We start from the raw sequence: 57671 nt of genomic DNA, 5'->3' as shown, positions 1-57671 counted from the left end.
CTCACGAATATTAATGCAAAAAAGTTATATGAAAAGAATGGATTTGTTCACGACACGGAATTTGAACATTATACATTGAATTTAATTACTGTAGATAATAACGGATAATAATTCATTTTTTTCCTCTATGAAAATGTTGATTTAACAAATAGAGTAATTACATATAGCAAGGTGTCGTTTATAAAATACTAATTTCATCTATCTCTAAAATGTCTATAGCTGCACTTAAACTTACACTTTTAGAAGCAGTTGTTGCATAGGTAATAGTGTAATATTTGTGAAAGTTAGATTGAGAAAATACGAATTAAGGCAACTTTTCGTTTTATTTTATACGAAAAGTTGCCTTGTCAGTCTAGTAATATTACATGGTATTAATTAAGATTCGAATGATTTCAATTATTTCAGAAATTAATTTATCAAATAATGATGTATTTTATGGATGTTTTTTCATCAACTATTAGGTAAGAATTGCATTTTTTAAGATAGTTAACCTTAAGGAATTAACTAATTGAAAGACCTGCGCTAGCATACCCACCTACCATATTATCAAGTGGATGACCAGTGGCTGTTGCAGAAAACACCATTAATAGTCGTGTTTGAGCTGTTACCATTATATTTAATCCTGTAGTGATTCCGTGACTTACATAGCCTAGAGGAAGAATGCCAGAGAGTTTAGGAGATAATGTTACAGTAGCACCTGGGACAGGAGTGAATAGATTATTTGGTGTAGTTGATTGATATAATTGAGCTGTTATTGTGATAGTGGAATTAACTAGAGATAGAGCCTCTGAAGTACTGAAGAAAGCATCCATCGAAGTTATTTTTCCAGCACGAGGAATAGAAAATGCAAAATTCAGAAGTGCTCCAGCAGAACCTGTAAGATTTATTTTTGTCCCATCTAACATAACGTTTGATGCAGAGTTCCCAAAGCCGATTAAACTAGTTGTTCCAACGTGCCCATCAACAGTTGTAAGTTTAACAGGAATACCTGATGCAAAAGGAATTATTGAGCCAGGACCAATAGATCCGGCAGGTCCTGGTGGCCCACTCACTCCAGGGAAACCTCTTAGCCCCCTAAGACCTTGTTCACCATCAGCACCTCTAGGCCCGCGTTCACCATCAGCGCCTCTAGGTCCACGTTCACCATCAGCTCCGGGAAGACCCATGAATCCTCTAGGCCCACGTTCACCTTTAGGTCCAGGAGGTCCAACAGGGCCTATAGTTCCTTTATACCCTCTTGGACCTCGAGCAGGGTCATTATTACAAGTACAGATATATTTACTGCACTTACTACATCTTTTCATCTCATAATTCATTATTTCACCTCCTATCATTATCATGCTATTCACTTCAAAATAATTGGTAAGGGCATCACTTTATAAAATAAATATTTTTAGAACTAAGTAAAACCTAATAGGTATTAATTTATTGAAAATCCTTCTTGGATTGTGTAATTAGTAAAAAATACGTTCCGCCATTAATAACTAAAGCAATTGTGTTTTGTTGGGTTAAAAATAATTTTGCTATGACACTGTGGATTAACATTGTTCAAATCTGAAAATTTATTAATACAATTCTTAAAATACAAAGAAGGGAAGTTAAAAAATCGACACTTGATATTAGTCAGAATAATCTTTATCATTACAACTATTATTTAAAAGATTGAAGCTTTTTACTTTAAGTTATGGACGTTTCAAAATATTGTACTAGTAAACTTAATAAGAAGGAGTTGGCTTTATAATGATTGCACCAAAGTTAAAAAAAGGTGATGAAATACGTATTATTGCACCTAGTCGCAGTATGCAAATTTTATCTAAAGAGGGTATTCAAGAAGCAATTGAGCGGTTGGAAGAAATGGGTTTATTAGTGACTTTTGGAGAGCATGTATATGATAGCGATCTACATTTCTCTTCTTCAATTCAAGCGAGAGTGCAAGATTTACATGCTGCTTTCGCAGACTCAAATGTAAAAGGAATCTTGACAGTCATTGGTGGATTTAATGTCAATGAGATCTTGCCCTATATCAACTATGAACTAATAAAGACGAATCCGAAAATCCTATGTGGCTATAGCGATATTACAGCGCTAGCATGGGCAATAACATCTAAAACAGGTTTAGTCACATATTCTGGACCTCACTTTTCAAGTTTTGGAATGCGGAAGGAACAGGATTATCAAAGGACTTTCTTCAAAAAATGCCTCATGCAAGACGAAGCCTATGAGATTGAGCAGTCGGTTGTTTGGAGTGATGATGCGTGGTTTAGAGATCAAGATAATCGTAACTTAATTCCAAATGAGGGTTTAAAAATTTATAATGGTGGGTTAACGAACGGTACATTATATGGTGGTAATCTATGTACGCTCAATTTACTACAAGGAACGGAATTTATGCCAGATTTAAAAGATGTGATTTTGTTTATTGAAGATGATGAATTAACAGATCCACTAACATTTGCACGTGATTTTACTTCCTTGTTACAGCAGGTGAAATTAGTCAATTTAAAGGGACTGGTGATTGGTAAATTCCAAAATAAATCTAAAGTGACTGACGAGCATTTGCATTTTATTTTTGATAAACATCCAATTTTGAAGAGCATACCTGTGATGTATAATGCAAGCTTTGGTCATATTCAGCCTATGTTTACTTTTCCTATAGGAGGACTTGTAAAGATAGACACAAATAACAAGTCGATAAAAATTATTGAACATTAACATTCAATACATATATTAAGTCTATGTATCGAGGTGGAAAAAGGCTACTGATTTTAGTAGCCTTTTTTAATTCCTATCAATCTCTCCATGCATTGGCTAAACGATTAATGCCATCAGTGATTTGTTCTTCGTTTAATCCACCATAGCCTAATAATAGAAGGGTATTCTTTGGTGAAGTATGATAATAATGTGATACAGAATAAATCTTCACCCCACATTCCATACCTCTTTTGATAGCAGAGGCTTCAGAAATGTTTAGCTTTAGGTGAATAATTAAATGAAGGCCTGCGTTCTCACCTATAACCTGAACATTCTCTCCGAGTTTCAATTTTAATTGTGTAACGAGAATATCACGTTTTTTTCGATATAATGTACGCATTTTCCCCAGATGTTTATCCCAATGTCCTTGCTTCATAAACTCAGCAATAGATAGTTGGTCTATGCGCGATACAGTGGATTTAAGTTCAGTATAAAAGTCGTTAAAATCATTTACTAATTCATTAGGTAAAATCATATAACTTATGCGTAATGAAGGAAGTAACGCTTTTGAGAAAGTGCCAAAATAGATGACACGATCTTGGTAATCTAAACTGTGAAGAGAAGGGATTGGCTTGCCAATGTAACGAAATTCACTGTCATAGTCATCTTCAATAATATACGCATCTGTTTGTAATGCCCATTGAAGAAGCGCGTATCTTCTTTGGATGGGCATAATCATACCAAGCGGAAATTGATGTGCAGGTGTCGTATATAACAGGCTAAGGGGTTCTTCTGGAATGGACATCCCTAGTGCATCTACAGGAATAGAAACAATATTCATTCTATACTGATTGAAAATGGAGTAGGCGCGTGAAAATCCAGGTTCTTCAAATCCGACCGATGCTGTTGGACCGAAATATCTACACAGTAAGGAGAGCTGAGATTGAGTACCATTACATATGTATATTTGTTCTACTGTACAGGATACACCTCGTGATAAATAAACGTATTGACATATTTGCTCGCGAAGAGACCTTTCTCCTTGCCACGGACTTTGATAAGTCATATCTGTTCGCATGAGATTATTTGTTATTTTCTTCCAATATTTAAAGGGGAAATGATCATACGCAATCTGGCCAGAATTAAAGTCTATGTCTATAGAATCTAAAACATCATTAATAATTACTTCTTCTTGTTTAGGAAATATCTTTATTCGCCATTCATCTAGAAATGGTGCTACGTAATAGCCAGAACGCTCACGACTTGAAATAAAACCTTCAGCAGTTAACTGTTCATAGGCAATTTGTACAGTATGAATGCTCACTTGTAACTGATTTGCCAGTAGGCGCTTTGAAGGGAGTTTCGAACCTTCCACTAGCTGTTGCGACTGTATTAATTGTTTTATTTGCTCATAAATTTGGATATATAAAGCCTTCGAAGATTGGTCAAAATAAATAGTCAATGTCATAGCTTCACCTCATTTGGTATGGATAAAACATTTACTTTTGGTGCTATTCATTAAAGCAAAATCTGTTTTAATAATAGCAAAGGAGTGAAGTGTAATGGAAGATATTCAGTTATTAGGTGAACATGTATTGCTAGTACCCTTAAAGGATAGTCATCTAGAAGGGCTTTATTTGGCGGGGCAGTTCCAAGAAATTTGGACATATACATCGGCGGAAATAAGATCGATTGAGGATATGAAACAATATATAAAACAAGCTTTAAATGAAAAAATTAATGGCACCCAATATCCATTCGTTATTATAGAAAAAAAGACAAATCAAATAATTGGATCCACAAGATTTTTGGACATTGATTGCCAACATAAGCGATTAGAGATTGGATTTACATGGCTTACTCCAACAAAATGGCGAACGCCTATTAATACAGAATGTAAGTATTTATTGTTTAAGTTCGCGTTCGAGCAATTAAGTGTCAATCGAGTACAAATAAAAACTGATCACGAGAATAAACGCTCTCAGGCAGCAATTGAAAGATTGGGAGCAAAGAAGGAAGGTATTTTGCGCAATCATATGATTCGACCAAATGGTACAATCCGAAATACGATAATATATAGCATTATAGATTCAGAATGGTCAGATGTGAAACTTCGTTTAGAAGGATTGCTAATACGCCAAATGTAATAAAACAAATAATATAAAAATAGTGATAGGCTAATTGTAAAAAAAACGTAGAGTAATTGTCCATGTGGATAATAGTGAGGATATTACAATAGCGATTACAGGAACTGCTGTTTTTGTGAAAGATATTGCAGTATATATTTGAATGTAATTTATGACTTTCGATAACATGGTTGAGTATGATGTGATATATAGCTACTCAGTTTTTGATAACTGAGTAGCCTTATTTAATAGCAAGCGCAAATAATTTTATTGTTTTGTTAGAGTTATATAATGAAGTTAAAAAGTATCGCTTTTATTGAATGTGCGTATAATAGCTATGCTGAGCACGATAGGAGAGACAAGATGGCGGAAGTAAAAACTGTAGTTGAAAAGTTAAAGTTGCAACAATACGAGAGAAAAGTAGTACTGAATATGCCGGATCATGTAACAGAATTAGATGGGCTAGAGTTTGATAAGAATTTTGAGGCAGAAAATTATGATTTAGTTTTTGCATTTGTTTTTTCTCTAAATGAGTTTATTGCACTGCTTAAGGAGATCGTGGAACAGAATAGAGTTAAGGACAACGGGTACCTTTTTGTAGCTTATCCAAAGAAAAATAATAAAGAATATCCAGAATATATTGAGCGAGACGCACTGTTTCCAGCAATTTCTCCAGATGATGACGGTTATGTATTAAATAGTACAATGAAGTTTGCTCGCATGGTTAGCTTTAATGATACATTTACAGTTGTAGGGATAAAAAATGAAGTAAAGAAAGTAAAAAAATCTACTACTAGTAAAGCGAGTCAACGTGTCGGTGATTATGTGAATCGTATTCCAGATATCCAACAGTATTTAAGTAACTATAAAGAAATACTTGATTTTTATAATGCACTAACACCAGGCTATCAACGAGATTGGGCACGATTTGTATATAGTGCAAAACGTATTGAGACACAGGAAAAACGTCAATCAGAGATGGCGGAGATTCTCGGTGAGGGATTCAAAACCATGAATTTATATCGAGCTAATAAGAAATAATAAATCTGCAGTTATCTTTATATATTACTTGCAACACCTTAAAATCATGAAAATAAAAAACCCTGCCAAATGGTAGGGTTTTTTATTGTTCATAATGCTTTTTTGATATTGTGCAGTAAATTGAATGAAGGGTTTTAGCATAAGGGACTGAATTCTTTTTTTGTTCCATACTAGTCCAACTGTTCTTGAACAAGATGGTTCTATAATTTTTAGTTATGCTTTTTTTATATGTCTAATATGTTTTGTAGATAAGAAATTTGTGTGAAAAGAAATGCCTAATCCACTAAGTATTCACCCGAAATTTTTTGGGATTATATCTTGGGTTCAACTCAATATGGGATTGTTTTTTATCTTTTGCTGCCATAATAAGACCTTTAAATATATTATTCTTAAAAGAAAATTATTTTAGATTTGGTCGTATACGCATTTATGAAGTTGTCAGTGTAAAGATTATTTTAAAAGCTTAAGTTTCTCAAAAAAATAGGAGCTATTTTTAAAAAAATATACATAAGTTATAAGTGTAGATTTCTTTTGTATTAGGGATAGGAAAAGTGGAGGGATATTATGCAGAAGGTTATTCAATTTTTAGCCATTTCAGCAGTCATAATAGGCATCGGGTATATATTTTCTATTTGGAATATGAAAATTGCTTACGTAGTAGGCATACTTATTGAGTTATTTGGACTAGCAATTGTCATTAAGCTAATTTTCTTTGACATACGTAATACCTTGTCAAAAGTCACTTGGATTACAGTTATTTTAGGTCTCCCAGTCATAGGAACAGGTTATTATTTATATTTTGGAAGAGATCCAATAACACGTAAATTTTCGGTTTCACAAATAAAAGAAACAGCTAAATTAGTTGAAGTAACACATGCGATACAAAAAAAATATCGTTCATCAGATCTGCCCCGTTTATCAAAACGTATTTCAAATTTATCAAAGATTAACCCACTAAAAGGGAATAAAATTGATGTTTTAACAAATGGTACTGCAACATTTTCAGCTATTATGGAGGCTATAAAAAATGCCAAGTGTCATATCCATATGCAGTTCTATATTTATAAAAAAGATGATATTGGTACTGAAATTAGAGATTTATTAGTCCAAAAGGCAAAGGCAGGTGTAGAAGTACGCTTTATGTATGATGCAATAGGTGCGAAGTGTTTAAATTCGGCTTTCCTTAAACCATTGTCCGATGCAGGAGCTGAGGTTATAGCATTCGATCCAATATTATCTTTGTGGTTATTGCATAAGGCAAATTTTCGGAATCACAGGAAGGTAATAGTTGTAGATAGTCATATTGGTTTCACTGGAGGTTTAAATGTAGGTGATGAATATTTATCTAATACCAATACCTTTAAAATTTGGCGTGATACGCATATTCGTATTGAAGGATTATCAGTTATTGAATTACAAGAATCTTTTCTAAATGATTGGATATTTATGAAAAATGAAAAGGATTCGGCGACTCCTTTTATAAATGAAAATGGAATACAAAAATATTTTTCCCCGATTGAAAAAGGAGCTGATTGGGCTCAGGTGATATATGGTGGGCCATATGATAAAGAAAATATTATTCGTGATGCCATGCTGAATTTAATCGAATCCGCGCATGAAAATGTATGGATTGCGACTCCTTATTTTATCCCAGATGCTGAAGCTTTAGCAGTGATAAGGAGGGCAGCAATGAGTGGTATAGATGTACGAATTATTCTTCCAGGAAAAGGAGATATGGGGATTTCTTATCATGGTAGTAATGCCAATATTAAAACTTTACTTGAAGCGGGAGTACGCGTATTTGCTTATGATGAAGAATCATTTTTACATTGTAAAATTATTACTGTAGACGGTGTGAATGCTGCTATTGGAACCGCTAACTTCGACATTCGTAGCTTCCGCCTTAATCATGAACTCATGGTCTTTCTATATGAGGCTAGTGCTGCAATTCATCACTTATTGCATGATTTTAAAATAGATTTTGAAGCGAGTAGAGAGCTGACAATGGCAGATATTAAAAATAAAAGCTTCGGGAAACAAATAAAAGAGTCAATAAGTAGTTTATTTTCACCGATTTTGTAGATGGAATATATTACCGTATGTTAAGGTTTGTGTAAAGGGGGATTTGAAATGAACATAGGTGAGAATTATTTAAACATAGTAACTAACAGATTTATGGAAATGAAAAAGCTTGGAGATCAAACCTTCCATCAACTGGATGATGAACAACTGTATTGGTCCAATCACGAGGAATCTAATAGTATTGCGGTTATTGTAAAACATGTAGGGGGTAACATGGTTTCTCGTTGGAGTGATTTTTTAAGTACAGATGGCGAAAAACCAACGAGAAATAGAGATTTAGAGTTTGATGATTCGTACTTACCTAGGGAAGAGGTATTCCGGATTTGGGAACATGGCTGGCAAATTCTATTTAAGACACTCGCCGATTTAACAGAGCAAGATTTACTGAAAAAAGTGAAGATACGCGGGGAAGATCATTTGGTGATGGCAGCTATTGAGCGTCAAATTTCTCATTATTCGTATCATGTTGGGCAAATAGTGTATATCGGTAAGCTTTTAAAAACTTCTGAATGGCAATCGTTAAGTATTCCAAAAGGACAATCAGGTCAGTTTAATGACCAAATGTTTAAAAAAAATAATTAGTTGAAGACATAATTGAAGTTGATATGTATATGAATGGAACTCATGAAAATGGTATATATTTACGTTGGAAATGAGTTTAACTTAACATAACTTAAAAAATTTAACTCTCCAATTGTTTGTTGTGTCTAACAATTGGAGTTCACTTTACAATACTGCAAAACTAAATTGAACTTAAATAAAATAACTCCGGCGGAATGCCGAAGCCATTTATTTGGTTTATATGACTAGATTTATACTTTCCTAAACGCCTTATGGACCATAACCCCACTATGAAACTTCTATCTAAAGCGAGTACGTTTGCAACCACAAGACCCTCTACTACCGCGAGAGCCTCTACTACCGCGAGAGCCTCTACTACCGCGAGAGCCTCTACTACCGCGAGAGCCTCTACTACCGCGAGAGCCTCTACTACCGCGAGAGCCTCTACTACCGCGAGAGCCTCTACTACCGCGAGAGCCTCTACTACCGCGAGAGCCTCTACTACCGCGAGAGCCTCTACTACCGCGAGAGCCTCTACTACCGCGAGAGCCTCTACTACCGCGAGAGCCTCTACTACCGCGAGAGCCTCTACTACCGCGAGAGCCTCTACTACCGCGAGAGCCTCTACTACCGCGAGAGCCTCTACTACCGCGAGAGCCTCTACTACCGCGAGAGCCTCTACTACCGCGAGAGCCTCTACTACCGCGAGAGCCTCTACTACCGCGAGAGCCTCTACTACCGCGAGAGCCTCTACTACCGCGAGAGCCTCTACTACCGCGAGAGCCTCTACTACCGCGAGAGCCTCTACTACCGCGAGAGCCTCTACTACCGCGAGAGCCTCTACTACCGCGAGAGCCTCTACTACCGCGAGAGCCTCTACTACCGCGAGAGCCTCTACTACCGCGAGAGCCTCTACTACCGCGAGAGCCTCTACTACCGCGAGAGCCTCTACTACCGCGAGAGCCTCTACTACCGCGAGAGCCTCTACTACCACGAGAGCCTCTACTACCACGAGAGCCTCTACTACCGCAAGAGCCTCTACTACCACGAGAGCCTCTACTACCACGAGAGCCTCTGCTACCACGAGAGCCTCTACTACCACGAGAGCCTCTACTACCGCGAGAGCCTCTGCTACCACGAGAGCCTTTATGACATTTAGATTTAAGGTTTATGATTGAATCAAATTCTTCAGGTTCATCTGTTGGGTTATTCGACATATAGTGTAATACACCATTTGATTCTGCAATTAATGCAAGTTCTTTTACATCATCAAGTACGAGTGTTTTCATCTTAATCCCTCCTTTGATTTGACATCCCTACATTTTATGCAAAGGAGAGTTAGAAGGAATAGGGAAAATGATTACTGGAAAATAAATTACTTTCTGATTTTTAATACTACAAATCAAGATTTGTATAAATGTAGGGGGTTAATAAAATGGAAAAATATTATATTGAAATGCCTGAAAATGAACTTTTAAGAATACAAAGTAATATTTGGGAACATGAATATGTCGATGCAAAACTAAAAACAGCCAAACAGAAACTCTCAATAAAAATAGCTCTACGAGGGAATCAATTACGAAAACATAAAAAAAAATCCTATCATATTATTTTTGATAAACCTTATTTTATGGATGGACAGCATGAAATTCATTTAAATGCTGAATATAACGATCCTTCTTTAATGAGAAATAAGCTATCATTTGATTTTTTTGAAAGTATTGGTGTTCTTGCACCTCAATCTGTTCATATTCTCCTTTATATTAATGATGTTTGCCATGGGGTTTATTTACAGCTGGAGTCATTTGACCAGTACTTTTTGGGGAATAGAAAATTACCGGATGGAACTATTTATTATGCAACGAATAACGATGCTAATTTTTCATTGTATACACCTGACCATAAGTTAAAATTAACATTAGAAGATGGCTATACAAAGAAGTACGACTACCAGAATGATAGCTCACTTAAAAGACTACTTATTGCAATTAATACTTTTCCAAAAGAAAAATTCGATGAAGAAATAAGTACCATTTTAGATGTTCCAAAGTATTTAAAGTGGCTTATAGGTGTCGTTTGTACTCAAAATTTTGATGGATTTATTCACAATTATGCACTTTATCATAATAGTAAAAGCGAGTTAATTGAGATAACACCATGGGATTATGATGGAACGTGGGGGAGAGACTTGCATGGTAGACCTCTTGAACATAATTACATTCCAATAGAGGGGTATAATACATTGACAGCCAGATTACTAGATTGCGGTAAATTTAGACTTATGTACGGGGAGTTTCTCCAAGAGGTTTTGCAAACACAATTCACCGAGCAATATCAGAAACCACTTATTGAAAAGCTATATAATTTTATACGACCATATATCCATAAGGATCCTAATATGAAAGATAATTCAGCAACCTTTGATGATGAACCACAATATATATTGCGGTTTATTCAAGCGAGAAATATGTATTTGGAAAGTAAGCTAAAGGGTCTAATAAATAAGTAAGCGGTATTTCTACTTAGTTTGATAGTTTATAGATTTCTTAGATAAAGTTACATTATTAATATAAGTACCCTATAAAACATAGAATCAATTTTGTAGATATTCTATGTTTTATAGGGTATATTTTAAATTTGAAATTATTTCTATATTGTAGAAATAAAATGACATGCAGTAAAAAAATTCTTCGTTGAATTCAAACGATTTAAGCTCTGTGTATAGTTTTAATATGAAGAAGGTTAAGGAAAGTAGAAACATTTCTTGCTGTTTCAATCTCAACGATTAGCCCTTTAATGTTTTTTATTTTTCCTGTATGGTGGAGTTTTTCACTAAGATTAAACACTACAAGTTCATTTTGCATTTTCTCAACTTGCTCTTTTAGCGAATTAAATAAAGGTTCATTATATGGCTGAATTGCAAATTCTTGCTCGGATAATCCGTAAGGTCTTTTATTATTATTGTAGGGGATTAGCCATTTCAAATGTTTTGTTGCGATATTCATTGTTTTATAGATTGGAGAATGGAAAATAAAATAATCATTCATGATATGTGAGATATACCCAGTAAGTGGTTGGTTATTTGTTACATAAATTTCGACAAACATTCCTCGTGCTTGTGTAAGAACATTTGTTAGAGTCAAATCATTTTTGTTTTCATTTGATATTATTCTAGGTGACTCTAAAGGTTCTGAAATCTCATCTTTATTATCTTTATCAATAGCTAAATTTAAAATATGATCAAATGGAATATAAATATAATCAGTTCCATTAAATAGAACAATCAAGTCATTACCTAATTCAACGATATTACCGATATGATGCTTTTTCCCTGATAAATCCAATCTCACAATTTCGCTATCAAAGTTTTGAAGTGTATTATTCAATTTTACCCTCCTATTTAATTAAATAGCAGTTTAGTACAATACCTTTTTTAAATGATAGAAATGATTAATAAAATTTTGTTTTAATCAATAAAAAAGGAAAGAAACATTCTCATTATTTTTAATGTTTCAATCGTTCATCTCTTAATTGGCGATACATTTTTTCAGCATGCTTCATTAAAGCAAAGTATTGCTTTTTTAACATGCTTTTTTCTTCTTTTAAACTCAGTTGTCTTATAGGTGAATGAGCAAGTTTTGTATTACCTGAACTTAGTTTAAAAACCGTACCATCTAAATTCTCGTTAATCGCTATTTTTCTAGCATATTTCATTAAAGCAAAGTACTGTCTTTCTAGTATTATCTTTTCTTCTTTGGAATTAATTTTTTTTGAAGTTAGTTGAGTAAGTTTTTCATTAGCGGAATCAAGCTTTTCGACTAAGTTTTCTAAATCACTTTTAATTGAAGGTAGCTCATTACTAATTGATTTATCTTCGTTCAAAGGAATGTGTTCCGTCTCTTTTGAATGTTGATTACTAAATATGGTATTGAAAGTAATGGGTACTCTTTTTTTGTTCGTTTGTAAAACATTCTGATTGCTTCCTTCATCATCAGAATACAATAAATGGGTTTGATCTAAATCGCCAGAAGAATCACCCTCAGAATGCAATAAAGGAGTTTGATCTAAATCGCCAGAAGAATCACCCTCGGACTGCAATAAAGGAGTTTGATCTAAATCGAAAGAGGAATCACCCTCAGAATGCAATAAAGGAGTTTGATCTAAATCGCCAGAAGAATCACCCTTGGACTGCAATAAAGGAGTTTGATCTAAATCGCCAGAAGAATCACCCTCGGACTGCAATGAAGGGGTTTGATCTAAATCGAAAGAAGAATCAACCTCAGAGTGCAGTAAAGGAGGTTGATCTACATCGATAGATAATGCTGAATCTAGTTTTAATAAAAAATGTTTGTTCGGGAATATAGACTTAGGTTCATCTATAAAATCAACCTTTGTACTCGACTGTGGATTATCCATTTGAAAATTATCCACATCTGTCTTTTTACTAAGCGACTGTACTATAGCTTCGTCTTCAAGGGCATATTCTTGTATTTCTTCTATAGTGGATACCGATGTTTCATTTTTGGATTGAATAGGGGGGATTTGAGCAACTTCTTCAATTTTATAATTACCTTTATAAATATTTGATATAAATGAATTCTGAATATATAATTGTTCACCGTTGCGTATTAAAATGATGTGATCATCGGTAATTTTACTTAGTAATCCTACAAATAATTGGTTACTCAAACTATTGATAGTAACCCAGCTGTATTTTAAATCTTTTAATACATCAGTGAAATGATCCCTGTCAAGATAAGGGAGTATTTGAGAAGATATACGAATGTCTGTAGCGTTTTTTGAAAGTGCATGGATTTGGTGAAGTGAAAAATAATGTACAATGTCATTCACATCAACAACAAGGTGGTCTTGTTTAACTTCAAGTAAGGTACCTTTTACAAATTGGTTGCAGTTTAGATAAAAACCAATCTTTGCACCTTTAAGCCCCCCTATTGATTGCCCAAAGCTCTTTTCTTTCAAATAGGGGTCTCCTTTCATGAATTATTTTTTCTATCGAATAAAAAAGGTAAACCTCTTATGCTATTATTCATTTTCTTTGGAAGAACTTTCTGAGCGAGCCTCTTTTTTCTTTGCCGAAGAATCGCCTTCTTTTTCTTCTTCTTTTACTTTTTCAACTTTAGCGCCATAGCTTAAACTGCGAATATGGAACATTGAAAGTCTGATGACTTCTTCGTTTGCAATGATGATTACATAATCTGTGCCCACTTCATCAAGCACACCCTCAAGCATTTCCGGTCCTCCACGATTAACTTTGATCCAGGAATATCTTAAACTGTTTAGAACACTTGAAAAGTCCACTCCTGTTATATACTCAAAGTTTTCCGGAATCTCGAGTTCGAACTTTAAGCCCTCTTTTGCATCAATTGTTATGCTTTTAACGTGCTGTGTTCTGTAATAGATAACGCCGTCTGCTTCAGTAAGTAATGCAAAATAATCATCTTCTGCAGCTAGTAAAAAACCAATACGAGATTCAGGACCCCCACGATCGACCTTAATGACCTTATGCAATAAAGAAAGCATAATTTCTTTATTCATCCACTTTTGCCCCCTGTTTTCATTGTCTTGCTATCTATATGTACCATTGAGTAACGAAGTACAGTCATAAGCCCACCTTTAGAAAAAAGTCTTAATTTTTTATATCTATAATTTATTACTCTAAAATTTGTTAAATCCAGTTTCTTTTGTATCTTTACATAATGATTTGCCAGATAAAGTGTGAAAACTATAATGGTCATTTGTTTACGGTTGTAAAAATAGGAGACTAAAGAAAGGAATGAAATTAAGCGCAAATAAGAGGAGTAGTAGGTAGAAAATAAAAAAAGACCCCCAGCAATACGTGCTGTTTAGGGGTCTTTTTTGTGAAAACCGTTGTTCCGACGGTCTTCACATTAGGTTTGGCACCTATGATTCCTACTGGGCTCGAACCAGCGACCTCCACCCTGTCAAGGTGGCGCTCTCCCAGCTGAGCTAAGGAATCGAGAGAAATTCTAATTCTTAAATTTATGTAAGAATTACTTAATATCATAAGATGGCAAACAGTAAAAGTCAATCATTGTTTTCATCAATAAAATAGAAGGGACTAGTTTGGTCAATATAACCAAACTAGTCCCTTTTTAGTGAAATAACCCTGATTTTCTTGATTTAAGTAGCATACGTGAAGTAATGACATTTAAACGTTTTTTGAGGATGGCGCCAAATAACAGAGCAACTATAAGAACTATGCCAAGTACGATGATATCCAGTAATATTTTATTCCATATGATTCCACCTATTGCTTCTCGAGCCATTCCTATAGCGTATGTGAAAGGTAAGTATGGGTTAATGACCTGGAAGAACTTTGGTAGCAAAACAACGGGATAAGTACCGCCTGAGCCTGCTAGCTGAAGTACAAGCAGTACGATTGCAAGTGCTTTTCCGACATCTCCGAAAACAGACACTAAAGTGTAGACTACACTCATAAATACGAGACTGATGAATAGGCAAAATAGGACGAACCATACTGGGTTATGGGCAGACACTTTAAGGATGAAAAGGTCACCCATAGTAATGATCAGTGTTTGGAGTATGCCAATGGTCCAAAATGTGAATAGCTTTCCGAAATATATTTGGCGAGTGGTATAATCTTCTTCATTTTTCGCTCCTACTGAAAGTAGCGAAATTAAAAGTAGACAACCAACCCAAATGGATAAAACAGTGTAGAAAGGCGTCATACCAGTTCCGTAATTTTTAATTGGGAAGATGGCATTTTCATTTAGCTTAATAGGCTGTTCGAAGAATGATTTCTCCGCATTCGGATCGTTGATAAGTAATTGGATGACGCTATTTAAATCCGTTTCTTTTTCGAAGTCACGGATTTTGTTAGCAAGTTCTTTAACCTTGGTATTCACATAAGGATATTGACCGAGCGCTATATTGAGACCAGATTTTGCCTCTGAGATGTAGCCATCGGTATTATTAATGATACGTACAATTTCAGGCAATTGGGTTTGTATTATGGTCAGCTTATCCTTTGCAGAAGATAAAGTGTTTTGAGCATCATTAATAGCTTTAAAAACAGTTGGTTCAATGGATTGTGCATATTCTTTGATAAAGCTGTCGAGCCCGACAGAAGTGTTTTGAGCGATAGTTTGCAATGAGTTGATGGCATCAACAATCTCTTGTTCTTTACCAGCAAGTACATCATTAACATTGCGTGCATTTGTTTGTGCTTCTACTAATAAAGCTTTTAAATTTTTTGTACTCTCAATTGCCGATGAGAGTAATTGTGATTGATCTTTAATGTTATTTTTATCGTTGAATTCCTTTAAATCTGCCAATGCTTGTTCAACGTTATTTACTTTATCAATAGCAGATGTAACCTGATTGTCTAACGTTTCTTTTGCTTTATTTACCTCAGTAAAATCAATCTTTGTATTTTGTAGTTGTTTTAACAAACTATTTGCATCAGCTGAAATTTTTTTGACTGTTTGTAGATCTTCTTTAATTTTCGGACTCATATCATTGAGACGACCTTCAGCTTGTGTCAAGAAGGTTAATGTGTTTTCAATTGTATTTAGTCCGTTTTCTGTTAGTTTTTTTACTTGTGGAATTTCATTTTGAGCATCGCCAATCAAAGTACTTGCAGAATTAGCATCTTTTTGTGCTTTCTTCAATTCTGTATGAATTCCCGGTAAATCTTTTTCTAATGTAAAAACATAATCTTTGAATTTTTCGATATCAGGTAAGTTGTTTTGCATTTCTATCCCAATTCGATTGAACATCTCAAAGATCGTACCGTTTACTGTACCAATAAATTTACTACTCATTTCTTCAGCGAGTACACTAGCACCTTTACTTGTAATTTTGGGAGCAATGGAGTTGATTTTTTCGTTAACATAATATTCTATTTTAGCTTTTCGTGGCTTACCTGAAACAACTGTAGCGAGCTCTTTAGAGAAATTTTCTGGTATAATGATTACCGCAAAAAGATCACCGTTTCGAACTTTCTCCATTGCCGTTTTGCGATTAGTAAATTGCCAGTCCATTTCATGATTTTTATGTAACGTTGCAACTAGCTCTTCTCCAGCATCTATATGTTGGTTTTGTATTTTTGCACCACTATCTTCATTTACAATACCGACGGGGATTTGAGAGGTTTTCGCATAAGGATCCCATGAAGCTGCAATATTCAACCATGCATATAATGAAGGCAAAATAATAAGCCCGCCTAATATTACTGCAGCTACCCAGTTAGAGAAAATACTTTTAATATCCCGTTTATAAATTTCCCAAATATTTTTCATGTCAGTCCTCCTGTGTTAAAAAAGAGTGAGAATAATGATCTCTTTATAATTGCATACCCCTTTCAAAAAGGTTCTAGCGATAAATTTGAAAATATCTATAAGTTTTTGGTGTTGATAGGGAATAAAAGAACTGGGAGTTTAGAGTAATATGATTAAAAAGAAATATTGTGGAGTTATAAGTGGTATTAGAAGAGTAAATTAGGAAGATGTTTTTGGGAGTGAATCATAGTAATTGTAGGTGATGGATCATGGACAATGAGGTGGAATTAATGAAATAGTGTCAAATAATATACTGATTTGTGAAGGATATGGCGAGGTATTAAATAAATTTGTAAATTTGATTTGTATTAAATGGTAAAATGTGATAAATAGATGTCTATACCAATTACAGTTTGGGTAGGCTAGTATTATACATACGTTATTAATGCTTATATCCAACTGTTAAAGTAATATATATAAAAGTAGGAGCTGTCCATTTTAAGCAGACAGCTCACTTTGCTACACTTCATTCAAGATGGCTGATCATTTTCTTCCGATGCTGTATCATTGTACTGAAAGAATAAAAAAGATTCGTTCTCTAATTCCTCTTGTTTTTGCGGATGTAAGCCATGTGCTAATGGCCCTGTGAAAATTGATTCCCACCATGTTTCTGTTTTCAACATGTAACATTCCCCCTTTTAGAAGTCTTCAACATTTGACAGCAACCTTCTTGAAAATGGTACAATTTGAGTCAGATAAGGCTCTTTTTCTTATGAAATTATGTAACACTTTTATTATGGATAAATCACGATGTATTTATGCAAGCTTATGAACAAAATTAGATAAATATTTCGATAAATTGGAGGTTTTTTAATGGCAAATTTTAATGCCCACGATGTAGAAGCAATGATTGCAGCACAACGAAAATTTTACTTTTTAGGTGCAACAAAAAGCTTATCATTCCGTAAAGAACAATTAAAAAAATTAAAAGTTGCAATCGTCAGTCATGAGAAGGAAATTTTAAAAGCTCTGAACAATGATTTAAGAAAAAGTGAATTCGAAGCGTACTCCACTGAAGTAGGAATTGTACTAGATAGTATTAGCTATATGCAGAAGTATTTAGAAGAATGGTTACAGCCAGTTTCTGTGCCAACTCCACTGCATTTTCAACCAGGGAAAAGTTTCATTGTCCGAGAGCCATATGGGACTGTACTTATTATTGGACCATTCAATTATCCATTCCAATTAGTAATGGAACCTTTAATTGGGGCAATTATCGGTGGCAATACAGTGATTGTAAAACCTTCAGAAGCATCTGTACATACTGCTGAAATTATAAAAAAAATAATACAAGAAACGTTCCAGGAAGATTACGTACGTATAGTAGAAGGAGAAAAGGAAGAAACAACTGCTTTGATACATGCTTCATTTGATTATATTTTCTTTACTGGAAGTGTAGCTGTTGGGAAAGTCATTGCGAAAGCAGCAGCAGAACGCTTAACACCACATACGCTTGAACTAGGAGGGAAAAGCCCTGCAATTGTTGACCAAACAGCAAATTTAGAAGTTGCTGTAAAACGTATTGCATGGGGGAAATTTACTAATGCTGGTCAAACATGTGTCGCTCCGGATTATGTATTAGTGCATGAGTCCGTGAAAGTACCTTTTATCCGTATTCTGAAAAAAACTCTCCAAAAGTTTTACGGCAAAGATGCACAAGATAGCCCAGATTATGGTCGCATTATTAATGAACGTCAATTTAATCGCTTGCAGAGTATATTAGATCGAGAGCAGAGCAATGTATTATTTGGTGGTAACTATGATCGTGACGATTTATATATAGAGCCGACTGTTTTACAAAATATTTCATGGAATAGCCCTTCTATGGAAGATGAACTATTTGGACCTATTTTACCGATTATCGTTTACGATGATTTGCGTGTAGCTATTCATCAAATTCGACAATATCCGAAACCATTAGCTGCATACTTTTTCTCCGAAACCGAGAAAGCCATTCAATATTTTCTTGATGAATTACCGTTTGGTGGTGGCTGTGTAAATGATACAGTAACCCATGTAGCAAGTGTCTATTTACCATTTGGAGGTGTCGGTAATTCTGGGGTTAATGCTTATCATGGTAAGGCAAGCTTTGAATGCTTTACACATCCAAAATCAATTTTGAAAAAGTCAACGAAACTGGCAAATAATTTGTTATTCCCACCGTATAAGCAGAAAGTGAAATTAGTGAAAACGATTTTAAGATAAGAGTGGCATAGAACGTCTATTAGTCGATTGTACTGACTGATAAGCGTTCTTATCATTTATATAAAGACTTAGATTATTAGAACTTTTCGTCACTGTATTCTATTTATACTATTAGTGGAATTAATTGGTAAAAGAAAAGCATTTCTAAGGTCTCATAACCACTAGAAATGCTTTTTATGTACATCAAACGTCAACGTAAGGAAGCTTAATCGTAATACTAGTACCTTTACCGTATTCACTATCAATTGTAATTTGACCTTCGTGTTCTTGAATAATTTTTTCTGTAATCATCATCCCAAGACCAGTGCCTTCTGTTTTTGTCGTATAAAAGGGTTTAAAAATATGTTCTACAACTTCTTTTTCCATTCCGCCCCCATCGTCCGAAAAACAGATACTACAGAATTGATTGGTTGTTTTTTCAACAGTAACGCTAATATTACCGTCTTTTTCAATTGCTTCTACAGCATTTTTTATAATATTAATTATTACTTGTTTAATTTGGTTGGCATCACCTTTGATCATCATATTATTCGTGTTCCAAGTTTGTTTGAGTTCAATGTTTTTTAATTGCAATTCAGGTTGATATAAAGTCAGAATATCAGAGATGACTTTATCAATTTTGAATACTTTTGGTTGCATTGCATGCGGTTTTGAGAGGACTAAAAACTCGCTAATAATTAAGTTAATGCGATCAATTTCAGCCTCAATTAAATTTGTATAGAATGCATAGGGTGAGCTTTTATCGTTATTCATCATTTGGACGAAACCAGAAATAACAGTTAGCGGGTTACGTACTTCGTGTGCTACACCTGCAGCTATTTCTCCTATCGCCTTTAACTTTTCCGATTGAATGATTAGTTTTTCAGCTTCTTTTTTATATGAAATATCACGAGTAATAACTGATGTAGCTATAATTTTGCCATTATAATCATAAATAGGTGATAACGACATTTGCGCATCGAAATAAGTGCCGTCTTTTCTCATATCTTTTGATTCAAGCATATCGAAGCTCCCACCACTTAATAAGTGATTGCATCGTTCTTTTGCTACGTTTATGTATTCTGGAGCTACTAAAGGAACAGCTTTTCCAATGCATTCTCTCTTTTTCCATCCATAAAGTTTCTCAAATGCTGGATTAACGGTAATAATTTTATTTTCTAAATCAAAAACAGCAATACTGTCTTTTGCATTTTCAAAAAATAAATTTAAGTAAGCTTCCTTTGATAAAAAAGCCTTCTCTAAAGAGTTTGAATGGGACTCCATTTTCTTCCATGAATTATTGATATAAACTGTCTGCATAAAACCTATTATAGCGACGATAAATAAGATTATAGTAAAAAGAGTAATATCTGTATCAGTTATAGAATCACGGAATATTGTATAGCGATATTCTATAAGTAAAATAATCTGAATGATAGTAACAATAAACATTGATAAATTAATCCAAAGTGATTGATATATTGCTAGTAAAAAAAGTAGTAGAATAAGAAATACTAAGTGATAAATATAATTAGTTTGCATAATCAATAATATGATGGAACCATTCAATCCGATAATTAATAATATCCTCATTAAATATTCATTTATTCGCAGTGCCGAACAAACTAGTAAAAGTACACAATAAATGCTTGCGGTAAAGGGGAAAGGTACATCATAATTTATCAAATGGATGCAACTAATAATGGCATGAATAATGAGCCCAGTTGCAAATAAAAACAGTACAAATTGATTTCTTTTACGTAAAATAGTAGAGTGCTTCATAAAGACACCTCGAATTTGGTTATAATACCATCATACATGATTTAACGTTGTCGTAAAATGTCATATTTTGATATGATGAAAAGAATAAGGGAGGCTTTTAATTTGACAAGCGATTTTAAAGAGCGAGAAACGGTTGAATTACTGAAGGAATTAGTGAATATTGCTAGTCCATCTGGCTTTACAGAGGACATTATGAAATATATGTCTAGCCTACTAGAAAAGATGGGCGTATCTTATAAAAAAACAAATAAAGGTGCAATAATCGCAACTATTTTAGGTAAAGATGATTCTAGACATCGCCTCTTAACAGCGCACACAGATACTTTAGGTGCTATGGTTAAAGAAGTAAAAGAAAATGGACGTTTGAAATTATCTATGGTAGGAGGTTTCAACTGGAATGCTGTAGAAGGTGAATATTGTACAATTCATACAGCTAAAGGTGATAAAATTAGAGGTACGATTCTAATGCATGAAACTACAGTACATGTTTATCGTGAAGCAGGGAAACTACCTCGTAACGAAGATCACATCGAAGTTCGCCTCGATGAAAAGGTATTTAGTTCGAGCGATATTCGCACTAAAGGTATTGAAGTAGGGGATTTCGTATCTTTTGATCCACGTTTTGAATTCACTGAGAGTGGTTTTATAAAATCACGCCATTTAGATGACAAAGCTAGCACAACTTTATTATTAAAATTACTAGAAAAATTAACTACAGAAAAAATTGAATTGCCATATACAACCCATTTCTATATTTCTAATAATGAAGAAATAGGTTATGGGGGAAACTCTAACATTCCACCTGAAACGGTAGAATATATTGCTGTAGATATGGGAGCAATCGGTGATGGACAAGCATCTGATGAATATACTGTTTCTATCTGTGCAAAAGATTCAAGTGGTCCATATCATTACGCATTAACTAGACAGCTTGTAGCACTTGCTAAAGACAATAACATAGATTATAAATTAGATATTTATCCATACTACGGGTCAGATGCTTCAGCTGCGATTAGAGCGGGTGCTGATGTGCGACATGCATTATTTGGACCAGGAATTGAAGCGTCTCATGCTTATGAACGTACACATATCGATTCACTTAGACATACAGCAAATTTATTATTAGCATACATCAAATCTCCAATGATTGATGAACAGGAGGCAGAATAATGCAAGCCACCGAATTACTACAATGTTTACCAATAAAAAAAGTAATAGGTCAATTACCAGAAAACATAAAAGATATTGCGATTGATTCTCGTGGTGTACAACCGAAAAGTGTTTTCGTTTGTATTAAGGGTTACACAGTGGATGGTCATGACTATGCACAAAAAGCTGTTGAAAATGGTGCTATTATTATTGTAGCAGACCACGAGTTAGACCTTGATGGCGATGTAGCACAAGTAATAGTAAATAATACTAGTCGTGCTCTGGGTTTACTTGCAGCGAAGTTCTTCGATTATCCATCTAAAGACATGACAATGTTTGGGGTAACAGGAACAAATGGTAAGACGAGTGTTACATCTATAATTCGAGATATTCTTCATGGATTAGGTATTAAAACAGCTTTATCTGGTACAATCGGATTTAATCTAAATGGCGTCATGTACGAGTCTGCAAACACTACAAGTGACGCACTTAGTACTCAGCAAATGATTTTCCGTGCAGCAGCTGAAGGATGCCAAGGAATGATTATGGAAGTTTCTTCACACGGATTAGTAGAGGGTCGTTTAGCGGGTGTGGATTTTGATGTCGCTATTTTCACAAATCTAACGCATGATCACCTAGATTTCCACGGTACGATGGAGAACTACGGAAACGCAAAAGGTATGCTATTTTCTCAACTTGGACAAGACCTTGAAAAAGATAAAGATGCCGTCTTAAATGCAGATGATCCATGGTCAGAAAAATATCAAGAATTAACGCCGTTCCCGATCTGGACTTACGGTATAAAAAATGACGCCATTTTTAGAGGTGTTAACTGTCAATATCATAATCATATGACTTACTTCGATATGGAAACACCAGAAGGAACTTTCCCTATTAAAATGCATTTACTTGGAGAATTCAATATATATAATGTGCTAGCAGCTACTGCAGCTTTATATGCTAGAGGCTATGCTCTTGAAGATATTATTGAACAAGTTGAAGCAATTGAATCTGTTAAAGGTCGTATGCAAGGGATTCCTACAGGTGATTTACCAATCTCAATTTTCGTTGATTATGCACATACACCTGATGCTATTGAAAAAGCTATTAGTGCAGCAATGCCTTACAAAAAAAATAAAATGATTTTCGTTATTGGTACAGGTGGTAATCGTGATAAATCTAAACGACCTGATATGGCGAAAATGGCTTCTCTTTCGGATTATGTAATTTTAACGACAGATGATCCACGGTATGAAGAATATGATAGTATTTTAGCAGACCTTGAAAAGGGTATGACACATGATCACTACGCTTGTATCGGTGATCGTGCAGAAGCGGTGAAAAAAGCTGTAGAAGTTGCTGAAGCAGGAGATTTAATTATTTTCGCTGGTAAAGGTCACGAAGATTATCAGATTATTGAAAACACAAAATATCCTCATAGTGACGCAGAGATTGCATTAGAAGCTGCTCGCGAAAAATTCCAGTCATCAACTAAATAATGCTTCCCATAAAATGAAAACACTACAAATGTATTGATTTATTACATTTGTAGTGTTTTTTTAATCTTCTTGTAATCAAAGATAGGTATAATGATGTGTTATTAACTAGTTTTTTATAACGATTAAAAGTGTGGAGGTTAGATATAAAAGGTTTAATATTATGTTTGATTTTTAGGTATAAATAATTATTTATTGAATGGGGGAGAGATAGGTGCAAATGAAGAGGATATCTAATAGCACCGTTAATTATGGATACTAAAATTGGCGCGAAAAGTATATTAGTTGTCGGAATGACAGCTGTGATTGGAACATCAGCCTTGCCTGGAGTTGCAAAGGCAGATTTAAATGATGATAAAGGCTTAATAGTGCAAACAAATGCAGAAATTGAGAAAATGGAAAAGAATGATCAGTCATTAACTCCAGTTATTGAAGAATCTGATGTGCCTGTAATCGAAAGTACAAAAGATAAAGGCATAACAGAACAAGATGTGGATACATCAAATACCTTAGATAAAACAATTGATAAACTACAAGAAGAGCTAACAAATAATACAAAACAAAAGACTGTTTCAACGGCAAATGAAGTCGAAGAAATTGTACTACCACAAACTAATGTAAAAACAGTTGCACCATATAGTAGTGGTAATATTTCAACATTTATACAAACGATTGCACCGATAGCTCGGACTTTAGCAAAGACAAATGACTTATATGCTTCAGTTATGATTGCACAAGCTGTTCTTGAAAGTTCATATGGGACAAGTGCTTTAGGTGCGGCGCCGAATTATAATTTATTTGGAATGAAAGGTAATTATCAGGGAGCTTTTGTAGAGATGCTAACGTTAGAAGATGATGGTAAAGGGAATTACTATCAAATTTCTGCCCACTTCAAAAAATATCCATCTCACACGCAATCGTTGCAAGATTATGTTAATTTAATTAGAAACGGTGTATCTTGGGATGCCTTCCGTTACATGAAAGCATGGAAAAGTAATACGAATTCTTATCAAGATGCGACTCGTGCTTTAACTGGTACATATGCTACGGACACACTTTATGCTAGTAAACTAAATAATTTAATTGCAACATATAATTTAACAACTTATGATTCTAAGACATCTGTAGGAGATTCTTCAGGAGATGAACCAATAGATAACAATGATTCTAATAGTTCACTAGGAAATGAGATATTCTATACAGTACAAAAAGGCAACACGCTATCAGCTATTGCACAAAAATATAGTACAACAGTAGCAAACTTGAGAAAGTGGAATAATTTGAAATCCGACATAATTTATGTAGGACAAAAATTAATAATTAGCAAGGGTGAAACACTAGAAAATGCAGGTTTAGGAGAAAGTACAAACTCAAATAATCAATCTACAACAACGAATAAATATTACACAGTTAAAAAAGGTAATACCTTATCTGTTATCGCGATCAAATACAATACAACAGTAACAAAATTGAAAAAGTGGAATAATTTGAGCGCAGATACAATTTATATTGGACAAAAGTTAATAGTAAATAAAAGTGGGAAAGATGAAAATGTAGTTCAAGGGGAAAATACAAATTCAAGTAATCAATCAGCTACAACAAAATATTATACAATACAAAAAGGCAATACCTTATCTGGTATCGCGATCAAATATAATACAACAGTAGCAAAGTTGAAAAGTTGGAATAATTTAAAATCTGACACGATTTATATAGGGCAAAAAATAATCGTTAGCAAAAAGTCAAATGTTACTAATAACACAACTAATAGTGACGATACGTCAACAAATAACAAAGTATCCTCCACCAACAACATGTATTATACAGTGCAAAAGGGTAATACTTTATCTGCTATTAGTAGAGTATATAATGTATCAATCGCGGATATAAAAAACTGGAATAATTTAAAATCCGACACAATTCTAATTGGTCAAAAACTAGTTATTAAACAAAAAGTATCAAAGGAAGTAAAAAATACACAGCCTACTAATAAAGTCTCTAAATATATCGTCCAATATGGAGATTCATTATCTGTTATTGGAAAAGTATACGGAGTATCAGTAGTAAATATAAAAAACTGGAACAATTTAAAGTCGGATTTGATTTATGTAGGACAATCACTAATCGTCAAAAAATAACACAATCTAGATAAGAGCATGCTAACTATGTATGCTCTTTTTTGTTATAATAGTAGGGTTAAGAATGTATAACAGGATAAGCGCATGGAGAATGGACTACAATAATAGAAAAAAATAAATTGTATGTCACGCTCACCGAATAGAGTCCGTCAATGAAAAACTTATATTGACAGCTGTATTCGGTTCAGTATGGCTTAACATTTTTAGTTTTAAGATGAAACATAATGGATAGAAGGAGACTGGAAAATGAGTTCTAATCTTGAACAAGATATATTATCTCGTCGTACGTTTGCCATCATTTCTCACCCGGATGCTGGTAAAACAACGATAACAGAAAAGCTTTTGTACTTCGGTGGCGCAATTCGCGATGCAGGTACAGTTAAAGCGAAAAAAACAGGTAAATTTGCTACTTCTGACTGGATGGAAATTGAAAAGCAACGTGGGATTTCAGTAACATCTTCAGTGATGCAATTTGATTATAATGGTCGCCGTGTTAACATTTTAGATACACCTGGGCACTCGGATTTCTCGGAAGATACGTACCGTACGTTAATGGCAGTAGATAGTGCTGTAATGGTTGTGGATGCAGCAAAAGGTATTGAGGCACAAACGCTAAAACTATTCAAAGTTTGTCGTATGCGCGGTATTCCTATCTTCACATTTATCAATAAATTAGATCGCCAAGGTAAAGAACCACTTGAGTTGATGGAAGAACTTGAAGAGGTTCTTGGTATTGAGTCTTATGCTATGAACTGGCCGATTGGTATGGGTAAGGAGTTCTTAGGAATTTACGATCGCTACAACAAACGTATTGAGCAATTCCGCACTGAAGAAGATGAGCGATTCTTACCAATTGATGAAAATGGTGAGTTAGCCGTTGAACATGAAATGAAGAAAACATCTTATTACACACAGGCTATGGAAGACATTATGCTTCTAAATGAAGCTGGTAATGATTTCTCAGCAGAACGTGTAACAAGAGGAGAGTTAACACCTGTATTCTTTGGGTCAGCTTTAACAAACTTCGGTGTACAAACATTCTTAGAAACATATTTGAACTTTGCACCAACACCACAACCTCGTCTAACTGAAGATGAGCAAATCGTTGATCCTTTAGACAAAGATTTCTCAGGCTTTGTATTTAAAATTCAAGCAAATATGAACCCAGCTCACCGTGACCGTATTGCTTTTGTACGTATTGTATCAGGAGAATTTGAACGTGGTATGAACATGACTTTATCACGTACAAATAAATCATTTAAAGTAACACAATCGACTCAGTTCTTAGCGGATGACCGTGAAACAGTTGATAAAGCTGTGGCTGGAGATATTATTGGTCTTTATGATACAGGTAACTATCAAATTGGTGATACAGTTGTTGGTGGTAAAAAAACATTCCAATTTGAAAGATTACCACAATTCACTCCTGAATTATTTATGAAAGTAACAGCGAAAAACGTTATGAAATCAAAACACTTCCATAAAGGTATTTTGCAACTTGTACAAGAAGGTGCTATCCAATATTACAAAACTTTGCATACAGAGGAAGTAATACTTGGAGCAGTTGGTCAACTACAATTTGAAGTATTTGAACACCGTATGAAAGCAGAATATAACGTAGATGTTCGAATGGAACCAATGGGCTCGAAAATAGCACGCTGGATTCAAAACGAAGCTGATGTTAAAGAATCTATGACAGGTCCTCGTAGCATGCTTGTACACGATCGTTATGAAAATCTTGTCTTCCTATTCGAAAATGAATTCGCAATGCGCTGGTTCCAAGATAAAAACGAAAATATTGAGCTTTATAGCTTATTATAAGTTTCGCAAGCGGTCGTCCTACTTAGTTGGGACGGCTTTTTTTGTTTTGTTCGAGAAATAGTAATGGCTGTATTGAAATTCAACATAACCTATTTTGCTTTAAATTTTAAATGTTTCACAATTAGATTTAACACACATTAAACTTGTCAATAGTATGTATGACGCGATATTTATAAAAGTTCGGAAAAATCATTATTATCAAAAACATTTGAAGTTAAAGTAATAATTCAATATGATTAAAAGAATGAGTAAAAAGGAGCGAGCGCAATGAAGATTAGTAATTTTTCCATCAAGAGGCCAGTTTTTACGATAGTGACGATGTTGCTCGTGATTATTCTAGGCGTAGTATCTTTTTTCAAAATTCCAGTGACTTTAATTCCTGAATTAAATCCGCCAATTGGTGTTGTCGTTACAAATTATTCAGGAGCTAGTCCAGCTGAAGTAAATGAAAAGGTTACAAAACCTTTAGAAAGTACCTTATCAACCTTGCCGGGAATTAAATCGATTCAATCGACTTCTCAAGAGGGCGCAAACTTTATGATGCTTGAATTCAATTGGTCGACAGATATAAATAAGATACAAACGGATGTTTTACAGCGTATAGATCAAACTCCTATCCCATCAGAAGCTAATCGTCCTCAATTTTTAAAGTTTGATCCAGCTCAATTTCCAGTTATTCAACTGACATTGCAAGCAACTGGAGACAAACAAGATGTTCGAATTTTAGCAGAAAAACTAGAGAAAGATTTACTACGGACTGAAGGCGTTGCTAGTGTGAATATTTCAGGGACGCTTATAGAAGAAATGCGTATAACATTAGATAAGGACAAGCTTGTAAAAAATGGTTTAACCCAGGCAGATATTGTCCAAACAATTCAAGGGAACAATGTTTCACTACCTGGAGATCCGATTGAAACGGGTCAAGGACAGCAATTGACAGTGAGAGTGTTAAGTACGTTAAGTTCAGTAAACGATTTAAAAACACTTATTGTAAAAACAAACCCTTTAAATGGGGATGAAATACAATTACAAGACATTGCAAATGTAAAAGTGGCTGAGCAACCAACTGCAACGATTACTAGAGCAAATGAGCATCCAGCTGTCTTAATGTCTGTCTTACAAGAATCCGGAGCTAATACAGCAGAAGTTTCAAAGAATTTCCAAACCTCATTAAACACTTTGTTAACCCAAAAGCAGTATGAAGGTGTTAAGGCTGATATTTTATTTGATCAGGGGGATTATGTAAAGTTAGCAATTGATAATATTGGTTCATCGCTCATATATGGTGGGATTTTTGCTATGTTAGTTCTATTTGTTTTTTTAAGAGGCATTCGTAGCCCTATTATCATAGCGGTTGCAATCCCGTATTCTGTCATTGTGACATTCGTTCTGATGTATTTCGCAAATTTTTCGTTAAATATATTAACGCTTGGAGCACTAGCTTTAGGGATCGGTATGCTTGTTGATAACTCTATTGTCGTAATTGAAAATATTGAGCGCCATCTAGGGATGGGGAAAACACCAAAGCAAGCAGCTTCTGAAGGAACGAAAGAAGTAGCCATAGCAATTATTGCATCTACCTTAACGACAGTAGCTGTGTTTGTACCAGTTATTTTTATAACAGGATTAATTGGTCAAATTTTCACTGAATTTGCATTGACTATTTCTTTTAGTTTATTTGCGTCTTTAGTCGTTGCACTTACTGTTGTGCCGATGATGGCCGGGCATATGTTGAAGAGAAAGCCAGAAGATATTGAAGAAAAGCGTAGCAATTCCAAACGGTATACTGCATTTAAAAATTCAGTTGAGTGGGCAATTAAACATAGATTCTTAGTGCTTGCTGTAACACTATTTTTACTTGTTCTTTCGGTTTTTGGATTAACCCGTACGGGCATGGAGTTTTTGCCATCGACTGATGAAGGGTTCTTTTCAATTTCTGTGAAACTTAAAAATGGCTCCGCGCTTTCTAAAACAGAAGAAGTGGTTCAGTTAATTGAAGAGCGATTGAAAAAGGAAAAAGACGTTGCAGTTTACGTTAGCTTCATCGGAGGGAATCAACAAACACAATCGAGGGGGAATTCTAAAGCAAATGAAGCTGAACTTTCGATCAAACTAGTATCCCTTGATAAACGAAAGCGCTCTGTATTTGAGTTCGTAGATGATATACAAAAAGATGTGCAACAGGACGTAGGGAATAGGGCAGATGTTAGTTTTAATATGCAAACAGCATCTGGCTCTGCTCCGAATACATTAACATTTAGAGTTTCTGACACGAATCATAAGCGTCTTAATCAGGCAGTGGAGGATATTCAGAAGAAAATAGAGACAATTTCAGATATTACTGAAGTTGAAAATGACCTCAATAATACAGTTGAAGAAATACAAGTAAATGTGAAGCAACAGAAGGCCTCAGAATTAGGTTTTGTGCCCGCCCAAATTGCACAAACCGTACAACAAATGACAAAAGGCGTCACAGCAACGCAAATTTTGACAAATCAAGAAGAAGTACAATCGGTTGTTGTGAATTACGGTGAAACATATAAAAAAAGTATCGAGCAATTAAAAAAGTTACAACTGAGAAGTGCAACAGGTGAATTTGTTGAATTACAGGATGTAGCTGAAGTGAAAGTGCAAGAAGGGCCAGTATCTATCAGACGTACGGACCAACTGCCATCCGTTGCCTTTATTTTGAAGTATAAGTCAACACAAACGTTAACTGGGGCAGGAGAAAAAGTTGATAAAGTAATTAAAGAGCTCAATCTTCCAGAAAGTACATTGATTAAATTTAGTGGAGATCGCGAACTGTTTGATGAATCGATTAACGATATGCTGTTAGCCATTATATTAGCAGTAATACTTGTTTATATCGTAATGGCAGCTCAGTTTGAATCTTTTAAATATCCTTTTGTCATTATGTTCACTGTACCATTAATGGTTATTGGTGTTGCACTTGCTTTAGTGTTAACGAATACTCCGATTGGGGTGACTGCCATTATTGGTATTCTGGTTCTAGTTGGAATAGTTGTTAATAATGGTATTGTACTTGTCGATTACATTAATCAGCGAAAGGCTGCTGGAGTACCATCTTTTGAAGCGATTGTCACTTCTGCAAGAGATCGTTTAAGGCCAATATTAATGACAGCTTCAACGACTGTTCTAGGATTAATACCTTTAGCCATTGGTTTAGGTGAAGGAACCGAAATGAATCAACCAATGGGGATTGCTGTTATCGGCGGATTAGTAAGTTCTACATTTTTAACTCTCTATATTGTACCGATTGTTTATAGTTTGTTTGATCGTGAAACACGTTTTTTGCATAAAAAAAGAAAAGCATAGTAATTAAGGGGTGGATGGGATGGCTACCGGTTTTTTTACAGGGTTTCCTGGTTTTATTGCTAGTCAAATTGTTCGTACAGCCTTTAAAGAAGAATTGTACGATAAAGTGTATGCGGTGGTATTAATAACGGAGAAACAACGTGCTGAAGCTGAGGCAGAGCGCATATTAAAAGTTTATCCGGGGAAAAAAATAGTTATTATTGAAGGGGATATTACATTACCAAACTTAGATATTAACGGCGATCAACTTGAGGTATTAATGAATGAGGTGGATGTCGTTTGGCATTTAGCTGCTATCTATGATTTGGCTGTACCAAAAGAGGTTGCCTGGAAAGTAAATGTTCAAGGCACATCAATGGTAAATGAATTTGTTAGCCGAATGGAAAATATAAAACGTTATATGTATTTTAGTACGGCTTATGTTGCAGGAACCCGTGAAGGCATTTTAAAGGAATCTGAATTAATTCGTCCAAGAAGTTTTAAAAATTTCTATGAAGAAACGAAATTCGAAGCAGAGACATTAGTAGAACAATTAAAGGCGACGATGCCAGTAACGATAATTCGTCCTGGTATCGTGAGAGGTCATTCACAAACTGGAGAAACAGTTAAATTTGATGGACCGTATTTCTTTTTGAATATGATTGATCGATTGAAATGTCTCCCAATTATTCCATACATCGGTCAATCGAATGCCAGATTAAATGTGGTACCTATAGATTATATAACGAACGGTGTTGTTTATTTGAGTACTATTTACGAGGCTATAGGGAAGACTGTGCATATGACTGATCCTAATCCGCATCCTGTTCAAGAAATATATCGAGCCATGGTACTTACTTTGACTGGTAAGAAGCCAAAAGGTCGTATTCCGTTAAGTCTTGCTAGAAAATCAATGAGTATACTATCTGTTCGTAAAGCACTTGGGGTTGAGTATGAGACTCTTGACTATTTAACGTGGAATGCATCATTTGACACTAGGACAGCTGAGCAACTTTTAGCAGGTTCTTCATTTCAATGTAAAGACTTTATTCAATCCCTACCTACGATGATAAAGTTCTATAATAAGCATAAAAATAACAGAGCCTATCAGATTCAGATTAAATGATACTAATAATAGTTACTTTTAAAAAATGAATTTTCCTCCTAGAAAAAAGTTTACTTACCCAAATATTTTAGTTATAATAGAGTCACAAACAAACTTAATTACTTTTGACATTTTGTCAAAGGGGAGTAGCTATAGGGAAACCTACCTCATAGTCGTCATTACATGGTTTGATCGCCATCGGTTATGAGAGCAAATGAATTTTTAAAATTGCTAAGCGAGACCTTTGCCTTTTATTAGGCATGGGTCTTTTATTTTTGTTTGAAAAAGGAGGAAATTGGATGGACGCGATATTATTGGAATATGCATGGGTACTATTAGTACTAATAGTATTAGAAGGTTTATTAGCCGCAGATAATGCGGTTGTTATGGCTGTTATGGTCAAGCACTTACCACCTGTTCAACAAAAAAGAGCGTTATTTTACGGCTTGCTAGGTGCGTTTGTATTACGATTTGCTGCGCTATTTATGATTACATTCCTAGTGAACTTTTGGCAAATTCAAGCGTTAGGAGCAGCGTATTTACTATTTATCTGTTTCAAACATTTATATGATCATTGGAAGAAAAAGAATCAGGAGGAAGAGGTCGAAGAAAAGCAGGGTTCTGGCTTCTGGATGACAGTATTTAAAGTAGAATTAGCAGATTTGGCTTTTGCTATTGATTCAATGCTTGCTGCAGTAGCTTTAGCTGTAACACTACCTGAAATAGGTAACTTCCACGTAGGTGGTATTAATGGTGGTCAGTTCGCAGTTATGTTCTTAGGCGGTATTATTGGCTTAGTCATTATGCGTTTTGCAGCACAATGGTTTGTTAAGATACTACAAACTTATCCATCTTTAGAAACGGCGGCATTTCTAATCGTTGGATGGGTCGGAGTGAAATTATTAGTTTTAACATTAGCACACCCAAAGGTAGCGATTTTAGAAGAGAATTTCCCTCACTCAACTGCTTGGAAAATGACATTCTGGATTGTACTTCTTGTACTAGCGGTAGGTGGCTATCTTGTAGGAGTCCGCAATAAGAAAAAGTCAGATGCAACTGAATAATTTAGTTGTAACCCTATTCTCCATATTTATGGTGAATAGGGTTTTTTCTTTGGAGAAAAAGGGCAGAATAGGGGAGATTGAAAAGTTATAGAGAGAATATTTTTAGGTACTTTCCTTTTCTCTTACTTTTTCATACAATAGGGAGTATCTTGTTTTCAAGATTGAAAGGATTCGATTTATTTGGGGTTTACTAAAGATATCAATCGGCGTGCAACACCATTCCAAGCTATTGTTTCATATTATTTTATAGCCATTGCTATTTCTTTCGTACTTTTAAGATTACCAGGTGTACATAAACCAGGTGTAGAAGTTTCGTTACTTGATTCGTTATTTACTGCAGTTAGTGCAGTTAGTGTGACCGGTTTAACAGTTACGAATATATCTGAAACGTATTCAGTTTTTGGTATTGTTATGTTACTACTTATTTTACAATTAGGTGCAATTGGGATAATGTCTTTAGGTACCTTTATTTGGTTACTTGTCGGAAAGAAGATTGGGATGCGTGAACGTCAACTAATCATGGTCGATCACAACCAAACAAAAATATCAGGTGTCGTGTATCTAATAAAAGAAATCGTGAAAATATTAATAACGATTGAACTTATAGGCGCTACCGTATTAACACTTTATTTCGTACAATATTTCGACAACTTTAAAGAAGCATTATTACATGGTGTTTTCGGAGCTATTTCTGCGACGACAAATGGTGGTTTTGATATAACCGGTATGTCATTATTACCTTTCCATGGTGATTATTTTGTACAAGCAATTAATATGTTATTAATTACTTTAGGGGCAATTGGTTTCCCTGTTTTGATTGAACTTAAAGCATTTTTAGAAAATAAAAATAGAAATTTTCGTTTCTCGTTGTTTACAAAAATTACGACAGCTACTTATGCAATGTTATTTCTCTTCGGTACTTTCGTAATACTTATTATTGAATCATTCCATGCCTTTAAAGGGATGAGCTGGCATGAGGCATTTTTCTCAGCGATGTTCCATTCTATTTCAGCACGTTCAGGTGGATTAACGACAATAGATGTCACGAAATTCAGTGAAGCGACAGATGTTTTTTTAAGTTTCCTAATGTTTATAGGGGCTTCGCCAAGTTCGGTTGGTGGTGGTATTCGAACAACTACTTTTGCGATAGCAATTTTATTTTTAATTAATTTTGCAAGAGGTAAGGAAGAAATTCAGATTTTTAATCGTGAGATTCATATTGTTGATGTGTACCGTTCATATGTTGTTATCATCTTAGCTGTAGCGATGGTACTTGTTGCAACGATGATTTTATTAATCACTGAGCCGGAAGCTACATTAACTCAAATTGTATTTGAAATTACATCGGCATTCGGAACTTGTGGTATGTCACTTGGTTTGACAGAACATTTATCATCAATTGGGAAAGTAATCATGATGTTACTAATGTTCATTGGTCGAGTTGGTCTTATATCCTTCTTATATTCTCTTGGAGGGAAGGCAAAGAAATCGAAATACCACTATCCAAAAGAGCGAGTAATTATTGGATAATCTTCAGAAAGTCGTCTACGTTCTAACATTAAGTTAAAAACGTAGACGATTTTTTTTGATTCATAACGTGTTCATTTTTAGCGAAAGAAAAAAAGCAGGGCAAAGCCAATTTTAATGGCATTTGCCCTGCTTTGTTATTAAGAAATGAGAGTACCTGAAATAGTTGTGAAGTAAGGTTTATTATCTTTTCTGAAATAGGTTAATAAATAACCATTTTGAGCTGCAAGCTGTCCATTTTCTAAAGCTTCATAATCAAGTGAGAAAGGAACGAGTAAAGTATGTTTATATAATTCCTTTTCATTTAATTGGAATGAAGCAAATTCCTCACCAGCGATTGTGGGATTTTCACGCAACTGTTGGAAAAGCTTTTTGGATTCTTCACTTGAAACGCGTTTATCCCACCAAATTTTACGAGGTTGGAACTGTTGGACTGCTAAGTAATCAAGTTGCATTAAGTTTGTTACTATTTCTAAATTTACGCCACCACGGTCATGTAAAAATTGAAGTAAACGGTTAAATAAATCTTCAAGCTGATGACCTATTCTTGACCATGCTCGCTCTTCCCAATATGTACCGAATTCTTGGAAGAAGTCGAATGGCGATTCAAATACATCTGTTACTAGATATTCTACAGTACGATCCATACGATGATCATTCCAATATTTTTCTAATACATCTTCTGCTTGTTTAATACGTAAAATATCATCAAATGTTAATAAGTTGTTAGCGAAAATTTCATATGGTGCCATATCGACATATTCATAACCATATTCCTTCGCTTGCAATCGAAGACCTGTACCGCGTAGTAGTTTTAAGAAACCTAGTTGTAACTCCTCCGGACGCATTGCAAATACATCATTAAAAGTTTGACGGAAACTAGCATAATCTTCTTCAGGTAACCCAGCAATTAAGTCCAAATGCTGGTCAATCTTGCCACCATCTTTAACCATAGTAACTGTACGAGATAGTTTTTCGAAGTTTTGTCTTCGTTTGACAAGTTCATTCGTTAAGTCATTTGTTGATTGAACACCTATCTCAAAACGGAATAGCCCCTTAGGCGCGTTATCATTCAAAAATTGAATGACTTCAGGTCGCATAATATCAGCTGTAATTTCAAATTGAAAAACTACACCTGGTTTATGTTCATCGATTAAAAATTGGAACATTTCCATTGCATAGCTACGACTAATATTAAATGTGCGGTCGACGAATTTAATCGTTCTAGCACCATGTTCCATTAAGTAACGAATATCTTCTTTTATTTTTTCACGGTTAAAGTAACGGACTCCAACTTCAATTGATGATAGGCAGAATTGACAGCTAAATGGACATCCACGGCTTGTTTCAATATATGAAATTCGTTTTGGAATATCAGGAATGTCCTCTTCAAAGCGATAAGGACTTGGCATTTCGCGTAAATCGACTTTTTTAGGCTGAGGGTGAATAATGACTTTACCATCTTTTAAATAACAAATTCCTGGTACTTCTTCAAGGGGGAGTTCGCCATTAAAGTGGAAAAGTAGTTGTTTAAAAGAATATTCTCCTTCACCCATAATGATATAATCCACGTCATTAAGTCGGCGAAGCCAATCATGCACATCGTAAGATACTTCAGGACCACCAAGAATGATTTTCGTATTAGGACTAACTTTTTTTAACATTCTAATGACGCGAATCGTTTCTTCGATATTCCATATGTAGCAGCTAAAACCCACGATATCAGGTTTTTTTTGATAAATATCAGAAACAATATTAAAAGAAGGGTCTTTAATAGTGTATTCAGAGATAATTGGGTCGAATTCTGGTGTAGCAAATGATTTTAAATAGCGCAATGCAATATTAGTATGGATATATTTTGCATTTAAAGTAGCTAGTACTATGTTCATATTTGTGAACTCCTTTGGAAAACAGCGTAATGTAGGCTGTTATTAATGAGAAAGTAACATATGTGTAACCGTTATTGATTGTAACAATATTGTGAAATTTCTGCAATATAAGGATAAAGACCTATTCCTATATATTATTTTTTGTGGAATAATCTGAATATTATATATAAACGTTTGTGTCTCAATTGTGACCTTTTTATTTTCGATTATATTTGCATACTTTTTTAATAGGATGCATAGGGTTATAGAAGTAAACGAAAGGTACGGTGAAACAGCGTATGACGAGTAGTACTAATCCAACGTTCGACTATTTATTTAAGGAAATAAAAGACCCGCTTACAATTTTAGATACTAATTGCAAAATGGTTAGAATTAATGATTCTGCAAAGGAAATGTTAGCAATAGATCTAAGTATGGACTTAGAAAATATTGTGGAAGAGTCTTTTAAAGCAGATTGGCAACAGTTTATTCATGAATTAATCAATGAAAAGCATGCAGCATGCGTACTTAATTTAAATATAAATCAAAGTATAATTGAAGGAGTTAGAATTACAGGATTCCATTATACTAAATTTAATGTCATGATGGTGCGATTCGAACGATCTACTGTAGAATTGCCGACTTTCAGTTTATTGAATGACAGTGAGAAGAAATTTAATCATGTGTTTAATTATTCTACAAATGGCATAATATTAACGGATAAGAATGGTACCATTGTAGAGGTTAATAATCAGGCAGAAGAATTATTACAAGTGTCAAGAAAGGTCCTTCTTGGCAATAAAATACCTGTTTTAATGGAGATATTCCATGGGGAAACAAATGAAATTCGTCATTTCTTTAAACAGCTATTGACGGCAGGCAAAGCTGAGCATACTTTTAATATTCAGTTTGCAAATGAATATACTAGGTATCTAAATATTGTGAGCACCTACGATACGACATCTGAACTTCACATGACTGTTATTCGTGATGACACTGAAATGATGAACTTAAAACAACAAGTGGAACATCAAGATTCACTTAACATTCTAGGAGAGCTTGCAGCTAGTATCGCACATGAAATACGTAATCCGATGACATCCTTAAAAGGTTTTACCGAATTATTAAAAATAAGTGCGACTGAAGAAAATCGCCGTTATTTATCAGTTATTGATAGTGAACTTGAGAGAATGGAAGCAATTCTCAATGAATTTTTAGTATTGTCTAAACCGAAAGAATGGACAAAGAGTATGTTGTCTTTAAGTGGAATTGTAACTAAAGTTCTTGAGTTAATGTTACCAAATGCATTAATGAAAAACGTTAACATAGTATATAATAAACCGGATTTTGAACCGGGTTATATATATGCGGATGATTTTAAAATCAAACAAGTACTAATAAATCTTATTAAAAATGCTATAGAAGTCATGCCAGATGGTGGCGAAATAACGATTACCCAAACTTTTGACTTTATGGGGCAAATGAAGTTAACAATTAAAGACTGTGGTTCAGGTATAAGCGATCTAGAAATCCAAAAGATTTTCATGCCATTTTATTCTACGAAAAAAAGTGGGACAGGTCTAGGTCTGCCATTCGTATTGAAAACAATTGAAGAGCACGGTGGTAAAATTGAAGTGTCTAGTGAATTACAAAAAGGGACAAGTTTTGAAATTACATTGCCATTAGGAGTAGACCCTTCAATCCCTCAGTATGAACCAAAGCCAGAAAGCCTATACACAAGCTAAAGGGTGTATGGGTTTTTCATTAGTCTATTTTGACAAAGCTTCAACATTATCGATATAATAGCTTTAAATTAAGATAATGGATATGAAGGATGAATTTAAATGACATCAGAAGAAATAAAACAATCGTTAAAACTATTTATCGTTTTATCGAGAGCAAATAAAGCAATAAATGAATGCACAAATCAATTTTTTCAAGATAATGGACTTAACCCTACAGAATTTGCGGTTTTGGAGCTACTTTTCCACAAAGGACGACAACCATTACAGAAAATAGGGAATAAAATCCTTTTAGCAAGTGGATCAATTACTTATGTAATTGATAAATTGGAAAAAAGAGGTTTCCTAAATCGTATATCTTGTCCTTCAGATCGTCGTATCACTTATGCTGAAATTACTCCTGAAGGTGAAGCTTTTATGGAGGAATTGTTCCCTAGACATGAAGAACAATTATACGAGCTTACAAATGCCCTTTCGCCTGAAGAAAAAGATCAGGCAATTGCATTATTAAAAAAAATGGGTCTATCTATAAAAGATTTATCTTATTAAAAGAAAAAAACCAATCGATTATGAATCGATTGGTTTTTTGATAGTATAAAAATCAATATAGTGGTAATAATAGGAATAATAGTGTTATCATGACAAGGTGAGCGACAATGATAATTGGCATGCTTTTTTTCCATTCATATAGGAAACCAAAAATAATGCCAGTTATGAAAGCAGCTAATACGCCTAACCAGAAACCACTTACTGCAAGCGACATTGCAAATAAAATCGCTGCTAGAATAACAGCATAAGGCATCTTCATATACTGTTTTAGTTGTTGTTGTACATAACCACGCCAGAACAATTCTTCCGCGGTAGCAATGATCAAAATCAGTAGTATATAGTGCCATAAAGTACTAGGACCGAATGTTTTGATAAATTGGTGTACTGTTTTCAGAAGCTCTTCTGATAAGAAAGGTAGTAAACGATAACCTAATGCAATTAGACCATATAAAATCGTTCCAAAACCTATCCCAAATAGTAAGTATTCCCACGTTTTGATTTTGTCTTCAATTTTTCCAAATGCAAATGCAAAAGCCATACCAACCAGCATTGTAAATGTATAGAGATACCAGAATACAGCTTTTTGATCGAAACTAAAGTATAGCAGAACGTATATGAATACCAATGAAAGAATAAGCACTAAAATATTTGTGTGCTTCTTCATATTAATAATCACCTCCAACTGGATATTTAAAGAAGGTCTTTAACTCTTTTTTTACATTTTGTAGCTTTTGTACAAAAGAGACGCCGCCCTTCAAATTCTGAGGGACGGCGCAGACTCAAATACAATCATTGTAGTGTTTTAAATGCCCAATGTCTAGTAATGTATACTGTTAACGAATAGGAATTGCTATAAGTATGTCGCATATGTTACATATGTATTCATAATGGGCGTGGAACATTTTTTTTAAACTTCGTTACTGTATAATATTTTATAACGTTTGTGATTGACCACTGTTTTTTCTTCAACTTCAAGACTGTTGAAATTTTCCATATAAGTAAGGTTGACGATTACAGAGTTTTCATTTACTTTCTCAACAATGCCTTGTAGACCGTCGTTAAATTCAATGATATTTCCGATTTCAGCGATTTTCATAGAAATTCAGCTCCTTCACCTACTAATACTTTACAGTTTGCACGAAAATACGTCTGAGGTAAAGTATTTTCTATTATTATTTAAAAAAAAAAAGAAAATTTCAAACAAAAAGGAAGTTTAATAGTGAATTCATATAATGATATGTTAGACGAATTGAAAAATGGTACTCGAAAAGATATCACGGTTGATAAAAAGGAATTTTATGCCTTTAGAGAAGTACTAGTGAAGAGAGAAGACTTCAAACATTTCCGAGGTGTGGCAAAACAAGGTGGTCAAGTTATTTATCAATACATGGAAGTTGCGAGGAGTTAGTTTGTCGAAAAATGTCGAAAGTTTCTTCTCCGAAAAAGTGGGAATAATAGTATAATAATGAACAGAATTTAGCTTGAGAGGAGGATGGTAAATGTCTGATTCCATCTTGAAAAAATTAGAATCTACAAGAGAAATGATGATCCGTTCCGGAATTGAACATGGTTTTTCAAATATTGAAACCATCCGCTTAAGTAAAAAGCTAGATCATTTATTAAATATTTATCAACTTCAGAATGTCGACAAGATGAATGATTATAATTTTACAATGGAAAATGTTAAGCATTAGGGAAAATTCCTAGTGCTCTTTTTTATTTTCTTAATGAATTTTCTAATTTTTCGAAATAAAAGGTTTAAAATTATGCTAAAAGGAAACAATAATTATGAACACAGCAACAATCTCATTTCCCCCTTTCTTTGGCAGATGCAAACGCATCTGTCTTTTTTTATGTGGTAATATAGAGAAGACATACAATTCGGAAAATTTTTTGATACAATATAGAACATATATATAAATATGGAGGAAATTACGATGGCTGAACAATGGAATATTGGGTTTGTAGGTACTGGGGTAATGGGTTCTAGCATTATTAAGCATTTTTTGCATGCAGGTCATATTGTTAATGTTTATACTAGAACAAAGGAAAAAGCTTTACCACTTGTTGAATTAGGAGCAAATTGGTTTCAGACAGCTGGCGATGTAGCAAGTCACTCAAATATTGTTTTTACGATGGTAGGTTACCCACAAGATGTCGAAGAAGTATATTTCGATGAAAGTGGAATCTTTAAAAATGGACAAGCAGGTTTAATCGTCGTTGATATGACGACTTCCCAGCCTACTCTAGCAAAAAAAATTGCAGACCATGCGAAATCATTACAAATGGATGCTTTAGACGCTCCTGTTTCAGGCGGTGACATTGGTGCACAAAATGGAACGCTATCGATTATGGTGGGTGGAGAACGTGATGTATTTAATAAAATTACTCCACTATTTAATCTAATTGGAACGAATATTGTTTATCAAGGAGAAGCCGGTGCAGGTCAGCATACGAAAATGTGCAATCAAATTGCGATCGCAACAAATATGATTGGCGTATGTGAAGCAATTGCTTATGGGAAAAAGGCAGGTCTGGATATAGAAGATGTCCTAGTTTCTATTTCTTCAGGAGCAGCTGGTTCCTGGTCATTAAGTAATTTAGCACCACGTATAGTGAACGAAGATTTAGCTCCTGGATTCTATGTAAAGCATTTTATAAAAGATATGAAAATTGCTTTACAAGAAGCAGAACTCATGCAATTAGATTTACCTGGTCTCTCACTTGCAAAGACAATGTATGATGAATTAGCTAGTAAAGGTTATGAGGATAATGGTACACAAGCATTGATTCGCTATTATAAATAACACTATTCTAAAACCGCTCTGTGAATTTCTCACAGTAGCGGTTTTTAATTATTAATATCAACAATTCTATCAACATATATATAAAGAAATAATTAGTATATGACATTGTTCGATAATTTGGGTAGGAAACTCGACGATTGAATGTAAGGTTTTTGTAAATTTACTTTGAAATACAGGACATTTTTCTTTCAATATGGAATAGTTATAAAGATGGAGGTTGATATGATGAATGTAGGGTCTCAGAAATCGATATTAAGAAGTCCGTGGGGATTATATTTATCGTTACCTATATTGTCATGGGCATTTTATGATTTTGCGAATACTATTTTTTCATCCAATATTAATACGGTATTTTTTCCGTTTTATATGGATGAAATACTTGGAACGAATGAAGTAAAGCAACAAGTTGCCAGTACATTTATTTCCTATGCAAATGCAATAGCGAGCCTTTTCCTAGTTATATTCTCTCCGCTTTTTGGTGTATGGATTGATTATACCGGGCTGAAAAAGAGGTTTATCGTATGGTTTTCATCAATTTCCATAATTTTCACTTTTATGATGGGGGTATTTAGTTACTGGCAAACAGATATTACATTTGGTGGAGTACCCATGAGTCTGTTTTTAGTTGTTGTAAGTTTTGTTATAGCAAAGTTCTTTTTTAATTCAAGCTTAGTATTCTATGATGCAATGATGCCAGATTTAGGAACAAAAGAAGAGATGCCTCTTATATCCGGGTATGGGGTAGCGATTGGTTATTTTGGTACGATTGTTGGTTTGCTAGTCTATCCATTTGTTAGTGATGGAAATTTCCATCGTGCTTTCATTCCTACAGCGGTATTATACTTGATTTTTTCATTACCATTATTTTTTATTAACAAAGATAAACCAGTTCCAAAGGAACAACGGAACGTTAAGTCTTTCTTATCGGGCTATAAAGAAATAATAAAAACATTTAAAGAGATGCGAGCTTATAAAGCTATATTCACGTTTATGATTGCCTACTTCTTTTTAAATGATGCTATTGCAACAACCATTGCTATGATGGCTGTCTATGCAACTGCAATTGTAGGTTTTTCCTCCGGACAATTTATCATTCTTTACTTAGTATCTACTGTATCTACTATTATTGGTTCACTAGTGTTTGGATACATTACTAAAAGTGTTGGTGCTAAGAGAGCGATAACTTATGTAGCATTGTTAATGATTGTATCCCTTGTCATCGCTGTATTTGCATTAAAGCAATGGATGTTTTGGATTGCGGGTAGTATGTTTGGAGTTTCCTTAGGGTCTATGTGGGTAACATCTCGAACATATATTATCGAACTTAGCCCAAAAGAAAAGCAAGGGCAGTTCTTTGGATTATTCGCTTTTTCTGGGAAAGTATCATCAATTATTGGTCCTGCTATTTACGGAACAGTGACTTTGTTACTTAAGGACTATGGAACACTTGCTAGCCGTATAGCTTTGTCAACCTTAATTGTATTAACTATAATTGGTCTGATCATCCATATAAGAGTTCGCCCGAATGTCACTAAATCCACATAGGAGTAATGTCCCCTTTATGTTACAATTGAAGTAAAGAGAAGTGTGACTCAAGGAGGCAAATCTAATGGTAAAAAGTCAGGGTATTTTGCTAGAGAGCGGGACAAACGAACTTGAAATTGTTGAGTTCGAAGTGGGTTCAAATAAATTTGGTATTAATGTTATTAAAGTAAAAGAAATTATCCAACCAATTCCGGTTACATTTATACCTCATGCTCATCCACATGTTGAAGGAATAATTCAATTACGTGGAGAAGTATTACCAGTTGTAGATATGAAAAAAGTTTTAGGTTTGTCTGGTGCTTTTAATGAGCAACAAAAATATATTGTTGCAGAATTTAATCGACAACGCGTCGTCTTCCATGTTGATAATGTAACGATGATTCATCGCATTTCATGGAATCAAATCGAAAAGCCTACTGATATGTACCAGGGTGGTGGTTCGCAAGTTATCGGAGTAATTAAACAAGAGGATTTAATGCTGCTACTATTGGACTTTGAGAAGATTATGGTAGATATTAACCCTGATTCAGGTATTAGTGTAGAGTCTGTAAAAAAACTAGGTGATCGTAATCGTTCAGAGAAGAAAATTGTTATAGCGGAGGATTCACCATTACTTCGCAAATTACTACATGATACGATGCATGAAGCAGGTTATATGAATATAGAGTTCTTCGAGAATGGGAAAGACGCCTTAGATTATCTACTTGCTTTAGCAGACAGAGAAAATGATGTTTCGAAGGTTGTACAATTAGTCGTAACAGACATTGAGATGCCACAAATGGATGGTCATCATTTAACAAAACAAATTAAAACCCATCCCGAATTGTCGAAATTACCTGTTATTATCTTCTCTAGTCTAATAACAGATGATTTAAGACATAAAGGAGATCAAGTAGGGGCTGAAGATCAAATAAGCAAACCAGAGATTGCCGAGCTCATCTTAAAAATAGATCAGTATATCTTATAAGTATATGAATGCAAAAAACCGGATACCTTAATAAATGAGGAATCCGGTTTTGTCATTATAATAGCGTTTAGTGTCCGTAAAAATAACTTGAATTATTAACTAAAGGCTTTTTTTTAGGATTTGAAGTACTAACTGTTTCTTTTTTTACTATCTGTTGGGTTTTTATTCCTAAATAGTCTTTTAATACATTTCTAGCTGTGTTTAAGCTCATTTTACGTTGAGGGTTACGATAGCTGTCATCAAGATGTCCTAAATGGGGTAATGAAGCAAAGTCATCTTTTTTGGGTAGAGTATGAAAATAGTAATCTGCGCATTGAATGAGTACTGATGATTGTTGCTTACTAAAACGAGGGTTTTTCACAAAATGTAAACCAATTTTTTTCGCTCTGCTGTCAAGAATCATTTTCTCAAGTGCAAGGCGTTTCAGCTCGTAAAGAGGTTTGTTGTCTGGTGCAGTTTTTGCGTGTCTATTTACAGTATAAATAGCAGTAGCTAGTTGTTCATCACAATATTCTCTTTGCATAAAATACCGCCTTTCTACTTAAGTTATGTCTGTAATTGATTGTGTTTAGAAGAAAATTCAGAGCATTCAATTTATAATATACATTATAATACCAATATTACTCTCGGTTGTATAGAGAGACAAGAAAAATTCTAAGGATGTGCCCCAAATGACTTATTTTAAAACAGCTATTATCGATATCGGCTCTAATACAATCCGACTTGTACTTTATACGTATGATCCGCTAAGAGGCTTAAAAGAAGTAGAAAATATTAAATCGGTAACCCGTTTAAGAAATTATTTACAAGTTGATAACGTAATGTCTGAAGAAGGCGTGCAGGAACTTGAAGAAGTGTTACTTTTTTTTAGAGACATTTTAAATGATTATCACATAGTAGATCTAAGAGCCATAGCTACTGCTGCAATTCGTCAAGCACAAAATAGTTCTGAAATTATTGAGCATATGTGGAAAAAAACAGGGATAAAGATTGAGTTATTATCAGGCGAGCAGGAGGCGTATTTCGGCTATTTTGCTGTGGCCCATACATTAGAAACACCATCAGCTATAACAATCGATATTGGAGGTGGTAGTACTGAGTTAACATATTTTAAAGATAAAGAACTACAGTGTTCTCATAGCTTTCCGTTTGGATCGGTGTCCTTAAAGCAACAATTTATCCAAGGTGACACAATGACAATTGAGGCTGGAGAAAAAATTTATGAGTTTGCAAAAAGTAACTTTGAGACATTGCTATGGCTAAAAGGTGCTCAGTTGCCTGTTATAGGTATAGGAGGAAGTGCTCGTAACATGGCAAAGCTAGATCAACGTAAAAAGGATTATCCTATTTCAGGTATCCACCAATATGAAATGACGCAAGAGGACTTTACAATTATTAGCAACGAAGTAACATCTTTGACATTCGAAGAATTAAAGCAACTTGATGGGCTTTCAAGTGATCGTGCAGATATTATTACACCTGTGATCATAGTATTTCAAGCATTGATGGATGTTGTGGGTAGTGAGACATTTCAATTTAGTAGAAAAGGATTACGTGAAGGTCTTGTCATTGATCGCATACTAAAGGACAATCCAACTGCTTTTAACAAATACAATGTTTTTGAGAGGAGTACAAAATTTTTAGCTGCAGAATTTGATAAACCTTTAGAGAAGACAGCTCATTTTGTACAACTAACGGAAATGGCCTATTTTGAAGTTTGTAAAATAGGGGCATTTTTGTATAATGCAGAAGATTTACATATGTTGAAGCAAGCCGCTAGGTTATTTCATATAGGCGAGTACATTGAAGTTGATGCTGCTAGTCAACATACATTTTACTTGCTGTCGAATCGCTCAATTGATGGGATAAGCCATGGCCAGCGTGTTCGTTTAGCGTTAATTGCTTCATACAAGAATAGAGATGATTTCAGCCGTTATTCGGAACCATTTATGGAGTGGTTTTCGAAGGACGAGTTTAAAAAAATGCGTGACATCGGTGCATTACTTAAATTTGTATATGCATTAGATGCCTCGAAACGAAATATTGTCGAATCGATTGCAATGGAACAATCGGGTGATAATGTAAAACTGAAGATTTACACAAAAGGTAATGCTATGGCTGAAATGTATCAAGCTAACCGCCAGAAAAAGCATTTAAATCGAATTTTTAAAGGGGAAGTAACCATACACTTTATAGAAAAGGAAGGATAGATAATGGAATTAGTCCAAGTTAAGCATACAGAAATTACAAAACCAGAATACTACAACAACCGTGAATTAAGTTGGCTAGCATTCAATGAACGCGTGTTACAGGAAGCGGAGGATGCACAAAACCCATTACTTGAGAGATTGAAATTTTTGGCGATATTCAGTTCCAATTTGGACGAGTTTTTCATGGTACGTGTAGCAGGGTTACAAGATCAGGTGAAAGCTGGATTTCATAAGCCGGAGAATAAATCAGGTTTAACACCAAAGGAACAATTGGCTCGAATTTCTGAAAAAACCCAAGCACTTGTTTCAAGACAAACAGCGATTTACAAAAAATTAATGAAACAATTATTACCGAAAGAGAATGTTTATACGCGCAAAATAGCGGAGCTAAATGAAGAACAAACTAATTTTATCAATGAATATTTCGAAGAAACGATTTTTCCAGTATTAACACCTGTAGCAGTTGATGCTTATCGCCCTTTTCCAACATTAATCAGTAAAACTTTAAATATGATAATACTTTTGGAACAAGACAATGTAGAACCAGAGTTCTGCGAAAAAGTAGCAGTTGTTCAAGTTCCATCTGTCTTAGAACGTTTTATTCAAGTACCATCTAAAGGGAATGAAATCTCAGTGGTACTTCTTGAAGATATAATTAGTGCAAACATAAATAAATTGTTTTATGGGTATCATGTTAAATCTGTACAATCTTTCCGTCTAACACGTAATGCAGATTTAACTATTCATGAAGAAGGAGCACGTGATTTACTTTTAGAAATTGAAAAAGAATTGAAAAAGCGTAAATGGGGTGCTCTAACTCGTCTTGAAGTTCGTACAGGCGAAATGGATAAAGGCGTACTACAATTTCTGCTGAATGAATTAGAAGACTGGGAAGCGGAAGTGTATAGCGTAGATTGTCCACTAGATTTAACTTTTCTGTTTTCATTTGTAAAATTTGTAGGTGAAGGAAGAAAGCATTTAGAATATGAAAGTTTCATCCCTCAGCCACCACAAGATTTAGGGTCGGATGAAAATATTTTTGAGAAAGCGTTAACTCAGGATATATTCTTTAATCATCCATATGAATCTTTTACACCTATCGTGGAATTTGTCACAGAAGCTGCAAACGATCCTAGTGTTTTAGCCATTAAGCAAACGTTATACCGTGTCAGCGGGAATTCACCAGTAATTCATGCATTAAAACTGGCTGCTGAAAATGGAAAGCAAGTAACGGTTCTAGTAGAGTTAAAAGCACGATTTGATGAAGAAAATAATGTACACTGGGCAAAAGAACTAGAACAATCAGGCTGTCTAGTTATTTATGGCATGCATAATTTAAAAACACATTCTAAAATCACGCTAGTTGTTAGAAGAAGACAAAGTAAAATAGAGCGTTTTGTCCATTTAGGTACAGGGAATTATAACGATGCAACTGCGAAAATTTATACTGATATGGGTATTATAACGACGAAAAAGAAATTTGGAATTGATGCGACGAACTTTTTTAATTTCCTAAGTGGATATACGGAAAAGCCAAATTTCCATCACATTGTGGTGTCACCTAATGATATAAGAGTTGAATTTATTAAACTAATTGATGACGAAATCAATTATCATTTGAAGTACGGTAAAGGACATTTCCGTGCGAAAATGAATTCATTAACTGATAAAGAATTGATTATGAAAATGTATGAAGCTTCAATTGCCGGAGTGAAAGTAGATTTAATTATCCGCGGGATATGTTGTTTGCGCCCAGGTATTAAAGGGATTAGTGAAAATATTACAGTTATAAGTATTGTAGGTCGCTTTCTTGAACACTCACGTATATATTGGTTCCATCATAATGGAGAAAACAAATTATTTTTATCTTCAGCAGATATGATGACAAGAAATATGATCAAACGTGTAGAAATTCTATTCCCAATTTTTGATACTGAAATAAAAAAACGTATTATGAAATCTATGAAGACTCAGTTCCGTGATAATGAGAAGGCACGCATTCAAGATGAGAATGGTGTTTACTATTATAACGAGAAAAAAGATGGAGATAAATGTATAAATAGCCAGGAAATCTTCTTAAAAGAAGCCTACCGTGTCCTAACAGATGAAGAGTGAAGTATAACATTATTTAAACTAAGACTTTTGTTAATATGACGAAAGTCTTTTTATCTTAGTCGAAAAATCTCGCGTGAAATATACTTTTTAAAAATTAAATATAAATAATATGCCAAAAGATATAAAAGAATAAATAAAATTGTATTCAATCGAATAAAAATCAATTATGATAATAAATAGTAGACTACTTCTGTTAATGGAGGCATTATATGTATAATTCATCATTGAGTCCTCAACAATATCTAGATTTTATACAAAAATTTTCAAGATTGTATCCTGAATCCATGACAATGTTAATAGAACAAGATTCAAACAATCAATATTGGATTACATACGTTAATGAATCGTTTAGAACTTTTTTTGATTTAACATTTGAACATAAAATGCTAGCATCATCATTTTTTACACTTCAAATGGGAACTAATCTAGAAGATCTCTTATTACAAGTAGGGGAAGTTTTAGAACCATATACTAAACAGATAACAATTAGAAAGAAAACAATACAACATAACTTTAATGTTCGTATGATTGCAGATACAACGACACAACACCAAGTAATTTGTTTAACATTATCTAAAGTAGTTAGTAATGGATCGTCATATCACGACCAATTAACAGGCATTTGGAATAAAAGTGCACTACAGGAGCATTTTAAAGAAGAAGAGAGAATTGCCAAGTGTAGGGGTCATCAGATGGCGATAATACTATTAGATTTGGATCGGTTTAAAAAAATCAATGACTCTATTGGCTTCAATAAAGGAGATGAGTTGTTAAAGAAAGTGGTGCAAAGACTTTCTACTCTTTCTGATGCTAATAGCCAAATCTACAGACAAAATGGTGATGATTTTATCTTTCTTTTACAACAATCGGATGTTGAAAAAACAAAATATTTTGCGGAGAAAGTATTAGCATTATTTAAAAAGCCTTTTTGTATAGATGAGCTAGAGTTGAATATATCAGGTTCTATAGGGGGTGTTATGTACCCAGCTGATGGAGCGGAATTAGATGAGTTACTAAAAAAAGCGGGCCAAGCACTAAGATACGTAAAAGAGAGAGTACCTTCAACATTTCGTTTTTATCATAGTAAAATGCTTGATACCTCTAATAATGGAGCAGTGATGGAATCCCATCTTAGACGTGCAATCGAAAAAAACGAATTATCGATTCATTATCAACCTCAAGTGGATCTAGATACTGGCAAAATAAACAGTTTTGAAGCATTACTGAGATGGAATAATCCAAAGTTTGGTTCAGTTCCTCCAAGTATATTCATTCCTATTGCAGAAGATTCTGGTCTCATTTTAGAAATAGGTGATTGGGTTCTAAATCAAGTATGTATTCAGTTAAAAGAATGGCAAATTAACGGATTTATAGATGTTCGAATTGCAGTTAACATTTCATCCAAGCAATTTAAGCAAGAAGCTTTCGCTAATGCAATAAAAAAATATATTTACAAATATGAATTGAACCCGCAATCATTAGAACTTGAAATTACTGAAAGTTCAATGACAAATATCCATGAAACCCTTACTATTTTACAAGAATTAAAAAAAATGGGTGTTATTATTTCTATTGATGATTTTGGGACAGGATATTCTTCTCTTAGCTATTTGAAAAGATATCCAATTGATATTATAAAAATCGATCAATCTTTCATTAAGGAAATTGAACAAGATGAAAAGGATGAAGCAATAGCGAAAACAATTATTCATCTAGCACATAGTTTAGGTATGAAAGTAATTGCTGAAGGTGTCGAGAAGAAAGATCATGTAGAAATTTTAAAAGAAGTAAATTGTGAAAAGGCACAAGGTTACTATTTTAGCCGACCAGTCCCGATTGAAAGTATTATCGAAATGTATTTTTGTTAGGCATAATAAATGCAAACCTTAATGGCTACCATTGAGGTTTTTATTTTTACTCTGAAATAAAGACAGTAATTCCGAAGTATGGTAAAATTATGAATGAATATTCATTCAAAGGGGGAATCGTAATTGTTAAAGGGGAAAACAATTATTATCACAGGCGGTTCAAATGGAATGGGGAAATATATGGCGAAAACGTTTGTAGAAGAAGGTGCAAACGTTGTCATTACAGGTCGTGATTTAGAGCGTCTAAAAAACGCAAAGGATGAAATTTCAAGAGACGGGAACAATATTGCCATCTTCCAAATGGATGTAAGGCAACCTGAACATGTTACTGGAATGTTAAATTTCGCGGTAGATACCTTTGGGCAAGTAGACGGTCTAGTAAATAATGCTGCAGGAAACTTTATCGTTCGTGCTGAGGATTTATCACCTAATGGATGGAAATCCGTTATTGATATCGTACTAAATGGTACATTTTATTGTTCAAAAGAAGTAGGGAAGTACTGGATGGACAACAAAATAAATGGTTCCATTCTTAATATGATCGCAACCTATGCGTGGGATGCTGGTCCAGGAGTTGCCCATTCAGCAGCAGCAAAAGCTGGAGTACTGTCTTTAACTAGAACACTTGCGGTGGAATGGGGAAGACAATATGGTATCAGAGTTAATGCGATTGCTCCAGGGCCAATTGAAAGAACTGGTGGTGCTGATAAGTTATGGCAATCCGAAGAAGCAGCGAAACGCACATTACAGTCTGTGCCACTTGGTCGATTAGGAAAACCGGAAGAAATTGCTGATTTAGCAACGTTTATGATGTCAGACAAGGCAACTTACATGAATGGGGAAGTTGTCACACTTGATGGTGGACAACACTTAAATCAGTATCCATTTTAAAGACTAAAATAGCCAAGTAATGCACATACTTAGCGAAACAAGTAAGAAGGAAGTGACGCTATGGATACGTGGACTTGGCCGTTAATGGCAGTAATATTACTTATTTGCGGTGTCGGGTATGCTTATACGAGACGTATTGCGAAAATGGAGCAAGAGGCTGTTCATAATAATGATCAACCGATTAGTCAGGCTGTTAAAGATAATCCAACGATGCTTAATCCAATTATTTGGGTATATGGCTTAGCGTTTGTTTTTGTATTTATTTTAATTTTTTACAATGTCGTGAAATACCAATGGTTCTAAAGATGTGATGAGGGGGTTGTTAGTTCCCTCTTCACATTTTTTATTGTTGCTATTACATAAAAATTCAATTTTATGAATTAATATTATATATCCTTAAAAATTTATTTGTAGAAATGGAAATTTTATGAGGGACTGTGATATGATTAATAAGTATTTTGCTGTTCTAAAACGAGGAACAGAAAAAGGAGTAGAATACTATGATGTCCTTAAGTAGCAGAGAGTTCCTTGAAATGCCAATTACTGATTTTATCATTTCTTCAGAGAAAGTTGCACATGTTCAAATGGGGAATAATGCAGAGCACGCCTTGCTCGTCCTAACGAAAACAGGCTATTCGTCTATACCTGTACTTGACGCAAAATACCGTCTGCATGGCATGTTAAGCATGCGTATGATTACAGAACCGATTTTGGGAATGGATCATATAGAGTATGAGAGATTAACAGATATTAAAGTAGATGAAATAATGGATAAGAAAGTAGCTACATTAAACATTGGCGATAATTTCCAAAGAGCACTAGACCTTGTAATTAATCATGCATTTTTATGCGTAATTGATGATGAAGGTACCTTCATGGGGATTATGACACGTCGTGTAATATTAAAACAACTAAAAAAACACATCTATCAATTCAATTCTTAATATGACAAAATGAAAGAAGGTCGCCATTAATGGGGCCTTCTTTATTTATAATAAATGATTTAAGCCATATAAGGACGAACAGGAGGTTACTTTTCGATGACTACAACAGAAGCTCAAATTGTAAAAGTATTGTCTGAGGAAGGCAATATGAGAAAAGCAGCTGAACGTTTATTTTTATCCCAACCGGCCCTTTCTCAACGTTTACAATCCATTGAAAAAGACTGGGGAGCACAGTTGTTTTTACGCTCACAAAAGGGATTAACACCTACACCAGCAGGGGAGTTGGTCATACAGTTTGCGATTGATACAATTGCAAAAAAAGAAGAAATTTATGAAATGATTCAGTCATTGAATTCAAAAGTACACGGTACATTGAAAATAGCATGTGCTTCGATTGTAGGGCATACATGGTTACCTAAAGTATTGAAAGATTTTATGACACAATATCCCGAAGCTAAAATTTCACTAATTACAGGTTGGAGTTCAGAAATTGTTAAATCTCTCTATGAGGGGGAGGCGCATGTAGGTATAGTGCGTGGACATACAGATTGGAAAGGCTCGAAGATTCACTTATTCCGTGATACGTTGTATTTAGTAGATAAAGAAATTAAAGAGATTGATGAAGTTTTCGAAACAGATCGTCCATTTATTCAATTCAAAAGTGATTCTAATTATTATCAAGAAATACAACAATGGTGGCAACGGCATTTTAAGTCTAATCCTCGTCGACAAATTACGGTAGATCAAATTGAGACTTGCAAACAAATGGCATTGAACGGAATTGGATACGCCATTTTACCTTCCATCACATTAAGTGGACATGAGGATGTTAATACCATCCCCCTGACGAATAATGAAGAGGAATTTGAGTTAACACGAGATACATGGCTTATTGGTTATGAATCTTCTTTTGAATTGCGCCAAGTGGCAGCTTTTGTAGATCTTGTGAAAAAACACGCTGAATGTCTTTATGATTATTCGAATAGTACGGAAGAAAAGAAATGACAACACTATTATTTTTCGTGTACAATTAGTCCATATTTTCAGAATAGTAGGAGGACGTAACCAATGCAGAAATTAGACGCACAAGAAATTATTGCTTATTTAGCTAATGCCAAAAAAGCAACACCAGTGAAAGTTTATGTAAAAGGTGAAAAAGTAGCAGATCTTTCATTTGGTGAGGGAAGTAAAGTTTTTGGTGAAGGTAACTCAGCTGTTGTATTTGGCGAATGGGCAGAAATTGAAAAAGCTTTAGTAGCTAACGAAGCACAAATTGCTGATTATGTTGTTGAACATGATCGAAGAAATTCTGCGGTACCAACTCTTGACTTAAAAGGTATCAACTCTCGTATAGAACCTGGTGCTATAATCCGTGATCAAGTTACTATAGGAGATAATTGTGTCATTATGATGGGTAGTGTCATTAATATTGGAGCTGAAATTGGCGATCGTACAATGATTGATATGAATGTTGTATTAGGTGGTCGTGCAATGGTAGGAAAAGATTGTCACATTGGAGCAGGAGCTGTGCTAGCCGGTGTAATCGAGCCACCTTCCGCATCTCCAGTTATTATTGAAGATAAAGTAATGATTGGTGCTAATGCAGTTGTTTTAGAAGGCTGTAGAGTAGGAGAAGGTGCTGTAGTTGCAGCGGGAGCAGTCGTTACTAAAGATGTGCCACCTTATACAGTAGTAGCAGGGATGCCAGCAAAAGTCATCAAAGATATTGATGAGAAAACAAAATCAAAAACTGAAATTATGCAAGATCTTCGTAAATTATAAGCAGGTGTATAAGATGAAAAGTTTACTGGAAATTAGACGAGAGTTACATAAAATTCCGGAAGTTGGTTTTAAGGAAGAGAAAACCCAAAAGTATTTACTCACGATCATTGAAAAGTTGTGGAAGCCGTACATTCAAATTGACGTTTGGCGAACGGGCATTATTGTGACGATTAATGGCTCTAATCCACAGTTGAAAATTGGTTGGAGAGCTGATATTGACGGTCTACCGGTTTCAGAAAATACAGGATTGACTTATTCTTCAGAGCATCCAGGTTTTATGCATGCTTGTGGCCATGACTTCCATATGACTATCGCATTAGGTTTAGTGCAGGCCTTTTCAGAAAATCAACCAGAAAACACCGTAATTATATACTTCCAACCAGCTGAAGAAGGTCCAGGTGGTGCAAAGCCTATGCTTGAATGGCTACAAAGTGAAAGACCTGATTTAGTACCAGACACTATTTTTGCCTTACATATCGCTCCTGAATATCCTGTGGGGACTATCGCAACTAGACCAGGTATGCTATTCGCGAATACCTCTGAGCTCTTTATCGATTTAAAAGGGGTAGGTGGCCACGCAGCATATCCTCATAATACGAGAGATATGACAGTTGCAGCTGCTAATCTAATGATTCAACTTCAAACAATTGTCAGTCGGAATATAAATCCTTTAGATAGTGCTGTAGTAACGATTGGAAAGATGACTTCGGGTACTGTTCAGAATATAATTGCTGAAAATGCACGACTAGAGGGTACTATTCGAACGATGTCGGCAGAATCGATGAAATTGATTAAAAAGCGTATAGAAGCAATTTGTAGAGCGACTGAAATAGCCTATGAATGTAAAGTAAGTATTGATTATGGTTCATCTTATTATCAAGTGGAAAATGATGAGCACTGTGCGTATGAGTTATTACGCTTTGCTGAGCAGTTACCTGGGGTTGTAGCTTATGAATGCCCACCAGCAATGACTGGAGAAGATTTTGGATTCTTTTTAAAAGACTTACCAGGTGCTATGTTCTGGACAGGGGCAAATACGCCATATGGTCTTCATCATTCTGCTATGCAACCAGATGAAGAACTAATTAATGTTAATATACAATTTGTAGAACAATTCTTACGTTCATTTACTTTTTATAAATAGTAAAAACCTATAGTGTAATTCTGCACTATAGGTTTTTTTCGTATAAACAGGTCATTTTAATTAATCATAAGAAATATTTTCCTCAGTTTGTAAAAATATATATTTTTGTTATCTATGCAACCAAGTTATTTAAAAAAACGTACTAATAAAAAAGAAGAAAGAGGGGGGATCTCCATTGCGAAGTAGGTTAATATTACTGGTCTCATGTTTTTTATTAATATTTAGCTTTTTACCAGGTATTCAAATGGAGGCATTTGCGGCACCGAAGCTAGATGTGAAGACATCAGTTGGGTTTGCCAATAAAGGTAAATATGATAGGGGATTGCCTATTACAATAACGGTCAAGAACACAGGAACTGCATTTTCTGGTGACATCGTTATTGACTCAATGCAGGACTATAATACTGGAAGTGGTGTCTCCATCCCAGTAGAGATTGGAGAAAATGAAACGAAGTCGATAGAAGTAGCATTCGAACAGTTTTCAGATGCGTATATTGGAAATGGATCAAATCAACAAATGATTCACTTTTTTGAAGGTGGTTGGAAAAAAGGGAAATCGATTGAGTACACCGGTAAAGCAAATATCAATCCACAACTACTTGAAGCTGACATACCAATTGTTTTCACATTAACAAGTAATGCTGATAGGTTATTAGGCTTCACTAAACTTAGTAAAAACAATGCAACTAGAATGGAAGTAATAGATGTTGCACAGTTAACAGACTTTACAATACCTTCAAAAGCAGCTTCTTGGTCAGCGGGAGATGTACTTGTTATTGACGAGTATAAATTAGCTGACCTAACAGAAGAACAACAGCTAGCCATTATTGAATGGGTGAAAAATGGTGGTAAAGCAATTATCGGGGCTTCTATTAACGTAGATGCCGAAGTTGGTTTATTGAAAGAATATTTGCCGTTGACTTTAGGCGAAGAGCGAACAGTATCTAAAGAGACACTCAGAAAGTTAACGAAAGGCGGCAATTTTAAAGAAAACGTAAAAGCTTACGAAGCCAAATTAAATAATAATGCAGAAATTATATTAGAAGCAAACCAATCTCCGCTTGTTGCTAAACTTGCTGTAGGTAAGGGGGAGGTTATACAAACTGCCTTTTCTCTAGGAAATGCTCCTTTGGCAAAAGAAGATGATTACACAAAACTTCTTGAGAAAATAGTACCTTTGAAAGTTAATAACCAATCATTACAATCAACATTAAGTCAAATGAATTGGGAATTAGTCAGTCAAAATGAGATTTTTCCATCATTCCAAGTCTCCGCTATTTTATTACTAGTTATTGTTATCATATATATATTCATTTTAGGACCAGTACTCTATTTTTTACTAAAAAATAAAGATAAACGAGAACATGCATGGTGGATTATTCCCGTATTAGCAATTGTGACTTCTTTGTTCATCTTTTGGTACGGGGCAAAAGATCGTCTATTAAATCCGCAAATTCAGCAAACAGCTGTTTTTAAGGTTAATGATGATAATAGCTTATCAGGTATATATGCATCAGCATTATTATCAAATCGTAGTGGTGACTTTGAATTTACTGCACCAAAAGATACTTCAATGACTATGTCTACTACATATTCAGGTTTCAGAAACTTAAATGATGTACATCAAAAAGCGGTATTAGAACAATATGCCGACCATCAATCATTGACAATTCGAAATAGCCGTTATTGGGCTGTAAGTAACTTGGTTGGCCATACGCAAATTAAAGATGTTGGTCGTTTAGATATTCAGTTAGACGTAGAAAATGGGGCTGTGAAAGGTACAGTTAAAAATAACTTCCCATTTAAAATGAAGGATGTATCAATTTGGTCAGGTGTTAAGTGGTTGGAAATTGGTGATGTTGAACCAAATGAGACTATAAAAGTAACTCAAACAATTAATGGTTCAATATTATTGCCTCCAATGCAAATGGGCATGGTAGGAGTAGAACCAGCAAAAAATAAAAAAGAGCTTCTAAAAAATCGCCAGCAGAGTGCTAGAAACTTAGCTTATCAAATGTTAGGTGATAATGATCAACCAGCTATAGTGGCGTGGGTAGATGAAGCTTTATTACCAATTGAATTAAAAACGCAAAAAGCTGAGCAATCTTCTATGAATTTAATTGTCCAAAATTTTAATCCGAAAACTAATTTATCAGGTGAATTCGTATTACCTGCAAATGCAATGACTAAAGAGATTAATTCAACGATGGGTGGCTACGTTGAACAAACCTTTGAGGATAATAATTCTTGGTATTTAGATGATGGCGAATATGATGTGAATTGGACAATACCAGATTCTATATTAGATAAAAAAGTAAAGTGGACAGAATTACAACTAGCCAATACGGATATGCAAACTTTAACAATCAATTTATATAATGTGAAAAAAGATAAGTTTGAAGAAGTAACCGATGCCAGATTTATAGTTGATAAAGACGTTTCGCAATATATTTCAAAAGATGGTCAAGTTATTTATAAATTAATAAAGAATATTGGGAAATATAATGATTCAAGGACCGTGTTACCAGAATTGCAATTGAAAGGAGAGGTCCAAAAATGATAGAAATTAAAGGGCTAACAAAAAAATATGGTTCCTTTTATGCTTTACAAGGACTGGATCTCTCAATTGGTGAAGGAACAGTATTTGGTTTTGTAGGAGCAAATGGAGCGGGTAAGTCAACGACATTCTCTATTTTGTCAACACTACTGCAACCAACAGCTGGTGATGCATGGATTGATGGTAAAAGTGTAACGAAACACGCTGAGGAAATCCGAAAACTAATTGGATATATGCCTGACTTCTTTGGGGTCTATG

Annotated in this window: 47 protein-coding genes and 1 tRNA gene (2 of these 48 running past the window's edge); 34 read left to right on the top strand and 14 right to left on the bottom strand. The window is 34.5% G+C overall.

Translation table 11 applies throughout. The features are described from left to right. On the top strand, positions 1–108 hold the end of the coding sequence (locus MHH85_RS16075) for a GNAT family N-acetyltransferase (RefSeq protein WP_340707721.1). The gene continues 354 nt to the left of window position 1, outside the view; 108 of the gene's 462 nt are visible here — the last part of the coding sequence; its start codon lies off the left edge, out of view; it ends in the stop codon at positions 106–108. 392 nt (positions 109–500) lie between these two features. Here MHH85_RS16075 and MHH85_RS16070 read toward each other — a convergent pair whose 3' ends face one another. After that, entirely contained in the window at positions 501–1316 is an 816-nt protein-coding gene (locus MHH85_RS16070; protein ID WP_340707720.1) for an exosporium glycoprotein BclB-related protein, read from the bottom strand. Between the two features lie 424 nt (positions 1317–1740). Here MHH85_RS16070 and MHH85_RS16065 point away from each other — a divergent pair, with 424 nt between their 5' ends. Continuing rightward, a complete protein-coding gene (locus tag MHH85_RS16065; protein ID WP_340707719.1) occupies positions 1741–2712 on the top strand; it encodes a S66 family peptidase in 972 nt (323 codons plus the stop codon). 76 nt (positions 2713–2788) lie between these two features. Here MHH85_RS16065 and pdxR read toward each other — a convergent pair whose 3' ends face one another. After that, positions 2789–4159, bottom strand: coding sequence for a MocR-like pyridoxine biosynthesis transcription factor PdxR (pdxR, locus tag MHH85_RS16060; protein ID WP_340707718.1), 1371 nt, complete (start codon positions 4157–4159; stop codon positions 2789–2791). A gap of 94 nt (positions 4160–4253) precedes the next feature. Here pdxR and MHH85_RS16055 point away from each other — a divergent pair, with 94 nt between their 5' ends. From MHH85_RS16055 to MHH85_RS16040, 4 genes are all read left to right on the top strand, one after another. Next, the gene (locus MHH85_RS16055; RefSeq protein WP_340707717.1) at positions 4254–4838 is read left to right on the top strand and encodes a GNAT family N-acetyltransferase; all 585 of its coding nucleotides are present in this window, start codon (positions 4254–4256) and stop codon (positions 4836–4838) included. Between the two features lie 342 nt (positions 4839–5180). Continuing rightward, positions 5181–5858, top strand: coding sequence for a YdeI/OmpD-associated family protein (locus tag MHH85_RS16050; RefSeq protein WP_340707716.1), 678 nt, complete (start codon positions 5181–5183; stop codon positions 5856–5858). 564 nt (positions 5859–6422) lie between these two features. Continuing rightward, the gene (gene cls / locus MHH85_RS16045) at positions 6423–7940 is read left to right on the top strand and encodes a cardiolipin synthase (protein ID WP_340707715.1); all 1518 of its coding nucleotides are present in this window, start codon (positions 6423–6425) and stop codon (positions 7938–7940) included. Between the two features lie 48 nt (positions 7941–7988). Further along, a complete protein-coding gene (locus MHH85_RS16040) occupies positions 7989–8522 on the top strand; it encodes a DUF1572 family protein (RefSeq protein WP_340707714.1) in 534 nt (177 codons plus the stop codon). Positions 8523–8682: 160 nt separating this feature from the next. Here the strand turns inward: MHH85_RS16040 and MHH85_RS16035 are convergent, their stop codons facing one another. Further along, entirely contained in the window at positions 8683–9639 is a 957-nt protein-coding gene (locus tag MHH85_RS16035) for a hypothetical protein (protein ID WP_340707713.1), read from the bottom strand. A gap of 297 nt (positions 9640–9936) precedes the next feature. Here MHH85_RS16035 and MHH85_RS16030 point away from each other — a divergent pair, with 297 nt between their 5' ends. Beyond that, on the top strand, positions 9937–11010 hold the full coding sequence (locus tag MHH85_RS16030) for a CotH kinase family protein (protein ID WP_340707712.1): 1074 nt from the start codon (positions 9937–9939) through the stop codon (positions 11008–11010). Positions 11011–11209: 199 nt separating this feature from the next. Here MHH85_RS16030 and MHH85_RS16025 read toward each other — a convergent pair whose 3' ends face one another. The 6 genes from MHH85_RS16025 to MHH85_RS16000 all read right to left on the bottom strand — a co-directional run bounded on the left by MHH85_RS16025 (position 11210) and on the right by MHH85_RS16000 (position 17466). After that, on the bottom strand, positions 11210–11887 hold the full coding sequence (locus MHH85_RS16025; RefSeq protein ID WP_340707711.1) for a DUF2642 domain-containing protein: 678 nt from the start codon (positions 11885–11887) through the stop codon (positions 11210–11212). Between the two features lie 118 nt (positions 11888–12005). Then, a complete protein-coding gene (locus tag MHH85_RS16020; protein WP_340707710.1) occupies positions 12006–13481 on the bottom strand; it encodes a hypothetical protein in 1476 nt (491 codons plus the stop codon). Between the two features lie 63 nt (positions 13482–13544). Continuing rightward, entirely contained in the window at positions 13545–14057 is a 513-nt protein-coding gene (locus tag MHH85_RS16015) for a hypothetical protein (protein ID WP_193738566.1), read from the bottom strand. A 369-nt stretch (positions 14058–14426) separates the two neighbouring features. Then, positions 14427–14499: transfer RNA gene (locus MHH85_RS16010), tRNA-Val, on the bottom strand. Between the two features lie 136 nt (positions 14500–14635). Next, the gene (locus tag MHH85_RS16005; RefSeq protein ID WP_340707709.1) at positions 14636–16804 is read right to left on the bottom strand and encodes a YhgE/Pip domain-containing protein; all 2169 of its coding nucleotides are present in this window, start codon (positions 16802–16804) and stop codon (positions 14636–14638) included. Between the two features lie 509 nt (positions 16805–17313). Further along, positions 17314–17466 (bottom strand): hypothetical protein, encoded by a 153-nt coding sequence (locus MHH85_RS16000; RefSeq protein ID WP_193738568.1) that lies wholly within the window; start codon positions 17464–17466, stop codon positions 17314–17316. 190 nt (positions 17467–17656) lie between these two features. On the opposite strand from MHH85_RS16000, the gene MHH85_RS15995 reads away from it, so the two are divergent. After that, positions 17657–19048, top strand: coding sequence for an aldehyde dehydrogenase (locus MHH85_RS15995; RefSeq protein WP_340707708.1), 1392 nt, complete (start codon positions 17657–17659; stop codon positions 19046–19048). A gap of 183 nt (positions 19049–19231) precedes the next feature. On the opposite strand, the gene MHH85_RS15990 is transcribed toward MHH85_RS15995, so the two are convergent. Continuing rightward, positions 19232–20809: a two-component system sensor histidine kinase NtrB gene (locus MHH85_RS15990; RefSeq protein WP_340707707.1), complete on the bottom strand. Its 1578-nt coding sequence runs from the start codon at positions 20807–20809 to the stop codon at positions 19232–19234. A 102-nt stretch (positions 20810–20911) separates the two neighbouring features. Here MHH85_RS15990 and MHH85_RS15985 point away from each other — a divergent pair, with 102 nt between their 5' ends. The 8 genes from MHH85_RS15985 (at position 20912) to MHH85_RS15950 (ending at position 34427) form a co-directional block, all read left to right on the top strand. Continuing rightward, entirely contained in the window at positions 20912–21979 is a 1068-nt protein-coding gene (locus MHH85_RS15985) for a M42 family metallopeptidase (RefSeq protein WP_227751992.1), read from the top strand. Then, complete coding sequence (locus tag MHH85_RS15980; protein WP_193738571.1) at positions 21979–23457, top strand: UDP-N-acetylmuramoyl-L-alanyl-D-glutamate--2,6-diaminopimelate ligase; 1479 nt, start codon at positions 21979–21981, stop codon at positions 23455–23457. The genes MHH85_RS15985 and MHH85_RS15980 overlap by 1 nt, the downstream gene beginning before the upstream one ends. Before the next feature lie 248 nt (positions 23458–23705). Next, positions 23706–25592, top strand: a complete 1887-nt coding sequence (locus MHH85_RS15975; RefSeq protein ID WP_340707706.1) for a LysM peptidoglycan-binding domain-containing protein — start codon at positions 23706–23708, stop codon at positions 25590–25592. Between the two features lie 246 nt (positions 25593–25838). After that, positions 25839–27413, top strand: a complete 1575-nt coding sequence (locus MHH85_RS15970; RefSeq protein WP_193738573.1) for a peptide chain release factor 3 — start codon at positions 25839–25841, stop codon at positions 27411–27413. Positions 27414–27680: 267 nt separating this feature from the next. After that, complete coding sequence (locus MHH85_RS15965) at positions 27681–30749, top strand: efflux RND transporter permease subunit (protein ID WP_340707705.1); 3069 nt, start codon at positions 27681–27683, stop codon at positions 30747–30749. 19 nt (positions 30750–30768) lie between these two features. Beyond that, entirely contained in the window at positions 30769–31854 is a 1086-nt protein-coding gene (locus MHH85_RS15960) for an SDR family oxidoreductase (protein WP_340707704.1), read from the top strand. Positions 31855–32132: 278 nt separating this feature from the next. After that, the gene (locus tag MHH85_RS15955; protein ID WP_340707703.1) at positions 32133–32897 is read left to right on the top strand and encodes a TerC family protein; all 765 of its coding nucleotides are present in this window, start codon (positions 32133–32135) and stop codon (positions 32895–32897) included. A gap of 180 nt (positions 32898–33077) precedes the next feature. Beyond that, a complete protein-coding gene (locus tag MHH85_RS15950) occupies positions 33078–34427 on the top strand; it encodes a TrkH family potassium uptake protein (RefSeq protein WP_193738577.1) in 1350 nt (449 codons plus the stop codon). Positions 34428–34564: 137 nt separating this feature from the next. On the opposite strand, the gene MHH85_RS15945 is transcribed toward MHH85_RS15950, so the two are convergent. Beyond that, positions 34565–36313 (bottom strand): B12-binding domain-containing radical SAM protein, encoded by a 1749-nt coding sequence (locus MHH85_RS15945; RefSeq protein WP_340707702.1) that lies wholly within the window; start codon positions 36311–36313, stop codon positions 34565–34567. Positions 36314–36591: 278 nt separating this feature from the next. On the opposite strand from MHH85_RS15945, the gene MHH85_RS15940 reads away from it, so the two are divergent. Both MHH85_RS15940 and MHH85_RS15935 read left to right on the top strand, forming a co-directional pair. Next, a complete protein-coding gene (locus tag MHH85_RS15940; RefSeq protein WP_193738579.1) occupies positions 36592–38037 on the top strand; it encodes a PAS domain-containing sensor histidine kinase in 1446 nt (481 codons plus the stop codon). Between the two features lie 99 nt (positions 38038–38136). Beyond that, positions 38137–38583 (top strand): MarR family winged helix-turn-helix transcriptional regulator, encoded by a 447-nt coding sequence (locus MHH85_RS15935; RefSeq protein ID WP_193738580.1) that lies wholly within the window; start codon positions 38137–38139, stop codon positions 38581–38583. 52 nt (positions 38584–38635) lie between these two features. Here the strand turns inward: MHH85_RS15935 and MHH85_RS15930 are convergent, their stop codons facing one another. Continuing rightward, entirely contained in the window at positions 38636–39247 is a 612-nt protein-coding gene (locus MHH85_RS15930; RefSeq protein ID WP_053417632.1) for a CPBP family intramembrane glutamic endopeptidase, read from the bottom strand. 243 nt (positions 39248–39490) lie between these two features. Next, the gene (locus MHH85_RS15925) at positions 39491–39679 is read right to left on the bottom strand and encodes a YkvS family protein (RefSeq protein WP_038183507.1); all 189 of its coding nucleotides are present in this window, start codon (positions 39677–39679) and stop codon (positions 39491–39493) included. A gap of 123 nt (positions 39680–39802) precedes the next feature. Between MHH85_RS15925 and MHH85_RS15920 the strand changes: the two genes are divergently transcribed. From MHH85_RS15920 to MHH85_RS15900, 5 genes are all read left to right on the top strand, one after another. Further along, positions 39803–39991, top strand: a complete 189-nt coding sequence (locus MHH85_RS15920) for a hypothetical protein (RefSeq protein WP_193741201.1) — start codon at positions 39803–39805, stop codon at positions 39989–39991. A 91-nt stretch (positions 39992–40082) separates the two neighbouring features. Then, a complete protein-coding gene (locus MHH85_RS15915) occupies positions 40083–40277 on the top strand; it encodes an aspartyl-phosphate phosphatase Spo0E family protein (RefSeq protein WP_038183512.1) in 195 nt (64 codons plus the stop codon). A gap of 243 nt (positions 40278–40520) precedes the next feature. After that, complete coding sequence (locus tag MHH85_RS15910; protein ID WP_193738582.1) at positions 40521–41390, top strand: NAD(P)-dependent oxidoreductase; 870 nt, start codon at positions 40521–40523, stop codon at positions 41388–41390. 222 nt (positions 41391–41612) lie between these two features. Further along, on the top strand, positions 41613–42935 hold the full coding sequence (locus MHH85_RS15905; RefSeq protein WP_340707701.1) for an MFS transporter: 1323 nt from the start codon (positions 41613–41615) through the stop codon (positions 42933–42935). A gap of 64 nt (positions 42936–42999) precedes the next feature. Then, positions 43000–43902 carry a chemotaxis protein gene (locus MHH85_RS15900; RefSeq protein ID WP_340707700.1) on the top strand — a complete coding sequence of 301 codons (903 nt, stop codon included), beginning with the start codon at positions 43000–43002 and terminating at the stop codon, positions 43900–43902. A 67-nt stretch (positions 43903–43969) separates the two neighbouring features. Here MHH85_RS15900 and MHH85_RS15895 read toward each other — a convergent pair whose 3' ends face one another. Next, entirely contained in the window at positions 43970–44425 is a 456-nt protein-coding gene (locus tag MHH85_RS15895; RefSeq protein ID WP_193738585.1) for a YkyB family protein, read from the bottom strand. 148 nt (positions 44426–44573) lie between these two features. On the opposite strand from MHH85_RS15895, the gene MHH85_RS15890 reads away from it, so the two are divergent. From MHH85_RS15890 to MHH85_RS15840, 11 genes are all read left to right on the top strand, one after another. Beyond that, positions 44574–46112, top strand: coding sequence for a Ppx/GppA phosphatase family protein (locus MHH85_RS15890; RefSeq protein ID WP_193738586.1), 1539 nt, complete (start codon positions 44574–44576; stop codon positions 46110–46112). 3 nt (positions 46113–46115) lie between these two features. Beyond that, complete coding sequence (locus MHH85_RS15885; protein WP_340707699.1) at positions 46116–48227, top strand: RNA degradosome polyphosphate kinase; 2112 nt, start codon at positions 46116–46118, stop codon at positions 48225–48227. A gap of 209 nt (positions 48228–48436) precedes the next feature. Next, positions 48437–50095, top strand: coding sequence for a putative bifunctional diguanylate cyclase/phosphodiesterase (locus tag MHH85_RS15880; protein WP_340707698.1), 1659 nt, complete (start codon positions 48437–48439; stop codon positions 50093–50095). 123 nt (positions 50096–50218) lie between these two features. Next, positions 50219–50986, top strand: a complete 768-nt coding sequence (gene fadH / locus MHH85_RS15875) for a 2,4-dienoyl-CoA reductase (RefSeq protein ID WP_340707697.1) — start codon at positions 50219–50221, stop codon at positions 50984–50986. Between the two features lie 60 nt (positions 50987–51046). After that, on the top strand, positions 51047–51289 hold the full coding sequence (locus MHH85_RS15870; protein WP_193738590.1) for a hypothetical protein: 243 nt from the start codon (positions 51047–51049) through the stop codon (positions 51287–51289). 197 nt (positions 51290–51486) lie between these two features. Next, positions 51487–51930 carry a cyclic-di-AMP-binding protein CbpB gene (cbpB, locus tag MHH85_RS15865; RefSeq protein WP_053417622.1) on the top strand — a complete coding sequence of 148 codons (444 nt, stop codon included), beginning with the start codon at positions 51487–51489 and terminating at the stop codon, positions 51928–51930. A 96-nt stretch (positions 51931–52026) separates the two neighbouring features. After that, positions 52027–52935 carry a LysR family transcriptional regulator gene (locus MHH85_RS15860; RefSeq protein ID WP_193738591.1) on the top strand — a complete coding sequence of 303 codons (909 nt, stop codon included), beginning with the start codon at positions 52027–52029 and terminating at the stop codon, positions 52933–52935. Between the two features lie 63 nt (positions 52936–52998). After that, complete coding sequence (gene dapD / locus MHH85_RS15855; protein ID WP_193738592.1) at positions 52999–53712, top strand: 2,3,4,5-tetrahydropyridine-2,6-dicarboxylate N-acetyltransferase; 714 nt, start codon at positions 52999–53001, stop codon at positions 53710–53712. Positions 53713–53725: 13 nt separating this feature from the next. Continuing rightward, a complete protein-coding gene (locus MHH85_RS15850) occupies positions 53726–54856 on the top strand; it encodes an N-acetyldiaminopimelate deacetylase (RefSeq protein WP_340707696.1) in 1131 nt (376 codons plus the stop codon). A gap of 175 nt (positions 54857–55031) precedes the next feature. After that, entirely contained in the window at positions 55032–57416 is a 2385-nt protein-coding gene (locus tag MHH85_RS15845; protein WP_340707695.1) for a DUF7408 domain-containing protein, read from the top strand. Further along, positions 57413–57671: the start of an ABC transporter ATP-binding protein gene (locus MHH85_RS15840; protein ID WP_193738595.1), read on the top strand. Its footprint extends 671 nt past the window's final position; only the first 259 of its 930 coding nucleotides appear in the window; it begins with the start codon at positions 57413–57415; its stop codon lies beyond the right edge, outside the window. The genes MHH85_RS15845 and MHH85_RS15840 overlap by 4 nt, the downstream gene beginning before the upstream one ends.

Origin of the sequence: Viridibacillus sp. FSL E2-0187 (assembly GCF_038006425.1) — a bacterium.
GTDB classification, from domain to species: domain Bacteria; phylum Bacillota; class Bacilli; order Bacillales_A; family Planococcaceae; genus Viridibacillus; species Viridibacillus arvi.
The sequence above is the reverse complement of the archived record's forward strand: the minus strand, read 5'-3'. Positions and strand labels throughout refer to the sequence as shown.

Excerpts from the sequence above, each read along its gene's own strand:
- MHH85_RS16070 (WP_340707720.1), bottom strand. The coding sequence starts at position 1,316 with ATGAATTATGAGATGAAAAGATGTAGTAAGTGCAGTAAATATATCTGT.
- MHH85_RS16065 (WP_340707719.1), top strand. The coding sequence starts at position 1,741 with ATGATTGCACCAAAGTTAAAAAAAGGTGATGAAATACGTATTATTGCA.
- pdxR (WP_340707718.1), bottom strand. The coding sequence starts at position 4,159 with ATGACATTGACTATTTATTTTGACCAATCTTCGAAGGCTTTATATATC.
- MHH85_RS16055 (WP_340707717.1), top strand. The coding sequence starts at position 4,254 with ATGGAAGATATTCAGTTATTAGGTGAACATGTATTGCTAGTACCCTTA.
- MHH85_RS16050 (WP_340707716.1), top strand. The coding sequence starts at position 5,181 with ATGGCGGAAGTAAAAACTGTAGTTGAAAAGTTAAAGTTGCAACAATAC.
- cls (WP_340707715.1), top strand. The coding sequence starts at position 6,423 with ATGCAGAAGGTTATTCAATTTTTAGCCATTTCAGCAGTCATAATAGGC.
- MHH85_RS16040 (WP_340707714.1), top strand. The coding sequence starts at position 7,989 with ATGAACATAGGTGAGAATTATTTAAACATAGTAACTAACAGATTTATG.
- MHH85_RS16030 (WP_340707712.1), top strand. The coding sequence starts at position 9,937 with ATGGAAAAATATTATATTGAAATGCCTGAAAATGAACTTTTAAGAATA.
- MHH85_RS16015 (WP_193738566.1), bottom strand. The coding sequence starts at position 14,057 with ATGAATAAAGAAATTATGCTTTCTTTATTGCATAAGGTCATTAAGGTC.
- MHH85_RS16005 (WP_340707709.1), bottom strand. The coding sequence starts at position 16,804 with ATGAAAAATATTTGGGAAATTTATAAACGGGATATTAAAAGTATTTTC.
- MHH85_RS16000 (WP_193738568.1), bottom strand. The coding sequence starts at position 17,466 with ATGTTGAAAACAGAAACATGGTGGGAATCAATTTTCACAGGGCCATTA.
- MHH85_RS15995 (WP_340707708.1), top strand. The coding sequence starts at position 17,657 with ATGGCAAATTTTAATGCCCACGATGTAGAAGCAATGATTGCAGCACAA.
- MHH85_RS15990 (WP_340707707.1), bottom strand. The coding sequence starts at position 20,809 with ATGAAGCACTCTACTATTTTACGTAAAAGAAATCAATTTGTACTGTTT.
- MHH85_RS15980 (WP_193738571.1), top strand. The coding sequence starts at position 21,979 with ATGCAAGCCACCGAATTACTACAATGTTTACCAATAAAAAAAGTAATA.
- MHH85_RS15975 (WP_340707706.1), top strand. The coding sequence starts at position 23,706 with ATGGATACTAAAATTGGCGCGAAAAGTATATTAGTTGTCGGAATGACA.
- MHH85_RS15970 (WP_193738573.1), top strand. The coding sequence starts at position 25,839 with ATGAGTTCTAATCTTGAACAAGATATATTATCTCGTCGTACGTTTGCC.
- MHH85_RS15965 (WP_340707705.1), top strand. The coding sequence starts at position 27,681 with ATGAAGATTAGTAATTTTTCCATCAAGAGGCCAGTTTTTACGATAGTG.
- MHH85_RS15960 (WP_340707704.1), top strand. The coding sequence starts at position 30,769 with ATGGCTACCGGTTTTTTTACAGGGTTTCCTGGTTTTATTGCTAGTCAA.
- MHH85_RS15955 (WP_340707703.1), top strand. The coding sequence starts at position 32,133 with ATGGACGCGATATTATTGGAATATGCATGGGTACTATTAGTACTAATA.
- MHH85_RS15945 (WP_340707702.1), bottom strand. The coding sequence starts at position 36,313 with ATGAACATAGTACTAGCTACTTTAAATGCAAAATATATCCATACTAAT.
- MHH85_RS15940 (WP_193738579.1), top strand. The coding sequence starts at position 36,592 with ATGACGAGTAGTACTAATCCAACGTTCGACTATTTATTTAAGGAAATA.
- MHH85_RS15935 (WP_193738580.1), top strand. The coding sequence starts at position 38,137 with ATGACATCAGAAGAAATAAAACAATCGTTAAAACTATTTATCGTTTTA.
- MHH85_RS15930 (WP_053417632.1), bottom strand. The coding sequence starts at position 39,247 with ATGAAGAAGCACACAAATATTTTAGTGCTTATTCTTTCATTGGTATTC.
- MHH85_RS15925 (WP_038183507.1), bottom strand. The coding sequence starts at position 39,679 with ATGAAAATCGCTGAAATCGGAAATATCATTGAATTTAACGACGGTCTA.
- MHH85_RS15915 (WP_038183512.1), top strand. The coding sequence starts at position 40,083 with ATGTCTGATTCCATCTTGAAAAAATTAGAATCTACAAGAGAAATGATG.
- MHH85_RS15910 (WP_193738582.1), top strand. The coding sequence starts at position 40,521 with ATGGCTGAACAATGGAATATTGGGTTTGTAGGTACTGGGGTAATGGGT.
- MHH85_RS15905 (WP_340707701.1), top strand. The coding sequence starts at position 41,613 with ATGATGAATGTAGGGTCTCAGAAATCGATATTAAGAAGTCCGTGGGGA.
- MHH85_RS15900 (WP_340707700.1), top strand. The coding sequence starts at position 43,000 with ATGGTAAAAAGTCAGGGTATTTTGCTAGAGAGCGGGACAAACGAACTT.
- MHH85_RS15895 (WP_193738585.1), bottom strand. The coding sequence starts at position 44,425 with ATGCAAAGAGAATATTGTGATGAACAACTAGCTACTGCTATTTATACT.
- MHH85_RS15890 (WP_193738586.1), top strand. The coding sequence starts at position 44,574 with ATGACTTATTTTAAAACAGCTATTATCGATATCGGCTCTAATACAATC.
- MHH85_RS15885 (WP_340707699.1), top strand. The coding sequence starts at position 46,116 with ATGGAATTAGTCCAAGTTAAGCATACAGAAATTACAAAACCAGAATAC.
- MHH85_RS15880 (WP_340707698.1), top strand. The coding sequence starts at position 48,437 with ATGTATAATTCATCATTGAGTCCTCAACAATATCTAGATTTTATACAA.
- MHH85_RS15870 (WP_193738590.1), top strand. The coding sequence starts at position 51,047 with ATGGATACGTGGACTTGGCCGTTAATGGCAGTAATATTACTTATTTGC.
- cbpB (WP_053417622.1), top strand. The coding sequence starts at position 51,487 with ATGATGTCCTTAAGTAGCAGAGAGTTCCTTGAAATGCCAATTACTGAT.
- MHH85_RS15860 (WP_193738591.1), top strand. The coding sequence starts at position 52,027 with ATGACTACAACAGAAGCTCAAATTGTAAAAGTATTGTCTGAGGAAGGC.
- dapD (WP_193738592.1), top strand. The coding sequence starts at position 52,999 with ATGCAGAAATTAGACGCACAAGAAATTATTGCTTATTTAGCTAATGCC.
- MHH85_RS15850 (WP_340707696.1), top strand. The coding sequence starts at position 53,726 with ATGAAAAGTTTACTGGAAATTAGACGAGAGTTACATAAAATTCCGGAA.